At 64.9% G+C, this 53,967-nt stretch carries 57 protein-coding genes (1 of these 57 running past the window's edge); 20 read left to right on the top strand and 37 right to left on the bottom strand.

Going from position 1 to position 53,967, the window contains the following annotated elements; all coding sequences use genetic code 11:
- Nucleotides 1–79: 79 nt before the first annotated feature.
- Complete coding sequence (locus tag ACZ0BA_RS23995) at nt 80–1,081, bottom strand: alpha/beta fold hydrolase (RefSeq protein WP_463453658.1); 1,002 nt, start codon at nt 1,079–1,081, stop codon at nt 80–82.
- A 171-nt stretch (nt 1,082–1,252) separates the two neighbouring features.
- Here ACZ0BA_RS23995 and ACZ0BA_RS23990 point away from each other — a divergent pair, with 171 nt between their 5' ends.
- The 3 genes from ACZ0BA_RS23990 (at nt 1,253) to ACZ0BA_RS23980 (ending at nt 3,295) form a co-directional block, all read left to right on the top strand.
- Nucleotides 1,253–2,152: a LysR family transcriptional regulator gene (locus ACZ0BA_RS23990; RefSeq protein WP_463453657.1), complete on the top strand. Its 900-nt coding sequence runs from the start codon at nt 1,253–1,255 to the stop codon at nt 2,150–2,152.
- Nucleotides 2,153–2,282: 130 nt separating this feature from the next.
- Nucleotides 2,283–2,501: a hypothetical protein gene (locus tag ACZ0BA_RS23985; protein WP_463453656.1), complete on the top strand. Its 219-nt coding sequence runs from the start codon at nt 2,283–2,285 to the stop codon at nt 2,499–2,501.
- Between the two features lie 26 nt (nt 2,502–2,527).
- Complete coding sequence (locus ACZ0BA_RS23980; protein ID WP_463453655.1) at nt 2,528–3,295, top strand: GIN domain-containing protein; 768 nt, start codon at nt 2,528–2,530, stop codon at nt 3,293–3,295.
- A gap of 106 nt (nt 3,296–3,401) precedes the next feature.
- Here the strand turns inward: ACZ0BA_RS23980 and ACZ0BA_RS23975 are convergent, their stop codons facing one another.
- The 11 genes from ACZ0BA_RS23975 to ACZ0BA_RS23925 all read right to left on the bottom strand — a co-directional run bounded on the left by ACZ0BA_RS23975 (nt 3,402) and on the right by ACZ0BA_RS23925 (nt 13,591).
- Nucleotides 3,402–4,169, bottom strand: coding sequence for a LytR C-terminal domain-containing protein (locus ACZ0BA_RS23975; RefSeq protein ID WP_463453654.1), 768 nt, complete (start codon nt 4,167–4,169; stop codon nt 3,402–3,404).
- Nucleotides 4,170–4,182: 13 nt separating this feature from the next.
- On the bottom strand, nt 4,183–5,118 hold the full coding sequence (locus ACZ0BA_RS23970) for a type II secretion system F family protein (protein ID WP_463453653.1): 936 nt from the start codon (nt 5,116–5,118) through the stop codon (nt 4,183–4,185).
- Nucleotides 5,119–5,130: 12 nt separating this feature from the next.
- The gene (locus tag ACZ0BA_RS23965; protein WP_463453652.1) at nt 5,131–6,108 is read right to left on the bottom strand and encodes a type II secretion system F family protein; all 978 of its coding nucleotides are present in this window, start codon (nt 6,106–6,108) and stop codon (nt 5,131–5,133) included.
- A gap of 5 nt (nt 6,109–6,113) precedes the next feature.
- Nucleotides 6,114–7,460 carry a CpaF family protein gene (locus ACZ0BA_RS23960; protein ID WP_463453651.1) on the bottom strand — a complete coding sequence of 449 codons (1,347 nt, stop codon included), beginning with the start codon at nt 7,458–7,460 and terminating at the stop codon, nt 6,114–6,116.
- 16 nt (nt 7,461–7,476) lie between these two features.
- On the bottom strand, nt 7,477–8,649 hold the full coding sequence (locus ACZ0BA_RS23955; protein ID WP_463453650.1) for an AAA family ATPase: 1,173 nt from the start codon (nt 8,647–8,649) through the stop codon (nt 7,477–7,479).
- A 9-nt stretch (nt 8,650–8,658) separates the two neighbouring features.
- Nucleotides 8,659–8,937, bottom strand: coding sequence for a hypothetical protein (locus ACZ0BA_RS23950; RefSeq protein ID WP_463453649.1), 279 nt, complete (start codon nt 8,935–8,937; stop codon nt 8,659–8,661).
- A 19-nt stretch (nt 8,938–8,956) separates the two neighbouring features.
- Nucleotides 8,957–10,501 (bottom strand): type II and III secretion system protein family protein, encoded by a 1,545-nt coding sequence (locus ACZ0BA_RS23945; protein ID WP_463453648.1) that lies wholly within the window; start codon nt 10,499–10,501, stop codon nt 8,957–8,959.
- A 7-nt stretch (nt 10,502–10,508) separates the two neighbouring features.
- The gene (gene cpaB, locus ACZ0BA_RS23940) at nt 10,509–11,339 is read right to left on the bottom strand and encodes a Flp pilus assembly protein CpaB (protein ID WP_463453647.1); all 831 of its coding nucleotides are present in this window, start codon (nt 11,337–11,339) and stop codon (nt 10,509–10,511) included.
- Nucleotides 11,336–12,718 carry an ATP-binding protein gene (locus ACZ0BA_RS23935; protein WP_463453646.1) on the bottom strand — a complete coding sequence of 461 codons (1,383 nt, stop codon included), beginning with the start codon at nt 12,716–12,718 and terminating at the stop codon, nt 11,336–11,338. Before ACZ0BA_RS23935 ends, cpaB begins: the two co-directional genes overlap by 4 nt.
- Nucleotides 12,719–12,818: 100 nt before the next feature.
- A complete protein-coding gene (locus tag ACZ0BA_RS23930) occupies nt 12,819–13,349 on the bottom strand; it encodes an A24 family peptidase (RefSeq protein WP_463453645.1) in 531 nt (176 codons plus the stop codon).
- A 59-nt stretch (nt 13,350–13,408) separates the two neighbouring features.
- Nucleotides 13,409–13,591 carry a Flp family type IVb pilin gene (locus ACZ0BA_RS23925; RefSeq protein ID WP_463453644.1) on the bottom strand — a complete coding sequence of 61 codons (183 nt, stop codon included), beginning with the start codon at nt 13,589–13,591 and terminating at the stop codon, nt 13,409–13,411.
- Between the two features lie 470 nt (nt 13,592–14,061).
- Here ACZ0BA_RS23925 and ACZ0BA_RS23920 point away from each other — a divergent pair, with 470 nt between their 5' ends.
- On the top strand, nt 14,062–15,105 hold the full coding sequence (locus tag ACZ0BA_RS23920) for a GGDEF domain-containing protein (protein WP_463453643.1): 1,044 nt from the start codon (nt 14,062–14,064) through the stop codon (nt 15,103–15,105).
- Between the two features lie 17 nt (nt 15,106–15,122).
- Here ACZ0BA_RS23920 and ACZ0BA_RS23915 read toward each other — a convergent pair whose 3' ends face one another.
- The gene (locus ACZ0BA_RS23915; RefSeq protein ID WP_463453642.1) at nt 15,123–16,343 is read right to left on the bottom strand and encodes an HD-GYP domain-containing protein; all 1,221 of its coding nucleotides are present in this window, start codon (nt 16,341–16,343) and stop codon (nt 15,123–15,125) included.
- Nucleotides 16,344–16,477: 134 nt separating this feature from the next.
- Here ACZ0BA_RS23915 and ACZ0BA_RS23910 point away from each other — a divergent pair, with 134 nt between their 5' ends.
- The 4 genes from ACZ0BA_RS23910 (at nt 16,478) to ACZ0BA_RS23895 (ending at nt 24,979) form a co-directional block, all read left to right on the top strand.
- Complete coding sequence (locus tag ACZ0BA_RS23910; protein WP_463453641.1) at nt 16,478–17,410, top strand: LysR substrate-binding domain-containing protein; 933 nt, start codon at nt 16,478–16,480, stop codon at nt 17,408–17,410.
- Between the two features lie 189 nt (nt 17,411–17,599).
- Nucleotides 17,600–21,163, top strand: a complete 3,564-nt coding sequence (locus ACZ0BA_RS23905) for an indolepyruvate ferredoxin oxidoreductase family protein (RefSeq protein ID WP_463453640.1) — start codon at nt 17,600–17,602, stop codon at nt 21,161–21,163.
- A gap of 78 nt (nt 21,164–21,241) precedes the next feature.
- Complete coding sequence (gene icmF / locus ACZ0BA_RS23900; protein ID WP_463453639.1) at nt 21,242–24,541, top strand: fused isobutyryl-CoA mutase/GTPase IcmF; 3,300 nt, start codon at nt 21,242–21,244, stop codon at nt 24,539–24,541.
- Nucleotides 24,542–24,583: 42 nt separating this feature from the next.
- Nucleotides 24,584–24,979: a TraR/DksA family transcriptional regulator gene (locus ACZ0BA_RS23895; RefSeq protein ID WP_463453638.1), complete on the top strand. Its 396-nt coding sequence runs from the start codon at nt 24,584–24,586 to the stop codon at nt 24,977–24,979.
- 42 nt (nt 24,980–25,021) lie between these two features.
- On the opposite strand, the gene ACZ0BA_RS23890 is transcribed toward ACZ0BA_RS23895, so the two are convergent.
- On the bottom strand, nt 25,022–25,354 hold the full coding sequence (locus ACZ0BA_RS23890; protein WP_463453637.1) for a hypothetical protein: 333 nt from the start codon (nt 25,352–25,354) through the stop codon (nt 25,022–25,024).
- A 130-nt stretch (nt 25,355–25,484) separates the two neighbouring features.
- Between ACZ0BA_RS23890 and ACZ0BA_RS23885 the strand changes: the two genes are divergently transcribed.
- Nucleotides 25,485–25,955 (top strand): hypothetical protein, encoded by a 471-nt coding sequence (locus ACZ0BA_RS23885; RefSeq protein ID WP_463453636.1) that lies wholly within the window; start codon nt 25,485–25,487, stop codon nt 25,953–25,955.
- A gap of 16 nt (nt 25,956–25,971) precedes the next feature.
- Here ACZ0BA_RS23885 and soxR read toward each other — a convergent pair whose 3' ends face one another.
- Nucleotides 25,972–26,409 (bottom strand): redox-sensitive transcriptional activator SoxR, encoded by a 438-nt coding sequence (gene soxR, locus ACZ0BA_RS23880; RefSeq protein ID WP_463453635.1) that lies wholly within the window; start codon nt 26,407–26,409, stop codon nt 25,972–25,974.
- Between the two features lie 70 nt (nt 26,410–26,479).
- Here soxR and ACZ0BA_RS23875 point away from each other — a divergent pair, with 70 nt between their 5' ends.
- Nucleotides 26,480–26,881, top strand: coding sequence for a RidA family protein (locus ACZ0BA_RS23875; RefSeq protein ID WP_463453634.1), 402 nt, complete (start codon nt 26,480–26,482; stop codon nt 26,879–26,881).
- A 157-nt stretch (nt 26,882–27,038) separates the two neighbouring features.
- Here ACZ0BA_RS23875 and ACZ0BA_RS23870 read toward each other — a convergent pair whose 3' ends face one another.
- Nucleotides 27,039–28,052, bottom strand: a complete 1,014-nt coding sequence (locus tag ACZ0BA_RS23870) for a substrate-binding domain-containing protein (RefSeq protein WP_463453633.1) — start codon at nt 28,050–28,052, stop codon at nt 27,039–27,041.
- Nucleotides 28,053–28,222: 170 nt separating this feature from the next.
- The gene (locus ACZ0BA_RS23865; RefSeq protein ID WP_463453632.1) at nt 28,223–29,326 is read right to left on the bottom strand and encodes an MBL fold metallo-hydrolase; all 1,104 of its coding nucleotides are present in this window, start codon (nt 29,324–29,326) and stop codon (nt 28,223–28,225) included.
- A gap of 86 nt (nt 29,327–29,412) precedes the next feature.
- Here ACZ0BA_RS23865 and ACZ0BA_RS23860 point away from each other — a divergent pair, with 86 nt between their 5' ends.
- The gene (locus tag ACZ0BA_RS23860; RefSeq protein WP_463453631.1) at nt 29,413–30,057 is read left to right on the top strand and encodes a TetR/AcrR family transcriptional regulator; all 645 of its coding nucleotides are present in this window, start codon (nt 29,413–29,415) and stop codon (nt 30,055–30,057) included.
- Here the strand turns inward: ACZ0BA_RS23860 and ACZ0BA_RS23855 are convergent.
- Nucleotides 30,036–31,124 carry a WD40/YVTN/BNR-like repeat-containing protein gene (locus tag ACZ0BA_RS23855; protein WP_463453630.1) on the bottom strand — a complete coding sequence of 363 codons (1,089 nt, stop codon included), beginning with the start codon at nt 31,122–31,124 and terminating at the stop codon, nt 30,036–30,038. The two genes, ACZ0BA_RS23860 and ACZ0BA_RS23855, sit on opposite strands and share 22 nt — an antisense overlap.
- 1 nt (nt 31,125) lies before the next feature.
- Nucleotides 31,126–31,395, bottom strand: a complete 270-nt coding sequence (locus ACZ0BA_RS23850; RefSeq protein ID WP_463453629.1) for a MoaD/ThiS family protein — start codon at nt 31,393–31,395, stop codon at nt 31,126–31,128.
- A 99-nt stretch (nt 31,396–31,494) separates the two neighbouring features.
- Between ACZ0BA_RS23850 and ACZ0BA_RS23845 the strand changes: the two genes are divergently transcribed.
- Nucleotides 31,495–31,806: a hypothetical protein gene (locus ACZ0BA_RS23845; RefSeq protein WP_463453628.1), complete on the top strand. Its 312-nt coding sequence runs from the start codon at nt 31,495–31,497 to the stop codon at nt 31,804–31,806.
- A gap of 3 nt (nt 31,807–31,809) precedes the next feature.
- On the opposite strand, the gene ACZ0BA_RS23840 is transcribed toward ACZ0BA_RS23845, so the two are convergent.
- Genes ACZ0BA_RS23840 through ACZ0BA_RS23825 form a run of 4 tightly spaced genes read right to left on the bottom strand, consistent with a single transcriptional unit; the run spans nt 31,810 to nt 35,694 of the window.
- Nucleotides 31,810–32,097 (bottom strand): 2Fe-2S iron-sulfur cluster-binding protein, encoded by a 288-nt coding sequence (locus ACZ0BA_RS23840; protein ID WP_463453627.1) that lies wholly within the window; start codon nt 32,095–32,097, stop codon nt 31,810–31,812.
- A gap of 54 nt (nt 32,098–32,151) precedes the next feature.
- Complete coding sequence (locus ACZ0BA_RS23835) at nt 32,152–33,078, bottom strand: ABC transporter permease (RefSeq protein WP_463453626.1); 927 nt, start codon at nt 33,076–33,078, stop codon at nt 32,152–32,154.
- Nucleotides 33,075–34,163, bottom strand: a complete 1,089-nt coding sequence (locus tag ACZ0BA_RS23830; RefSeq protein WP_463453625.1) for an ABC transporter permease — start codon at nt 34,161–34,163, stop codon at nt 33,075–33,077. The genes ACZ0BA_RS23835 and ACZ0BA_RS23830 overlap by 4 nt, the downstream gene beginning before the upstream one ends.
- Nucleotides 34,150–35,694: an ABC transporter ATP-binding protein gene (locus tag ACZ0BA_RS23825; protein WP_463453624.1), complete on the bottom strand. Its 1,545-nt coding sequence runs from the start codon at nt 35,692–35,694 to the stop codon at nt 34,150–34,152. The genes ACZ0BA_RS23830 and ACZ0BA_RS23825 overlap by 14 nt, the downstream gene beginning before the upstream one ends.
- A gap of 223 nt (nt 35,695–35,917) precedes the next feature.
- Here ACZ0BA_RS23825 and ACZ0BA_RS23820 point away from each other — a divergent pair, with 223 nt between their 5' ends.
- The 4 genes from ACZ0BA_RS23820 (at nt 35,918) to ACZ0BA_RS23805 (ending at nt 39,835) form a co-directional block, all read left to right on the top strand.
- The gene (locus tag ACZ0BA_RS23820; RefSeq protein WP_463453623.1) at nt 35,918–36,691 is read left to right on the top strand and encodes a GntR family transcriptional regulator; all 774 of its coding nucleotides are present in this window, start codon (nt 35,918–35,920) and stop codon (nt 36,689–36,691) included.
- A 114-nt stretch (nt 36,692–36,805) separates the two neighbouring features.
- Nucleotides 36,806–37,660 (top strand): outer envelope protein, encoded by an 855-nt coding sequence (locus ACZ0BA_RS23815; RefSeq protein WP_463454821.1) that lies wholly within the window; start codon nt 36,806–36,808, stop codon nt 37,658–37,660.
- A 30-nt stretch (nt 37,661–37,690) separates the two neighbouring features.
- A complete protein-coding gene (locus ACZ0BA_RS23810) occupies nt 37,691–38,773 on the top strand; it encodes a BMP family ABC transporter substrate-binding protein (protein ID WP_463453622.1) in 1,083 nt (360 codons plus the stop codon).
- A gap of 45 nt (nt 38,774–38,818) precedes the next feature.
- Nucleotides 38,819–39,835, top strand: coding sequence for an aromatic ring-hydroxylating dioxygenase subunit alpha (locus ACZ0BA_RS23805; protein WP_463453621.1), 1,017 nt, complete (start codon nt 38,819–38,821; stop codon nt 39,833–39,835).
- A gap of 21 nt (nt 39,836–39,856) precedes the next feature.
- Here the strand turns inward: ACZ0BA_RS23805 and ACZ0BA_RS23800 are convergent, their stop codons facing one another.
- Genes ACZ0BA_RS23800 through ACZ0BA_RS23775 form a run of 6 tightly spaced genes read right to left on the bottom strand, consistent with a single transcriptional unit; the run spans nt 39,857 to nt 42,962 of the window.
- Nucleotides 39,857–40,240 (bottom strand): DUF6916 family protein, encoded by a 384-nt coding sequence (locus tag ACZ0BA_RS23800; RefSeq protein WP_463453620.1) that lies wholly within the window; start codon nt 40,238–40,240, stop codon nt 39,857–39,859.
- Between the two features lie 13 nt (nt 40,241–40,253).
- Complete coding sequence (locus ACZ0BA_RS23795) at nt 40,254–40,736, bottom strand: GNAT family N-acetyltransferase (protein ID WP_463453619.1); 483 nt, start codon at nt 40,734–40,736, stop codon at nt 40,254–40,256.
- Nucleotides 40,737–40,740: 4 nt separating this feature from the next.
- Nucleotides 40,741–41,262: a phage tail protein gene (locus ACZ0BA_RS23790; RefSeq protein ID WP_463453618.1), complete on the bottom strand. Its 522-nt coding sequence runs from the start codon at nt 41,260–41,262 to the stop codon at nt 40,741–40,743.
- A gap of 8 nt (nt 41,263–41,270) precedes the next feature.
- Entirely contained in the window at nt 41,271–41,807 is a 537-nt protein-coding gene (locus tag ACZ0BA_RS23785) for a phage tail protein (protein ID WP_463453617.1), read from the bottom strand.
- 18 nt (nt 41,808–41,825) lie between these two features.
- Nucleotides 41,826–42,338, bottom strand: a complete 513-nt coding sequence (locus ACZ0BA_RS23780) for a phage tail protein (protein ID WP_463453616.1) — start codon at nt 42,336–42,338, stop codon at nt 41,826–41,828.
- Nucleotides 42,339–42,359: 21 nt separating this feature from the next.
- Nucleotides 42,360–42,962, bottom strand: a complete 603-nt coding sequence (locus tag ACZ0BA_RS23775; RefSeq protein WP_463453615.1) for a PEP-CTERM sorting domain-containing protein — start codon at nt 42,960–42,962, stop codon at nt 42,360–42,362.
- Between the two features lie 129 nt (nt 42,963–43,091).
- Between ACZ0BA_RS23775 and ACZ0BA_RS23770 the strand changes: the two genes are divergently transcribed.
- From ACZ0BA_RS23770 to ACZ0BA_RS23760, 3 genes are all read left to right on the top strand, one after another.
- Nucleotides 43,092–43,571 (top strand): nucleoside deaminase, encoded by a 480-nt coding sequence (locus ACZ0BA_RS23770; RefSeq protein ID WP_463453614.1) that lies wholly within the window; start codon nt 43,092–43,094, stop codon nt 43,569–43,571.
- Nucleotides 43,572–43,712: 141 nt separating this feature from the next.
- Nucleotides 43,713–44,294: a hypothetical protein gene (locus ACZ0BA_RS23765; RefSeq protein ID WP_463453613.1), complete on the top strand. Its 582-nt coding sequence runs from the start codon at nt 43,713–43,715 to the stop codon at nt 44,292–44,294.
- Between the two features lie 251 nt (nt 44,295–44,545).
- The gene (locus ACZ0BA_RS23760; RefSeq protein WP_463453612.1) at nt 44,546–44,959 is read left to right on the top strand and encodes an EF-hand domain-containing protein; all 414 of its coding nucleotides are present in this window, start codon (nt 44,546–44,548) and stop codon (nt 44,957–44,959) included.
- Nucleotides 44,960–44,971: 12 nt separating this feature from the next.
- Here ACZ0BA_RS23760 and ACZ0BA_RS23755 read toward each other — a convergent pair whose 3' ends face one another.
- From ACZ0BA_RS23755 to ACZ0BA_RS23735, 5 genes are all read right to left on the bottom strand, one after another.
- Complete coding sequence (locus tag ACZ0BA_RS23755) at nt 44,972–46,171, bottom strand: hybrid sensor histidine kinase/response regulator (RefSeq protein ID WP_463453611.1); 1,200 nt, start codon at nt 46,169–46,171, stop codon at nt 44,972–44,974.
- Nucleotides 46,171–46,830 carry a chemotaxis protein CheB gene (locus ACZ0BA_RS23750; protein WP_463453610.1) on the bottom strand — a complete coding sequence of 220 codons (660 nt, stop codon included), beginning with the start codon at nt 46,828–46,830 and terminating at the stop codon, nt 46,171–46,173. The genes ACZ0BA_RS23755 and ACZ0BA_RS23750 overlap by 1 nt, the downstream gene beginning before the upstream one ends.
- Before the next feature lie 2 nt (nt 46,831–46,832).
- Nucleotides 46,833–47,651 carry a CheR family methyltransferase gene (locus ACZ0BA_RS23745; protein ID WP_463453609.1) on the bottom strand — a complete coding sequence of 273 codons (819 nt, stop codon included), beginning with the start codon at nt 47,649–47,651 and terminating at the stop codon, nt 46,833–46,835.
- 14 nt (nt 47,652–47,665) lie between these two features.
- Nucleotides 47,666–51,211, bottom strand: coding sequence for a response regulator (locus ACZ0BA_RS23740; protein ID WP_463453608.1), 3,546 nt, complete (start codon nt 51,209–51,211; stop codon nt 47,666–47,668).
- Nucleotides 51,212–51,322: 111 nt separating this feature from the next.
- Nucleotides 51,323–52,129, bottom strand: coding sequence for a TauD/TfdA dioxygenase family protein (locus ACZ0BA_RS23735; RefSeq protein WP_463453607.1), 807 nt, complete (start codon nt 52,127–52,129; stop codon nt 51,323–51,325).
- A 105-nt stretch (nt 52,130–52,234) separates the two neighbouring features.
- Here ACZ0BA_RS23735 and ACZ0BA_RS23730 point away from each other — a divergent pair, with 105 nt between their 5' ends.
- Nucleotides 52,235–53,161 (top strand): LysR family transcriptional regulator, encoded by a 927-nt coding sequence (locus ACZ0BA_RS23730; RefSeq protein WP_463453606.1) that lies wholly within the window; start codon nt 52,235–52,237, stop codon nt 53,159–53,161.
- On the opposite strand, the gene ACZ0BA_RS23725 is transcribed toward ACZ0BA_RS23730, so the two are convergent.
- The 3 genes in view from ACZ0BA_RS23725 to ACZ0BA_RS23715 are tightly spaced (each overlapping or abutting the next) and all read right to left on the bottom strand, a layout consistent with a single transcriptional unit that may run on beyond the window.
- Nucleotides 53,158–53,400, bottom strand: coding sequence for a hypothetical protein (locus ACZ0BA_RS23725; RefSeq protein ID WP_463453605.1), 243 nt, complete (start codon nt 53,398–53,400; stop codon nt 53,158–53,160). The genes ACZ0BA_RS23730 and ACZ0BA_RS23725 overlap by 4 nt on opposite strands.
- Complete coding sequence (locus tag ACZ0BA_RS23720) at nt 53,397–53,936, bottom strand: (2Fe-2S)-binding protein (protein ID WP_463453604.1); 540 nt, start codon at nt 53,934–53,936, stop codon at nt 53,397–53,399. Before ACZ0BA_RS23720 ends, ACZ0BA_RS23725 begins: the two co-directional genes overlap by 4 nt.
- A protein-coding gene (locus ACZ0BA_RS23715) for a xanthine dehydrogenase family protein molybdopterin-binding subunit (RefSeq protein ID WP_463453603.1) crosses the window boundary here: on the bottom strand, nt 53,933–53,967 show its 3' end. The gene runs 2,605 nt beyond the window's last position; the window shows 35 of its 2,640 coding nt (coding positions 2,606–2,640); its start codon lies beyond the right edge, outside the window; the stop codon is at nt 53,933–53,935. Before ACZ0BA_RS23715 ends, ACZ0BA_RS23720 begins: the two co-directional genes overlap by 4 nt.

Below are 53,967 nucleotides of genomic sequence, written 5' to 3'. Positions count from 1 at the left end.
ACCTGGTCGGCAAAACCCGTCCTGTCCAGTCGGAAGACCCCGGACAGGATGGCTCAATCGGCCCCTCCCCCTGCCTTGATCAAGACTTGGCGAACGCCAGGAAGTCGGCGTTGAACTTCTCTTTATGCGTGTCGGTCAGGCCGTGCGGCGCGCCAGGGTAGACGATCAGCTTGGCGCCCTTGACGATGGCGGCCGAGGCTTTGCCGGCGGCGTCGATCGGCACGATCTGGTCGTCGTCGCCGTGGATCACCAGGGTTGGCTTGTCGAACTTTTTCAGGTCCTCGCGGAAGTCGGTTTCCGAGAACGCCTTGATCGAGTCGTAGGTGTTCTTGTGGCCGGCCTGCATGCCCTGCGCGGTCCACGAGTTGATCAACCCTTGCGACACTTTGGCGCCCGGACGGTTGAAGCCGAAGAACGGACCCGAGGCGATATCGATATACAACTGGGCGCGGTTGGCGACCGAGCCGGCGCGGATGCCGTCGAACACTTCGATCGGCAGGCCGCCCGGGTTGCTGGCGGTCTTGAGCATCAAAGGCGGCACCGCCGAGATCAGGCCCAGTTTGGCGATGCGCTTGGTGCCGTGGCGGCCGACATAACGCGCCACCTCGCCGCCACCGGTCGAGAAGCCGGCCAGGATGATGTTGTTCAGGTCCAGCTTTTCGATCAGTTGCGCCAGATCGTCGGCGTAGTGGTCCATGTCGTTGCCGTCCCATGGCTGGCTCGAGCGGCCGTGACCGCGACGGTCGTGGGTGATGACGCGGAAGCCGTTGTTGGCCAGGTGGAAGGCTGCCGATTCCCAGCTGTCGGCGTTCAGCGGCCAGCCGTGGCTCAGTACGACCGGTTGGCCGGTGCGCGGACCCCAATCCTTGTAGTAGATCTCGACGCCGTCGCGGGTGGTGATGGTGCTGACCGAGTGGGCCACCGGGCCGCCTTTGACGACCGGGGCGGCTTGGGCGGCGCTGCTCATCGCCGCCAGCGGCACGGCCACGGCGGCTACGGCTGCTGCGGCGGCGCCGGCGCTGCCGAACAGGGCGGTGCGGCGCGACAAGTTGACATTGGTGGTTTGAGCGGCGTTGGTCATGATGGTCTTCCTTTTAGTCAATGTTTGGATAGTTGGGTATGTGCTACGATTCTTTGCAAGTTTGGCCTTGCGATGGGTTGAATCTTAGGCTCGCCATTGCGTTTGTGGAACAGACAGCCGTGCAAGCCCACTTTGCAGAAATGCACAGCCCCCACTTCATCCTCTACACAGATGCCAAGCAGTAACGACTTCGATTGGAACGACATCCCGCTGATCCTGGCCCTGGCCCGCAGCGGCAGCATGAGCGCCACCGGGCGCCAGCTGGGCGTGGACGCGTCGACCATCAGTCGCCGCATCGCCGCCGCCGAGAAGGCGCTCAAACTGCGCCTCTTCATCCGCGACAATACCGGCTACCAGCTGACCGACGCCGGCCGTGTCTTCGTCGCCCACGGCGAAACCGTCTACGGCAATGTGGAAAGCATGCTGCAAGCGTCGTCGCAAGAGGCCGACGCCACCGCCGGCCCGGTCAACATCACGTCGATCGATTTCCTGTTCGACTACTGGCTGCTGGACCACGTGCCCGAATTGCACGCGCAGCATCCGCACCTGCAACTGACCTTGCAGGCGGAAAACCAGAACCTGTCATTCACGCGGCGCGAGGCCGACTTCGCCCTGCGCATGGGCAAGCCGGGCGAGGACGCCGCGCTGGTGATGCGCAAGCTGGGCGATCTCGGCTTCGCTGTATATGGCCATGCCCGCTTCGCCGACACGCCGCGCGCCTGCTGGGGCACGCAGCCGTGGATCGCCTACGACGACGCGCTGGCCGGCACCGGCGAAATGCAATGGCTGGCGGCGATGGAGCCGCAGCCGCGCCGCGTGCTCAAGGTCAACAGCCTGAGCACGATGGTGCGCGCCTGCCGCGCCGGCGTCGGCATGGCGCTGCTGCCGTGCATCATGGGCGAGCCGGAAGGCCTGCGCCGCATCGGCGCCGGGGTCGAGGTGCAGCGCGATATCTGGCTGCTGAGCCATCGCGACGCCGGATCGATCGCCCGCTTCAAGGCCGTCTCGGCCTGGCTGACGCAGCTCTACGCCCTCCATCAGGACGTGCTGTGCGGCGGCGCCGCCAAATAACCACCAAACAAGCGCTAAAACGCAGTCTGACCCCTCCTTTTTGCAGTTCGTCACATCCCGGTGGCTGGCGGGATGGCCCTTGTCTATAGTTCACTCAACGCAACGAACTATTCAACCCAAGGAGCTCAAAATGAACATCGCAAAAAACATGGAAGCCATCTTCGTCGCCGTAGTTCTGGTCGCCGGCGTCACCACCTTCGCCACCGCCGCCGCACCGGCAACGCGCACCGTGGCCACCGCCACCGCGCCGGCGGCAGTCGCCGTCAAGGCCAAGGCCGACACCAGCGCCATGCAAGTGGTGACCGTCACCGCCAAGCGCCTGACCGCCGCCGAAAAAGCAGCCCTGTAATCCCACCGACGAAGATGGAGCGCATCATGAAAAAATATCTGAAGGCCGCGATGCTGGCCACGGTGTTGTGCAGCGGCGCCAGCGCCGCGCTGGCCGCGGACGTCATCAGCGAAAGCCGCAGTGTCGATGCGCGCGCCGTCAACGTCGATCTCGATGGCGTCATCAGCCTGAAGATCAAACAGGGCGCCGTGGCGTCGCTGACGCTGTACGGCGAGCCGGAAGCGCTGAAAAAAGTCACGGTGCAGCAGACCGGCGACACGCTGCGCATCGGCACCGTCAAGAACAACAGCATCAACATCGGCGGCAAAAAGGATTTGCGCGCCGAGCTGACCTTGCCGAATCTGCGCGCGCTGGTCTCGGGTGGCGTGGGCGCCACCGAAGTGACGGGATTCAGCGGCGAGAATCTGCGCCTGGCGCTGGAAGGCGCCGGCGCGGTGAAGGTCAACGCCCAATACCGCAATGTCGATGTGAAGCTGGGCGGGGTGGGCGGCATGACCGTCAACACCGGTAACAGCGACAACGTCGAATTGCATCTTAACGGTGCTGGCCGCATAGAGATGATCGGCCAGACCAAGCAATTGAACGCCAGCCTCGGTGGCGTCGGCAGTCTCGATGCGCAGCAGCTGCGCGCCGAAGCGGTCGACGTCAACCTGACAGGCCTGGGCAGCGCATCGGTCTACGCGAAAAATACCGCCAACCTCAAATTGAGCGGTCTTGGATCGGCCACCGTGTACGGCAACCCGACCAACCGCAAGTCCAGCGCGCACGGCCTGGGTAGCGTGAGCTGGCAGTAAGGAATGCGCCGGAACGCTGACACAGCGCCGGCAGCGACAGGAAACACATGGGTGTGTTTTTTTCCGTCCGGGAGGATGATCTCCACCCGGACGGTTTTTTTTATTTCTACCGGCCGCCCTGGGTGGCGTCGTGTCCAAGGACGATGCGCATGTCGGCGCGTGGCGACTTTCCGCTTTGCGCCTTGAGCGGCAAGCCCAGAAGGTCCGCCAGCGTTTCCGCCATCACTTGCTGCTCGCGCTGGTATTCGATGCGGCTGACCGGCACGTCGAAGTTCTTCACGTTCGTCAGCCGCACGGTTTTCAATCCTTCCACGTTCAGCGAACGCGCCAGGCGCGCGGCGGCGCCGTTGATGCCATTGCCGTTGCTGATTTCCAGACGCACCGGCGCCGCCATGACAGCAGCCGGATCGCCCGGCGGCGGCTCGGGGATACGCGTCGGTGTTGGCGCCGGGCGCTGCATCGCCTTCATCGCCACCGGCGCGATACGCAGCACCTCGACCAGCGCCGCGCCGAGCTGACGCACCTGGGTGCGCGGCATCGACACCAGCGGATCGGTCTCGGAGCCCGCCGGCTCGGCGGCCTTCTCCCGCAATAGCGCATAGTCGCGCCGCACATCGTGCGCGCGCAACGTGGCCGCCTGCTCGTACATCCTGAGCGCCCGTTCGCGCTGGCCGTCCGTCTGCAGCGCCGCCGCCAGCGCCTCCCATTTGGCCGCGTCCATCGGATCGGACAGGCAGTCCCGCTCCAACCCCGTGACGACCTGTCCGCCGGGCGCCACGGCGGCTGGCGGCGCGATCGACGGCGTCTGTGTGCGCATGCCGCCGCAGGCGATCAGCAACAAGCCGGCGGTTGTGGCCAATAGTGTCTTTTTCATCTCGCATCTCCTGTCAACGCGTCATACCTGGCAACACCGAGCGATAAATCTGTATCCCCGCAGGGCCGATCAGCACCAGCATCAGCGTCGGGAAGATGCAGAAGATCAGCGGAAACAACAACTTCAGCGCGATCTTCGCCGCCGCCTCCTCGGCCTGCACGCTGCGCTTGCCGCGCAGATTATCGGAATGGACGCGCAGCGAATCGCCCATGCTGGTGCCGAAGCGCTCCGACTGGATCAGCATCGCCACCAGGGTGTCGACGTCTTCGACGCCGCTGCGCAGGGCCAGGTTGCGCAATGCCCGCTCCTTGCTGAAGCCCGCGCGCATCTCCATCAGCACCAGCTGCAGCTCCTGCGCCAGCGCCACGCTCTTGATGTGGATCTCGCCGGCCACCTTGGCCAGTGCCCGTTCCAGACTCAGGCCGGCCTCCACGCAGACGGTCAGCAGGTCCAGCGCATCGGGGAACGTCTCGAAGATCTCGCGGCAACGGCCGGCGGCCCTGCGCGACAACACGAAGTTGGGCAGGTAATAGCCGATGCTGGCCGCCAGCAGCAGCATGAACAGCAAGCCTTTCTGCGGGATGGCGCTCAGCATCGTCATCGTCAGCAGCGCGGTCACGCCGGGAAACCCCAGCGCCAGCACCGTCTTGGCGGCGAAGTACAACGACGGCGCCGACGTGCTGCGCCAACCGGCGTTCATGAAGCGGGTGCGCAACGGCGAGCGTTCCCACCCTTCCTCGGGCAGCGACAGGCGCGAGAACGGCTGCGCCGCGTGCGCCATTCGCTCGACCCAGCCGCCGGTCACCTCGGGCATGGCCAGTTCCGGTTCCACCACCTCGCTCAGGCGCTCGCGCACCTGCACCGGCGCGAAGATTTTCAACGCCAGCATCGCGATGCCGACGACGACGATGAACACTATCGCCAGAAAGAGTATTTGTTGTCCGTCCATGCCGTGCTCCCTTTATATCCGGATGCGTATCAGTTTGCGCATCCATAAAATGCCACCCACCGCGACGGCGCCCGAGTACCACATCAGCCGCACGCCGACCGGATCGGTCCACAAGACCCGGATATAGGCCGGATTCATCACCGACATCAACAACAATACCGCCAGCGGCAGGATGCCCAGGATCCAGGCCGACATCCGGCCCTCGGCGGACATCACGCGCACTTGCCCCAGCAGTTTCAGGCGCGCGCGTATCAGCCGGCTGATATTGCCCAGCACCTCGGCCAGGTTGCCGCCGGACTCGCGCTGTATCAGCACCGCGATGACCAGGTAGCGCAGGTCGGTCAGCGGCACGCGCACCGCCAGGTTGTGCAGCGCCTCGTTCATCGGCACGCCGTAGTTGATTTCCTCGTAGGCGAATTTGAACTCGCCGGCGATCGGTTCCGGCATCTCCTCGCCCACCATCTGCATCACATTGGCGAAGGAGTGGCCGGCGCGCAGCGCGCGGCCGAGAAAATCCGCCGCCTCCGGCAATTGCTCCTCCAGCTTGGACAGGCGCGCGCGCCGGGTGCGCATCAACAGTATCCACGGCGTCGCCAGCGCCAGCGCCACCACGCCGCACGCCGCCAGCGCCGGCGTATCGAGCACGCGCGCGGCCACCAGGCCGACCACCAGCATCACCAGCGAGCAGCCGAGAAACTGCGCCACCGACCACTTGACACCGGCCTGCAGCAGCAGATTGTCGAGCGCCCGCAGGCGGGCGATGCGGCGCAGCTGCTTTTCCAGCGCCGGCGAGCGGCTGTAGACACGCCGCTTGAGGATATCGACGCGTTCGACGCCGCCCTCGCCCCGCTCGGCCATCAACCGCAACCGCTTGGCGATGCGCCGCGCGCCGCTGCCGTGGGCGCCGGACCACCATAGCCAGCCGCCCTCGATCGACAGGATCACGGCCGCGAACAGCAGCACCACAAAGGCGGAGAAGATGGCATCCATGGGCGCTACTCGTAGATCCGGTCTGGATCGAATACGGAGTCCGGCACCGGCACGCCGAACATGCGCAGGCGCTCGGCAAAGCGCGGCCGCACGCCGGTGGCGGAGAAGGCGCCCTGCACCTTGCCGTTGGCGTCCACTCCTTTTTGCTCGTAGCGGAAGATCTCGTGCATGGCGATCACCTCCCCTTCCATGCCGGTCACTTCCTGCAGGCTGACCAGCTTGCGGGTGCCGTCCGTCATGCGCGACACCTGCATCACCACCGTCACGGCGGCGCAGATCTGCTGGCGCGTGGCGCGCGAGGTCAGGTTCACGCCGGCCATGCTGACCATGTTCTCGAGCCGCGCCAGCGCGTCGCGCGGGGTGTTCGAGTGCACCGTGGCCAGCGATCCCTCATGGCCGGTGTTCATCGCCTGCAGCATGTCGAGCGCCTCGGCGCCGCGCACCTCGCCAAGGATGATGCGGTCGGGCCGCATCCGCAGCGCGTTGCGCACCAGCGAGCGCTGATTGACCTCGCCCTTGCCCTCGATGTTGGGCGGGCGCGTCTCCAGCCGGACCACGTGCGGCTGGCGCATCTGCAGTTCGGCCGCGTCCTCGATGGTGACGATGCGCTCGGACGCCGGTATGAATCCGGACAGCACATTGAGCATGGTGGTCTTGCCGCTGCCGGTGCCGCCGGAGATCAGGATGTTGATCTTGGCGTGGCCCAGCGCCTTGAGCACCTGCACCATCGGCGGCGTCAGGCTGCGGTTGTCGAGCAGGTTTTCGATCGTTAGCGGATTGACGGAAAAGCGCCGGATCGACAGGATCGGCCCGTCGATCGCCAGCGGCGGGATGATGGCGTTCACGCGCGATCCGTCCGGCAGCCGGGCGTCGACCATCGGACTCGATTCGTCCACCCGGCGGCCCACGCGCGAGACGATCTTCTCGATGATCTTCATCAGGTGGGCGTTGTCGTTGAAGGTGACGCCGGTCAGCTCCAGCCGGCCGGAGCGCTCCACATACACCTTGGCGTGGGTGTTGACCAGGATGTCCGACACGCCGGGATCGGCCAGCAGCGGCTCGAGCGGGCCGAAACCGAGCATCTCGTGCTGGATGTCGAGCACCAGGTTGTGGCGCTCGTGCTGATTCAGCACGATGCGCTCCTCCTCGATGATGCGCTGGACCAGCAGCGCCAGCTCGTGCTTGAACTGCTCCGGCGTGAGACGCTGCAGGCGTTCCAGATCGATCCGGTCCATGATCGTCTGGTGCATGCTCTTCTTCAGTTCCTGGTAGGCCGCCGCGGCCAGACCGGGCGGGCCGCTGTTGCCCTGCCGGCCGTCCTCGCCGCTGGCCAAACGCTCGCGTAAGCTCATTTTATGCTCCAGCAAATCAATCGTTGTCGGTGCGCCCGAACAGGCGGTCGAACAGGCCCTTGCTTTCGGAAACGCGGCGCGCCGTCACCAGCTCCACCAGGTCGGCCAGGCTGCGCGCCACCGCGCTGCTGCGCGACAGCTGCAGCACCGGTATGCCCTGGTTGACCGAGTCGGTCGCCGACACATAATCGTTGGGTACCGTGTGCATCACTTCCGCGCCGAGCGCCTGTTCCAGGTCCGTCAACCGCAGCTTGCCGCCCTTTTCATAGCGGTTGACGATCAGGCGGGTGCGATCGCTCGGGTAGCCCAGCGAACGGAAGATGTCGAGCAGGCGGCGGCCGTCGCGGATGTCCGGCAGCGCCAGTTGCAACACCGGGTAGATGGCGTCCGCCTGATCGAGCGCGCGCAGCGAGATGGCGTCGATCTGGCGCCCCACATCGAGCACGATGTAGTCGTAGTGCTGGCGCGCCACGCGCAGGATGGTGTCCATGTGCTCCGGCTTCATGTCGACCAGGTGATTGGGATCGTCGGCCGCCGCCAGCACGCCGAAGTTCGACGCCACGTGCACCAGGCATGAATCGAGGAAGGAGCCGTCCATCCGGCTGATCTGGCCGCAGATATCGGACAGCGTCATCGCCGGCTTCTGGTCCGACACGTACAGCGTGGCGTCGCCGAACTGGCCGTGCAGGTCGATCAGCAGCACCTTCTTGTCGGCCAGCGCAGCCAGCGCGTAGCCGAAATTGGTCGACAAGAACGTCGCGCCGCTGCCGCCCTTGCACGAGATGAACGCCAGCACCTTCCCGTCGCGCATCTGGCTCACGCCGGCCGCCACCTCGATGCGGTCCATCGACTCGTGGAAGGCCTTGTGCACCAGCGGCAGCTGCAGCACTTCGCGCATGCCGGCCCGCATCGCGCGGATCAGCAAATCCTGCTGCGGCTCGCGCGTGAGCAGCATGAACGACGCCGACGGATAGGTCTTGCCCAGGCGTTCGACCAGCTCGGCCTCGGCCGGTTCGACGTCGCTGGCGTCGAAGATCACCAGTTCCGGCGACTCCGGTAGCAGGCGTTCGACGGCGTCGCGCAGGCCATTGCGCGACGCCACCAGCTGCACCGCCGGCATGCGCGCCGATCCCTGGGCCGCGATTTCCGCGTGGAGCAGGCTGTCCCTGCTGATCATCAGTGCTTTCATGGCCGCCCCTTATTTGCCGTCGCCGCTGATCATGAAAGCCGGCGCCGTCGGCGCGGCGCCGCTGAAGGTGCGCTGATACCGTTCGTACGCGCCGTGCGCGGCCTTGCCGTCCATGCCGGCCACCGGGTCGGCGTTGCGGCGCGCCCCGGGATCGATGATCTGCTGCGCCATCGCGGTGCGGGTGCTGCTGCCGAACTGACTGTCCCATTGCGGCGTGGACCTGCCCAGCGGCGTGTTGACGCAGGCGGCCAGCGCGCATACCGCCAGCATGCTGAGTAAGATTCGCATAATGATTCCCAAGAGGTGATTAACGTTTTTCAGTCGTCGACGAAGGCGCCGGCGCCGGCGCGCCTTCCATTTTCCCGCCGAGGAAGAGCCGCGCGCGGCCTGGCGTGGTCGCGCCATCGGTCGGCAGCCTGTAGTCGGCCGGCAGTGGCTTCACCAGATGCGGCGTGACCACAAACAGCAATTCGGTGCGGTCCTGCTGGAAATCGGTACTGCGGAACAGCGCGCCGAGCACCGGTATCTCGCCCAGTATCGGCAGGCCGTGGATATTGGTGGTGCGGTTGTTCTTGATCAGGCCACCGATGGCGAAGCTCTGGCCGTCGAACAGTTCCACCGTGGTGGAGGCGCGCCGCGTCGTGATCAGCGGCAGGACGGCGCCGCCGGAGAAGCCGGCCGCCGAGACGCCAACGCCCTCGCGCGATATCTCCGACACTTCCGGCGCCACCCGCAGGTTGATGCGGCCGCCGGCAAGCACCGTCGGCGTAAAGCGCAGGCCGACGCCGAACTCCTTCTCCTCCAGCGTCACCTTGTTGTTGTCCTGCGCGACCGGGACAAATATCTTGCCGCCGGCCAGAAAACTGCCTTCCTGGCCGCTGATCGCCATCACCGTCGGTTCGGCCAGGATGCGTACCATGCCTTCGTTGCGGTCCGCTTCGATGCCCACGCGGTTGCCGTCCGGGCGGCCCATGCCCAGCATCCCTTTCAGCGTGGCGCTGAAGAAGTTCGCTGCCAGCGTGGTTTGCCAGCTGCCGCCGCCCACGCTCACCAGCAGCCCCGCCTCGAGCTTGTCGAGCAGCGTCTTGGACACCTCGGCGATCTTCACCTCCAGCATGACCTGCTGCGGCGCGCTGACGTTGAGAAAATTGACGATGCGCGTGCCGCCTGCGGCGTTACCGGCCGCGCCGCCTTTGCCCTCCGGCGACGACGCCGGCGCGCCCTTCTCGCCGGCGCCACCAGCCAGGGCATGCGCCGGCCGGCGCACGAAAGCGGCCGCCAGATCCAGCACGCGTGCGGCCGTTTGCGCATCGTCGACCATGCCGCTGATGACCAGCGTGTCGCCGGCGGCGCTGATGTGGATGTTTTTCTCTGCCGGCATCAGTGCGGCGATCGACGCCTGCAGCGCCGATGGATCGATGCCGACCACCACTTCGACCACGTTGCACATGCCGCTGCGGCCCTGCACGATCATATTGCTGGTGCCGATATCGACGCCGACCACATATAGCGTATCCGGCGCCACCAGCATCGTCTGCAGCACGGCGGGATTGCCGACGCTGCGCGCCTGCACCGTCTCGGGCATGCGCATCAGCGTCGATTTCCCCAACTGCAGCGTCATGCTGCCCGGCGCGGCGGCCTGGCCGCTGCAGCGCAATCCGCCGCCCTCCGCCGGCCCGGCTGCGGGTTTGGGGACGGGCGTGGCCGCCGGCTTCGGCGCGGAGATCGGCGGGGGCGCCGGCGCTGCGGCCAGCGGGCCCGCAGGGGCCAGGGCGGCCGGCGTGACCGCGTGCAGCGGGAGCGTTGCCGCCGCCAGGATCAGCAGGGCCGGAATGCGGAGTATATTTTTCATGGCGTCCTCACAGGCATTCCTGCGTGCGCTGCATGCCGACGATGACGCCGACGCAAGCGCGCGCGCGTGGAGCGGCCGCCACCCGGGGCGGCGGCTTGGCCTCGACCGGGGGTTCGGCCGCCGGCTCGGCAATCTGGACGACGGCGCCAAGCAGCGAGGACTTGGTGGCGCCGTCGGTGACGCCCGGGCGCGGATCGACCTGGTTGCGCAGCACCAGCGACAAGGTGCCGACGCTGCGCGCCAGGTCCAGGTTCTCCGCCTGCGACGGCGTCACTTCCAGCGTGACGGCATTGACCACGCGCGGCTTGGTCTCGTCGCGCCCAACTTCCTGGGCGACGGCCAGCACCAGTATCCGTTCCAGTACGATCTTGGAGATGGCGTTGTCGTTACCGTGGCCCGACGACTGCGTGTTGACGAGGATATCGACGAAATTGCCCGGCAGCGCGAAACCGGCAACGCCCACCACGTCGTTGACGCGCACCGTGATGGCCCGCTTGCCTTCGGTGATCAGCGCCGACAGGCCGCCCATCGTGCCGGCCGGCGCCAGCTTCATTTCGCTCAGAGGTTCGTCGCGCAGCACACTGGTTTTCAGCACCCGGCCCACCAGCTTGGACGCGTCGTGCAAGGCGCCGCGCGGCAGGTTGTCGACCGGCCAGTCGAGCGATTTCATCATCTCCGGCGTCAGGCGCTGACCGAGGCTGACGTCGGCGGCGGCCACCACGATGCGGTTGGCCGTCGTCGGCGTCTGCCGCAGCAGCCAGCGCGACGCCATCAGCACCGCCGCCAGTCCGAATATGACGGCCAGCGCCATCATCCACAGTGCGCGTCGGTTCTTCATAGGATGTGTTGGGCCAGTTGGTCGAGGGTGTCGCCGCCATCGAGGGGGACGATGGCGAACGGCGCTCCGCCGCCGGCGAACATGCTGCTCCACGCCTGGTCGATGGCGGCGATGGACAGGCGCGGCGTCTCGCCGTTAAAGCCGGCGAAATCGACGATGCGGCCGATGATCTCCTTCGGGCCGCTGGCCAGCAGCGGCAAGCCGCTGCCGGCGTGCAGTTCGTCGATCAGATAGCCCAGCGACGCCTCGTCGTAGGCCACGCCGGCGCCCAGGCAGCGCTGGCGAAACAGCGTGCGGTAGTTGGCCGCGCCCAGCGCGCCGACCGCGATCTTGTAACCGACGCGGCGCAACGCCGAGGCGTCGAGCAGCGCGCCCGGCGGCTGGCTGGTGGCGAACAGGAGCCGGATCCGGCACGGCGCGCTGAAATGGTAGCCGCCCGCGAGCGACAACCGGCTGCGCTGCAGTTCCTGCGCCTGCGACAGGCGGTTGAACAAATCGGTGGACGACATGCGCTGGCGGCCCAGGTCATCGACGATCAGCAGGCCGTTGTTGGACATCAGCTGGGGCGGCGCGCGGTAGCAGCCGTTGGGCGTGTCCGGCTGCGGGTCGAGCATGTCCTCGCTCAAGTCGCCGTCGAGCGCCACCACGGGCCGCTGGCACAGCACCCAGCGCGGATCGCTGCTGCGCCGCTCGGGCGCCTGGCGCACCTGGCGGGGCAACGGCGCGCGATGCTGCGCCGGATCGTAGACCTGGATGATGTCCTGCCCCACCATCAGCGCGTGCGGCACCGCGACCAGGCCTTGTTGCATGGCGCCGAGGCGCCGCGCCAGCGTCGATTTGCCGCCGCCGGACGGGCCGTACAGCAGCATGGTGCGGCCGGAGTACATGGCCGCGCCGAGCATCTGCTGCACCGCCGGCGCCAGGAAGTCGTCGGCGAATTCGACGGCCAGATCGGCCGCGCACAGCGCCGGCGCCTGACCGGCCTGGCGTTCGACCATGGTGCGGTAGGCCTCCAGCGTGACGGGCGCCGGGCCGACGTAGCGGCAGCGCTCCATCCATGCGCTGGCGCGCTGCTTGCCGCCGGCCGTCAGTTGATACTGGACGTCGATGTCGGACTCGCCGCGCCACGCCACCTCGGCCACATGCTCGGCGACCAGGAAATCGAGCGCTTCGCGCAGCACATTGATCGACAGGTGCAGCTTGGTGGTGAGCACCGGCAGATGGGTCCTGCCGCCGACGTAGATGGCCTTGGCGATCAGCTCGACAATCAGCTGTTGCGGCAGGCCGGTGTCGCGCAAGGTTTTGGGCTGCGGCGGCAGCGCGTGGCTCGGCTCGGTTTCCGCAGTGGATGCATAGGGTGAGGAATCGAGGCTGAGCATGGCGGTCTCCGCAGACTAAATTGTTTCATTGAGGAATTAAGTCTATCGGGCGGGGCCCGGCGGGCATTGATGCGCAGCAAACCCTGACCAAGCGTGTCGATCAGCGATGCGCCCACGCCACAAAGCCGCCGGTGCCCAGCGCGATGGCCACGCCGTAGGGAATGCCGCCGACGCTGGTCATGGCGCACAGCGGCACCGGCGCCAGCGGCAGGCCGAGCAGGCGCCACATCATCGGTTTGCAAATCAGCACGACATTGCGCCAGGTCTCACGCCAGCGGCCGATACAGAGCAGCATCAGCACCGCCATGACGCCGCCGATCAGGTAGGCCAGCACGCCGATGTGCAACGCCGCCTGCGGGCCGACAAAGGCGCCGACCATGGCCATCAGCTTGACGTCGCCGGCGGCCATGCCACGCAACAAATAAAGGGGGAGAAATAAAAAAAAACCGGCCAACATGCCAGCCAGCCATTGCGATAAGGGCGCCCAGTCCTGTCCGCCGAGCAGATGCAGTATCATCGCCAGGAAAAGGCCGCTTAAGATGAGGACGTTGGGAATCTTGCGCATGGCTAAATCGGTCACCGCAGCTTGGGCGACCAAACAGATCAGGATGACTTCGATGGCGTTCAGCATGGGAGGCTTTCGGACGAAAAAAAGGCTTTCCAGCCGGGGCGACCGGAAAGCCAGGCGGTTTACGTACTTGCGGCGATGTCGTCCGAGATGGACTGGAAAGCCGCGATCAGTACCGGCTTGAGGATGGTGAACGCGGCGACCACCGCGGCGACCATGGTCGCCGCGATCAGGCCGTATTCGATGGCCGTAATCCCCTGTTCGTCCGAAGCAAACGCCTTCGCTGCTGCGATAAGTGAGTTCATGATGTACTCCCTGGTTGAGTCGATAAAAAATCCTTCTGACACGGACGGCCGGCCTGTAGACCGCCGTTTCCGCGTCATTGAGATCACTATACGACTAGCAGCTTTGTAGGAATTGATGTGACGCAAGTTTTCCGCAGGGAACTATTTGGGTGATTTTGACCAACAAGGCGCGCGGCTTGTTGCGTAACTGGCGCATGTCAAACGATAGGCGGGCTCGTTCTTGTATACTGGAAACATCCAGAGACCGGGCTTTGCTGTAGGAAAATGGTCGCAATACGCTTCCAGGACGTTTTTTTTCGCACACAAGAATTGCCTTGATTGCAAAAAGCTATTATCCTGCTTAGCTGTTCTTTGGAAAGGCCCGTATTGCTACTCTACCGTGCGCCTGACTATCGGAGAAATCGTGTCTGATAGGCGTGAACAAAGCGTGGCTGACCGCAAGGTTGTGTGTTAATTTTCCAGAGAAGAAAATGGATTCCCTACTGAAACACATGGTGGACATGACCGGCCACCGGGATCACACGATGCTCGACATCTCCGTGATTTCGGCGGTGCAGGAGCTTGCCCGCGCCAGTCAGGCCCGCGTGCTGACCTTGGCCACCGTGCGTGGCAAGGTCTTCGTGCGCGCGCGCGCCATGATCGTCGCCGGCGAGCCGGCCCGTATGGTAGATAACAGCGACCTGCACCATCCCGGCGATCCGATCGAGAACTTCCCGGCGCTGGCGCATTGCATCGCCCACCACGAGTCGGGCGCCGACATCGCCAACGAGGCCGGCGAGCATACGCTGTGGCTGCCGATCTGGCTGGGCGACAAGGCCGACACCTGCCTGGAGATCGTCAATCCGACGCCATATACCAGCGATACCATCCACATCATCGGCGGCATCGTCAGCGTCTACCGCAACTTCCAGAATCTGCTCGACTACAGCGAGCGCGATTCGCTGACGGGCCTGCTCAACCGCAAGACCTTCGACGACCAGCTCTCCAAGATGCTGGCCGCCAGCATCGCGCAGGATTCGGTGACCCTGCCGGGCGAGCCGGAGCGCCGCCACCCCGGCGATGAGGAAAAGCAATGGCTTGCGGTGGTCGATGTCGACCATTTCAAGCACGTCAACGACCGTTTCGGCCATTTGTACGGCGATGAGGTGTTGATCCTGATCGCCAACCTGCTGACCTCGTCGTTCCGCGCCCAAGACCGCGTGTTCCGCTTCGGCGGCGAGGAATTCGTCGTGCTGCTGCGCTCGACCACGCTCGACAACGCTAAAAAGATCATCGAACGCTTCCGCCTGAACGTGGCGTCGCATGATTTCCCGCAGGTGGGCAAGGTGACGGTAAGCGTGGGCTTTGTCAGCATCAGCGCGCTTGAGGCGCCGGTGATCATTCTGGGACACGCCGACCAGGCGCTGTACTACGCCAAGAGCCATGGCCGCAACCTGGTGTGCCACTATGACGAGCTGCTAAGCGGCGGCCTGTTGCAGACCACCGCTTCGAACGATACGGCCGAATTCTTCTGATTTGTCGCTAAAAGGCGTCAGGCCAGCGTCAAAAACCGCATCGGATCGACATTCCACTTGGCCGCCGACTCGTGGCCGACGATCTTGTCGCCGCCGCCAAAGCCCAGTCCCCGCGACAAATCGACCGTTTCCGGCTTGATGTACAGATTCTGTTTGGTGTTGAAGAAGACGTTCACCTTCGGCGCCAGCAGATTGGTCTCGTGTGGCTCCACCACCACACCGAGCCTGCCGGACTCCAGCATCACCATCGTTCCCACCGGGTAAATGCCGACGCAACGCATGAATTCCTGCGCGTACTGGGGATTGAAATGGAATTTGCTCCACTCGTAGATCTTGCGCAGCGCCGCCGCCGGCGACATGCCTTTGTGATAACAGCGATCGGCGGTGATGGCGTCGTAGACGTCGACGATGGCGGCCATTTGCGCCAGTTCGCTGATTTCCTCGTTCGCCTGCTTGCTTGGGTAGCCGCTGCCGTCGCGCCGTTCGTGGTGGTGCAACGTGATGTCGAGAGGAATCGGCCCCACCTCGGGCGTCTTGCGCAAGATGTCGTAGCCGTCGCTGGGATGGCGCTTGATCACGGCGAACTCTTCGTCGGTCAGCGGCCCCGGTTTGTTGAGGATGGAATCGGGCACCAGCGCCTTGCCGGTGTCGTGCAACAAGCCGCCCAGGCCGGCCTGATGGGTTACCTCGGCGGCGATGTTGCGCGAGCGGCAGAACGCAACGAGCAGCGTACAGACGCTAACGGAGTGCAAAAACGTGTAATCATCCTTGGTTTTGATGCGCAGCAAGCCCACCAGCGCGCCTGGATTGCGCAGGATGGACTCGGTGATGTTTTGCACCACGGGCTCCACCTGGTCGAGTTCGATCGCTTTGCCAAGGCGGGCGTCCTGCATCACGGTGCGCACCAGGGTCGAGGCCTGATGGCGGATCTGCACCGCGCGCTGCATCTCTTCACCCAGCGAGACACGGGTGATGACAGGCGTTTTGGCCGCGATTTCGACGATTTCACGCTCGGTCGCCGCTTGCGATTCGGCCAGTGTCGGCGCATCCTGCACGTCGAGGCCCCGTCCGCTGTCGATGACGACGTCGTGGATGCCCGCGTTGAGGATCTTGCGGATCTCGTCTTCACTGGTCAGCAGAAACCGGTTGCGGACAAACGGGTGCGTCATCCAGTCGCAACTCAGGTCATGTATATACATGCCCACTTTTAGCTGGGAAGAGTCGACTTTCTTTAACATTCGGGCACCCGCGAAAGGTCTGGAGGGAGGACAATCTAGTTTCAGTATAACAAATAGTTTCCTGTCAGGATCATATTTGCTAGTGCTACCATATATTTATCCATGTCAACCACGCATCATCGCAGCGCCACACTATGGAACTACGTCAACTTCGCTACTTTGTCGCCATCGTCGACCACGGCTCGCTATCGCGGGCGGCGCTGGTCTTGCATGTCGCCCAACCGGCGCTGACGCAGCAGTTGCGCCAGCTCGAGGAGGAGCTGGGCGTGCAACTGTTGCACCGTTCGGCCCAGGGCGTGCTCAGCACGGACGCCGGCAAGATCTTCTACGAGCACGCACAAGCCATCCTCAAGCAGGTGGCCGACGCCCGCTCGGCCGTCACGCAATCGGCCGAGCGGCCCAGCGGCGCCGTCACGCTGGGACTGCCGCACAGCATCTCGGGCGCGCTGGCGCTGCCGTTGCTGACGGCCGCGCGCGCCACCTATCCGGAGATCACACTGCAGCTGACGGAGGAGCTCACCGGCAACCTGAGCGAGCAGCTCAAATCGGGCAGGGTCAACCTGGCTGTGCTGTTTGACGACGGTCAACTGGCGCAATTCGCCACCACGCCGCTGGTGGAGGAGGAACTGCAGTTCATCTGCCGCGCCGACGCCGCCTTCGCGCTCGGCCAGGACGCGCTCACGCTGGAGCAGACCCTGGGCACCACCCTGATCCTGCCGGGCCTGCAGCACGGCGTGCGTCCGCGCATCGAAAGCATGGTGCGCGCGGCCGGGCTCAAGCTATCGAACGTGATCGAAATCAACTCCATCGCCATCCTCAAGTCGGCGCTGCTGGCCGACATGGGCGCCACGCTGCTGCCGGCGGCGCCGGTGCTTGACGAGTTGCAACGCGGCACCCTGCGCGCCCATCCCGTCCGGCAGCCGACGGTGTCGCGCACGGTAGTGCTATGCGCCTCGAAAAACATCCCGCTGACGAACGCCGCCGCCGCCATCAGCCGGCTGGTGCAGCAAGTCAGCATGCAGCTCTGCCAGTCAGGCACCTGGCCCGGCGCCAACCCCATCCGCTAATGTATTGCCCCCGCTCCTGGGTATCACTTTTTCTTATGGGGCGATTGGCAAACACTATTTCCGTATACGTCAACTCGCGCCCATACTAGGCTCAATTCCGCTCACCATGCGGCCCTGGCCCGATCCTGGCGCGCCTACCCGGCGTGACCAGGTTCAGGTGCGATCTGATACCCAAAACGGAGACTTCCCATGCCTGATACCACGGCAACCGGCCCTGCAACGTCCCCAAGAGACGGCAGCGCCCGACTTACAACCGTCAGCCTCGACGACAAATACACCGCGACCCAAGGCGACATCTTCCTGTCCGGCATCCAGGCGCTGGTGCGCCTGCCGATGATGCAGCGCGTGCGCGACCAGGCCGCCGGCTTGAACACGGCCGGCTTCATTTCCGGCTATCGCGGCTCGCCGCTGGGCGGCCTCGACGAGAACCTGTGGAAGGCCAAGCCGCATCTGGAGGCGCACCACGTGCAGTTCGTGCCGGGCGTGAACGAGGATCTGGCGGCGACCGCCGTATGGGGCTCGCAGCAGGTCGATTTGATCGGCGAGTCCAAATACGACGGCGTGTTCGCCATGTGGTACGGCAAAGGCCCGGGCGTGGACCGCTGCGGCGACGTCTTCAAGCATATGAACCACGCCGGCACGTCCAAACACGGCGGCGTGCTGCTGGTGGCCGGCGACGATCACGGTGCCTATTCGTCGACCCTGCCGCACCAGTCGGACCATTTGTTCTCGGCGTCGATGATCCCGGTGCTGTACCCGTGTAACGTGCAGGAGTACCTGGACCTGGGCATCCACGGCTGGGCGATGTCACGCTTTTCCGGCTGCACGGTGGCGTTCAAGGCGCTGGCCGACACGGTCGAATCGTCGGCCTCCGTCGATGCCGATCCGTTCCGCGTCGAGGTCAAGATTCCGCTCGATTTCGTCATGCCGGAGGGCGGCCTGAATGCCCGCCTGTCGAGCATTCCGCTGGGCCAGCAGGCGCGCAATCAGGAAGCGCTGATGCAGGACTATAAAATCTACGCGGCGCTGGCCTACGCGCGCGAGAACAAACTCAATCACACCACCATCACCAGCCCGAACGCGAAGCTAGGCATCATCGCGTCCGGCAAATCGTATCTGGACGTGCTCGAGGCGCTGGAGGAACTGGGCATCGACGAGAAGATGGCGGCCGACGTCGGACTGCGCCTGTTCAAGGTGGCGATGCCATGGCCGCTGGAGCCGGACAGCGTGCGCGAATTCGCCCAGGGCCTCGACGAGATCCTGGTGGTCGAGGAAAAGCGCCAGATCGTCGAGTATCAACTGAAGGAACAGTTGTACAACTGGCGCGACGACGTGCGCCCGCGCGTGATCGGCAAGTTCGATGAAAAAGGCGAGTGGGTGGCGCCGCGCGGCGAATGGCTGCTGACTTCCAAGGCCGACTTCTCGGTCTCGCAAGTGGCGCGCGTGATCGCCTCGCGCGTCAAGCGGCTGATTTCCGACCCCATCACCTGCGACCATATCAAGGCGCGCCTGACCTTCCTCGACGCCAAGGATGCGGTGCTGAAGAAGGCCATCAGCACGCCGTTCCGCCCCGCGTTTTACTGCTCCGGGTGCCCGCACAACACATCGACCAAGGTGCCCGAGGGTAGCCTGGCGCTGGCCGGCATCGGCTGCCACGTGATGGCGACGTCGATCTACCCCGAGTTTAACAAGCTGACCACGCACATGGGCGGCGAAGGCGCGCCGTGGATCGGCCAGGCCGCGTTCTCGAAGATTCCGCACGTGTTCCAGAACCTGGGCGACGGCACCTATTTCCATTCCGGCTATCTGGCGATCCGCGCGGCGGTGGCGGCCAAGGTCAATATGACCTACAAGATCCTCTACAACGACGCGGTGGCGATGACGGGCGGCCAGCCGGTCGACGGCATCACATCGGTACCGATGATCGCGCAGCAGATGGCGGCCGAAGGCGTCAAACGCATTGCGCTAGTCACCGAGGACTTAGGGCGCTACACCGACCGGGCCGCCCTGCCGTCGCTGGTCAGCCTGCACGACCGCAAGGACATGGACGCGGTCCAGCGCGAGCTGCGCGAGGTCGAAGGCGTATCGGTGCTGATCTACGACCAGACCTGCGCGGCCGAGAAGCGTCGCCGCCGGAAGAAAGGGGAGTTTCCCGACCCGGCCAAGCGCATGGTCATCAACGAAGCCGTGTGCGAAGGCTGCGGCGACTGCGGCGTGCAGTCGAACTGCACCTCCATCCTGCCGAAGGAAACGGAGTTCGGCCGCAAGCGCACCATCGATCAATCGTCGTGCAACAAGGACTACTCGTGCGTGAAGGGCTTCTGCCCGAGCTTTGTCACCGTCGAAGGCGGAACGCTGAAGAAAACCAAGACCGGCGTAAGCAAGGCCGATACCGACGACGGTTTCGGCGCGCTGCCGGAACCTGTGCTGCCATCGTGCGAGCAGCCCTACAACATCCTGATCAACGGCATCGGCGGCACCGGCGTGATCACCGTCGGCGCGCTGATGGGCATGGCCGCGCACCTGGAAGGCAAAGGCGCATCGGTGCTGGACATGACCGGCATGTCGCAGAAAAACGGGTCCGTCACGTCGCACGTCAAAGTGGCCAAGACCCCGGCGCACCTGCGCGCGCAGCGCATCGCCACCGGCGAGGCGGACGTCATCCTCGGCTGCGACATGCTGACCGCCGGCGCGGCGGACGCGGTGTCGAAGATGCGTCCCGGCCGCACGCTGGCCGTCATCAACCTGCACGAGCAACCGCCCGGCACCTTCGCGCAGAACGCCGACTGGCAGTATCCGGTGGCCGAAGTGCGCGCGCTGATCGAGGAATCGGTCGGCGGCCCGGACGCCGCCGATTTCATCGACGCCACCAAGCTGGCCACAGCGCTGATGGGCGACTCCATCGCCGCCAACCTGTTCATGCTCGGTTACGCCTGGCAGCGCGGACGGATTCCGCTGACCGAGGCCTCGCTGCTGCGCGCGATTGAACTCAATGGCGTCGGCATCGCGTCCAACAAAAAGAGCTTCCTGTGGGGCCGCCGCGCGGCGGTGGACCTGAAGCGCGTCGAGCGCGTGGCCACGCCAACGCAGGCGATCGTCGTGCAGATGCCGCAAAGCCTGGAGAATGTCGTCGCCAAGCGCGTGCAGTTCCTGACCGACTACCAGAACGCCGCCTATGCGACGGTGTACGAGCAGCTGGTGTCGCAGGTCAAGGCCAAAGAGACCGCGCTGGGTCTGGGCAACAAGCTGTCGACCGCCGTCGCCAAGTACTACTTCAAGCTGATGGCGTACAAGGATGAATACGAAGTGGCGCGGCTGTACACCGACGGACGCTTTGTCGAGCAGCTCAAACAGCAGTTCGAAGGCGACTTCTCGCTCAAGTTCAATCTGGCGCCGCCGCTGTTCGCCAAGAAGGACGCCAAGGGCCATCTGGTGAAAGCGGAATTCGGCTCGTGGATGTGGAGCGCCTTCAAGCTGCTGGCCAAATTCAAAGGCCTGCGCGGCGGCGCCTTCGATATCTTCGGCCGCAGCGACGAGCGCAAGATGGAGTGCGCGCTGATCGTCGAATATCGTGAGATGGTGACCGCTTTGATCGGGCAGCTGACCGCAGAAAACCACGCGCTGGCCGTGGAACTGGCGACGCTGCCGGAAAAAGTGCGCGGTTACGGCCATGTCAAGGAAAAGGCGGTGGCTGTCTTCCACGCCGAGAAGGCCCGCTTGATGGCGCAATTCGGCCAGCAGCGCGCCGCATGAACTTACAGGCTTACGTTAACGTAAACGTCATATAATAAAAAGACGACACAGATCGCCGCACAGAATAGAAGGGACACCATGAACGACCTCTCCGCTCCGACCATCGCAGCAGTGCCGGACCAGCCGCGCCTGAACAATAAAATCCGTTTCGTCACCGCCGCCTCGCTGTTCGACGGCCACGACGCCTCGATCAACATCATGCGCCGCATACTGCAATCGAACGGCGTGGAGGTGGTCCACCTGGGCCACAACCGCTCGGTCGACGAGGTGGTCACCGCCGCGCTGGCGGAGGACGTGCAGGGCATCGCCATCTCCAGCTACCAGGGCGGCCATGTCGAATACTTCAAGTACATGATCGACCTGCTGCGCCAGCGCGGCGGCGCCCACATCAAGGTGTTCGGCGGCGGCGGCGGTGTTATCGTCCCGGACGAAATCGCCGACCTGCACGCGTATGGCGTCACCCGCATTTTCAGCCCGGAGGACGGCCAGCGCATGGGCCTTGTCGGCATGATCCAGTGGATGGTGCAGCAGTGCGACATCGACCTGTCGCAGTACTCCCCGACGTCGCTGGCGCCGCTGCGCGAAGGTGACGTGGCCTCGCGCCACCGCCCGCTGGCGCAGCTAATCACCGCGCTGGAAAACGACAAGGCCGCGCCGGCGTTGCGCACGGAGATATTGGCCGCCGCCGAGGGCCTGCCCGTGCCGACCCTGGGCATCACCGGCACCGGCGGCGCCGGCAAATCGTCGCTGACCGATGAACTGATACGCCGCATCCGCCTCGACCAGGCCGACGCGCTCAATATCGCCATCATCTCGATCGACCCGTCGCGCCGCAAATCCGGCGGCGCGCTGCTGGGCGACCGTATCCGCATGAACGCGATCAATCCATGGGCCGCCAATGGCCAACCTCAGACGCGCGTGTTCATGCGATCGCTGGCCACGCGCGAGGCGGGCTCCGAAATCTCGGAGGCGCTGCCAGACGTCATCGCCGCCTGCAAGGTGGCCGGCTTCGACCTGGTCATCGTCGAAACTTCCGGCATCGGCCAGGGCGACGCCGCCATCGTGCCGCACGTGGACGTGTCGATGTACGTGATGACGCCGGAATTCGGCGCCGCCTCGCAGCTGGAAAAAATCGACATGCTCGATTTCGCCGACTTCATCGCCATCAACAAGTTCGATCGCAAAGGATCGCAGGACGCGCTGCGCGACGTCGCCAAGCAGTACCAGCGCAACCGCGAGCTGTGGAGCCAGCGCCCCGAGGAGATGCCGGTCTACGGCACGCAGGCGTCGCGCTTCAACGACGACGGCGTCACTGCGCTGTATCAGGGCCTGTTGCCGAAGCTGGCGCAATTCGGCTTGCCGACCAAGCCGGGCAAGCTGCCGGTGGTCGCGCTGCGCCACTCGAGCGGTAAAAACGTGATCGTGCCGCCGGCGCGCGCCCGCTATCTGGCGGAGATCGCCGACACCGTGCGCGGCTACCATCGCTTCACGCGCAAACAGGTGACCCTGGCGCGCGAACGCCAGCAACTGACCGAATCCAAACGGATGCTGGCGCTGGCGCATAAAACCGCCGATTTCGACGAGGTCATTGCGGAACGCGACGCGGCGATGGATGCCGTCGCCAAAAAGCTGCTGGCCGCCTGGCCGGAGATGCAGTCCGCGTACGCCGGCGACGACTATGTCGTCAAAATCCGCGACAAGGAAATCCGTACCCGCCTGGTGCAGCACACGCTGTCCGGCACCAAGATCCGCAAGGTCGCCCTGCCGCGTTATGAAGACCATGGAGAGATCCTGCGCTTCCTGATGCTGGAAAACGTGCCTGGCTCGTTCCCGTTCACGGCCGGCGTGTTCCCGTTCAAGCGCGAAGGCGAAGACCCGACGCGCATGTTCGCCGGCGAAGGCGACGCCTTCCGCACCAACCGCCGTTTCAAGCTGGTCTCCACCGGCATGGACGCCAAACGCCTGTCGACCGCATTCGATTCGGTGACCTTGTACGGCGCCGATCCGGCGCCACGCCCGGACATCTACGGCAAGGTCGGCAACTCCGGCGTCTCGATCGCGACGTTGGACGACATGAAGGTGCTGTACGACGGCTTCAACCTGTGCAGCCCGAGCACCTCGGTGTCGATGACCATCAACGGTCCCGCGCCGACCATCCTGGCGATGTTCATGAACACCGCCGTCGACCAGCAGATCGACCGCTTCGTCGAGGAAAACAAGCGCCAGCCGGACGCCGACGAAGCGGCCAGGCTGCGCGAATGGGTGCTGCAAAACGTACGCGGCACCGTGCAGGCGGATATCCTGAAGGAAGACCAGGGCCAGAACACCTGCATCTTCTCGACCGAATTCTCGCTGAAGGTCATGGGCGACATCCAGCAGTACTTCGTCGAGCACCAGGTGCGCAATTTCTACTCGGTGTCGATCTCCGGCTACCACATCGCCGAAGCGGGCGCGAATCCGATTTCGCAACTGGCGTTCACCTTGTCGAACGGCTTCACGTTTGTTGAGGCCTATCTCGCGCGCGGCATGAACATCGACGACTTCGCGCCCAACCTGTCGTTCTTCTTCTCCAACGGCATGGACCCGGAATACACGGTGCTCGGCCGCGTCGCCCGCCGTCTGTGGGCGGTGGCGATGCGCGATAAATACGGCGCCAACGACCGCTCGCAAAAGCTGAAGTACCACGTGCAAACGTCGGGCCGCTCGCTGCACGCGCAGGAGATCGACTTCAACGACATCCGCACAACTCTGCAGGCGTTGATCGCCATTTACGACAACTGCAACTCGCTGCACACCAACGCCTACGACGAGGCGATCACCACGCCAACCGACGAATCCGTGCGCCGCGCGCTGGCGATCCAGCTTATTATTAATCGCGAATGGGGCTTGGCGAAGAACGAGAATCCGAACCAGGGTTCGTTCATTATGGACGAGCTGACCGACCTCGTTGAGGAAGCTGTGCTGCAGGAGTTCGAGCGCATTGCTGAGCGTGGCGGCGTGCTGGGCGCGATGGAAACCGGCTACCAGCGTGGCAAGATCCAGGAAGAGTCGATGCTGTACGAGCACCAGAAGCACGACGGCACGCTGCCCATCATCGGCGTCAACACCTTCCGCAATCCGAAGGCGACGGGCGAGCCGCAGAAGATCGAACTGGCCCGCTCCACCGATGACGAGAAGCAATCGCAGCTCAAGCGGCTGGAGGAATTCCACAGCCGTCACGCGGCGCAGGCCCCGGCCGCGCTGGCCGCATTGCAGCAGGCGGCGATCGACAACGAGAACGTGTTCGAGAAGTTGATGGAGGCGGTGCGGGTGTGTTCGCTGGGACAGATCACCACCGCGCTGTTCGAGGTCGGCGGCCAGTACCGGCGCAATATGTAAGCCAACCAACCCTAGACTAACCAACCCGCAGGAGGAAGAACCATGCCAACACTTTCTGCCGAAACATCGGCCGAGCTGCACAAGCGGCTCGACAGCGCGCGTGACGACGTGCTCGCGCAAATCAGCACCCGCTCCGATAGCGACGGCGAACCGGTGCCGGTGTCCTTGCTGGCCCATCAGGGACAGCCGGACGACGTCTCGCAGGCCGCGTATCTGCGCGACGACCAGATGGCGCTGCTGGGACAGGAACGCGAATTGCTGCACGCAATCGATATCGCCAGGGGCCGCCTTGACGAAGGCGTCGCGAACGTTTGCGCGGTCTGCGGCGAAGAGATTCCCGAAGCGCGCCTGCTGGCGCTGCCAACCGCGCAAACCTGCATTCGCTGCCAAGAGCGCGCCGAAGCCGGCGGCCAGATACCGTCCTCGACAACCATGTAGCCAAGGCCGCCGGCCACCGCGGCCGGCGTCATGCCGCGCGCGTCACGCTTGGCCGGTACGGTCCTGCTGATCGACCGCGCGCACGTCGCGATCGCGCTCGGTCGCTGGTTTCTCTTCCCCACCGTTATCACTGTCCCCGCCCGGCGGCCGGCCCAAACCGGCACCGCCAACTTCGTCAATCGGAGCGCCGGCGCCGATGCCAGTGCTCACCAGCGCGGGGTCGTGCAAATCCTGCTCGGGCGTGTTGGACGCCACCACCTTATCGACATCGTCGTTCTGCAATGGATCGGGCGGATGGGTGGGAATCGGCGGTTGCAAATGCATGCGTTCCGGATCTTGCGGGTCAAGCTTTTCGTCGCTGTTGTGCTCGTTCATGCTGTTCTCCTCGTTTGCTGTGTCCTCGTAACAATGGGGTCGATACCTGAATCGTGCGCGCCGGAAAAGGACGCCAATTCACGACAAATTTTGGCAGAATTTATCAACGCATGAAACACCGGAGACCATCATGAGCAACGAGCAACGCGGTCAACAAAGCACTGCTGAGCAGCAGCCCGCGCCAGGAAACACACAAAAAGCGGAGCCGACGCGCAGCGATGTGCCGTCGGCCGGAACCCAGCCGGTAACGGCCACCGCCGGGCCGGACTTCGTTGGTGCGCCGACCACGGCGGCCCAGGTCGCCGCCACCGGTAGCGACGCGGCCGCCGGCGCGCGCCAGGCGGGCGGCGCAGGCGGTCCCGGCGGCGAAGGGCCGCGCCATCAGGGCGATGGGGTCGACGGCGTCGGCGCGCCCGGCACGCCCGGCGGCTCGCTTGCTGGCGGCGGCGACAACCCGGCGGTAGGCGCCTCGATAGCGGGCGGCACCGGCATCGGCCAGGCGGCCACGGCGGACGACACGCGCACCGGAACCGGCACGCCGTCCGGCCACGGCACGCCGCTCGCGGGCGGCGTCCCCGGCACGGATTCGTCCGCTCCATAGCGGACGGGCGAAACGCTCAATCGAAATGCGGCCCGGCTCCTTGCTGCGCCAACGCATCCTGGGCGTTGCGCAGCGGGCAGGCTTTCAAGGAAAGGCAGCCACAGCCGATGCAACCGTCGAGTTGATCGCGTAACTGTGTCAGCGTGCGGATGCGTTCGTCGAGTTGCTGTCGCCACGCCGCCGACAGCCGGCGCCAGTCGGCCACGGTCGGCGTGCGTCCGGAGGGCAGCGCATTCAGGGCCTCGGCGATGGCCGCCAGCGGCATGCCGACGCGCTGCGCCACCTTGATCACCGCCAGCCGGCGCAGCACCGCGCGCGGATAGCGCCGCTGATTACCGCTGGACCGCACGGAATGGATCAGGCCCTTGGCCTCGTAGAAGTGCAGCGCCGATACGGCCACGCCGGCGCGCTCGGCCAGTTCGCCGACGCCAAGCTCTTTCGGTGGAGATGCCATATAAAATCCTTGACCTCAAGTTAAGTTGAGATTTTATAGTGTTGGCACACTTCCCACACGAAAGGCCGTCATGACTCAGCTTTCCTTCATCAACCCGCCCGGTTTATACGACCCGCGTCCCAACGGATACAGCCATGTCGTCGTCGCCGAAGCGCCGGCGCGTCTGATCTACATCGCCGGGCAAGGCGGCGAAAACGTCGATGGCGTGCTCTCGGAAGATTTTGAAACCCAGGTAAAGCAAGCGCTGAACAATCTGCACACCGCATTGAACGCGGCCGGCGCCGGACTGGACAGCGTCGCCAAGCTCACGGTACTGATCGTCGATCATAGCGAAGAACGCCTGCGCATCTTCGGCGGCGCGCTCGGCGGCCTATGGGCAGACCACCCCGCCCCGGCCTGCACATTGATCCCGGTCCCGCGCCTGGCGCTGGACGGCATGCTGTTCGAAATCGAAGCGACGGCAATACGCTAACCCCACCGGGGTCAAGTCTGTCATTCGGACACGAGGTCAACGGTATCAGCTGGATACAGTCGGGGTTGTGTCCGAATGACAGACTTGACCCCCGTACCTGTATCTGCTGGATACAGTCGGGTTTGTGTCCGAATGACAGACTTGACCCCCGTACCTGTCAGGTCGCTAGATATGGCCCGACCGTCGTCCCGGCAAGAAACACCGGTTGCCACAGCTCGTGCAGTTCGCTTGCCGGTTTGCCGTCGATCAGCGCCAGCAGCATCTGGATCATGCGCGCGCCGGCCTTGGTCGGCTCCGGTTGATCGATGGTGGTGACATTGGCGCCGGCCAGGGTGTCGGCCATGCTGCCCCAGACGATGATCGACATTTCCTTGCCCATTTCCACCCCGGCGTCGCGCAAGGCGCGCACCGCGCCGATGCCGGCGATGTTGTTGTCGACGATGACGGCGCTCGGACGCGGCGAGCACGCCAGCAATTGCTGCATCGCTTGGTAACCGCTGCGCCGGTCGAGCGCGCTGTCGACCAGATAGCGCGGATCGACCGTCAGCCCCGCCGACGCCATCGAGGCGACGAAACTGTCGCGCCGCTGGCGCGCGAAGTTCATCTCCAGCGGCGCGCTGATCAGCGCCACGCGCTTGTGCCCCCAGGCCAGCAGGCGCTCCATCGCCATGCTGGTGCCGGAGGCGTTGTCATAGTCGAACCACGCGTAAGGCGCGTCGAGCTCGGTGCGACCGTAGGCGACGAACGGGAATTTGGACTTGCTGAGAAAGGCGATGCGCTCGTCGCGCACCAAGGTGCGGGCCACCACCAGGCCGTCGACCCGCCGGCCCAGCACGGTTTGCTGGTAGGCGCGCTGCTCGGCGTTCGGCGACACCGGCGCGATGATCAAATTCTTGCCAAGATCTTCCAGCGCGGCCGACATGCCGGACACAACGTCCAGGAACATGGGATCGCCCAGGTCGGACGGCAGCAGCGGATAAATGATGCCAAACACATTGGTGCGCCCCAGCGCGAGGCTGCGCGCGAGCGGATTCGGCTGGTAGCCGGCTTCCCTGGCGGCTTTCAGCACGCGCTCGCGCGTCCGGACATTGACCTCAGGGTAACCGTTTAACGCCCGGCTCACGGTGGTCTTCGACATGCCGAGGAACTTTGCCAGGAGCTGAAGATTCATAGAAAAACGCTCAATGTTGATCATTGATTATAGCGGCGCTGATGAGCTAGCCGCCATAGTGATCGTTAGTACCATTGAGAAATACAACACTCGCCGCCGGGCGGCCTCAGCCGAACGCGCAGGGCCTTTCCCCTGGCAAGCCGATCAGCGTGATGGCTTGGGCGCCTGGCCTAGGCGCTTGCCGCGGCAGCTTCGGCCGCTGCCGTTTCCCGCTCCACCAGCGGCACCCACCATCGACTATCCAACGTCGGCTGCGTGATATCCAGCGCGAGGCCGATCTCCGGCGTGGCCAGCGGCAGCCGGCGCTCGCCCGCCAGTTCCGCGATGCGGTTGAACGGGTCATGCCACGCGTGCATCGACAGATCGAAGGTGCCGTTATGGATCGGCATCATGACTTTGCCCTGCAAGTCGATATGCGCCTGCAACGATTCCTCCGGCTGCATATGGACGTCCGGCCATTGCGGGTCGTAGGCGCCGGTCTCGACCATGGTCAGGTCGAACGGGCCGTATTGACGGCCGATCTCCTTGAATCCATCGAAATAACCGCTATCGCCGCTGAAAAATATCTTTACGCCGCGATCTTCGATGACAAACGACGCCCATAGCGTCTTGTTGCGGTCGTTCAGGCCGCGCCCCGAGAAATGCTGGGCCGGCGTGGCCACCAGCTTCAGGCCGGCCACCTGGGTGCTCTGCCACCAGCTCAACTGCCGCACCTTGGCGCGCGGGATGCCCCAGGCGATCAGGCGGTCGCCCACACCCAGCGGCGTGATGAAGTGTTCGGTCTTGGCCGCCAGCTTGAGCACCGCCGCCTTGTCCAGATGGTCGTAATGGTCGTGCGACAGGATGATGCCCTTGATCGGCGGCAGCTCGTCTATGCTGATCGGCGGCTTGTGGAAGCGCTTCGGGCCGGCCCACTGCACCGGCGAGGCGCGCTCGGAAAACACCGGATCGGTCAGCCAGAAGTTGCCGTTGAGCTTGAGCAGCACGGTCGAGTGGCCCAGGCGGAACAAAGTGCGATCCGGAGCATCCAATAACTGGCGCTGCGTAATCGCGTGAACGGGTATGGCCTGGCGCGGCACGGTGTCGGCCGGCTTGTCGAACAGCACCCGCAACATCAGGCTCAAGCCTTGCATCAGGCCCATGGCGTGCATCTTGACCGGATTGCGGAATTTGCCGGTGCGCGTGCGCGGCGCGGTCGGCACGGACAGACCGTCGAGGCCTTCCAGGCCATCCAAACCGGTGGGGGACTTGGCGATAGCTGTTTGATAAGTCATCGTAACGCTCCAGGGCAGATAATGTACACTACACAGTGTAGTTCCATTTTTTGAGAAAGTAAACCGAACGGTGTAAAATAAACGCCATGAACCTGCCCCTCAAGCTCACCGACCGTAAGCGCCAGGCCGTCGTCGACGCCGCCATTGCCGAGTTCCGCACCAGCGGTTTCGAGGCGACCAGCATGGACAAGATCGCCGCCACGGCCGGCGTATCGAAGCGCACCGTCTACAACCACTTCCCCAGTAAAGACGAACTGTTCGCGCAAATATTGCATCAATTGTGGACCAGTACGTCGGCGCTGATGGAAACACCGTACGTGCCGGAATTGCCGTTGCGGCAACAGCTGATGGAAATCCTCGGCAAGAAGATGGCGATGTTGCAGGACGCGTACTTTTTAGATCTGGCGCGGGTGGCGATCGCCGAGACCATCCACTCGCCGGCGCGCGCCCACGAGATGGTGGCGCGCCTCACCGCCAAGGAGGAAGCCGTCACGCAATGGCTGCGCGCGGCACAGGCCGACGGCAAGCTGCGCGACGCCGATCCGGTGCTGGCCTCGCAGATGCTGCAGGGGCAACTGAAGACCTTTGCCTTTTGGCCGCAGGTCACGCTCAACCAGCCGCCTCTGGACCAGGCCACGCAGCAAAAGGTGCTGGACGCCACGGTCGATATGTTTTTGGCCTACTACGGCCCCGAGGCGAACTTAGCCAATCAGGCGAAACTGACCGCGTAAATCGGCGGCAAGGTCGTGGACACGGTCTGCCACTGGCCGCCGCCGTCCTCCGACAGCCAGGCGCCGCCGGTCGTCGAGCCCATCAACAACAATTGACCGTCGTCGCTGACCGCCAGCCCGTGCCGGTAGACCAGGTCGTAGCAATGTTGCTGGGGCAGGCCGCCGCGCCACGCGGTGAAGCTTTGGCCGCCGTCGATGGTGCGGGTGACGGCCAGCGCCGCGCGCGGCGGCACCCGCTTGCTGTCGGCTTCGGCCGGTACGAACCACGCGGTCTCGCCGTTCTGTGGATGCACCGCCGTCGCGAAACCAAAGTTCGATAGCGGCGCCGCATGCACCTCGGTCCAGTTGGCGCCGTTGTCGACGCTGCGCCAGATGCCGTTGTGATGCTGGCACCACAGCTTGTCCGGCTCGCCCGCGCAGCGCACGATGCGGTGCGGGTCTTGCACCGCCTCCACCTCGGCCAGCTCGGGTGGCATATAGCTTGCGACCATGCCCCTGGCGCGCGGCGCCCAGCTCTCGCCGCCGTCGTTGGTCAGCCAGGCTCCGCCGCACGACACGCCCACCAGCACCGACCGGCTGTCGCGCGGATCGACGCAAATGCTATGGATACCCGGCACGTCGTAGCCGCCGCCCATCCATTGCGCGCGCTCGGGAATGTTCCACAGCGGCTCCACCAGCTGCCAGCTGTCGCCCCGGTCGTTCGACCGGAACAGGCCGCCCGGCAGGGTTCCCGCCCACAGCACGCCCGGCTGGTCCGGCCCGCCTGCCGCGAGCGACCAGATCTGCTTGACGGCCCACTCGACCTTGTCGTCACTATCCACAGGCTTGGGCGGAAACGCCGGCGCCGCGATCTCCACCCACTCGGCGGCGCCCGGATCGAGCCGGTGCAGCTTGCTGCCGAAATGGCCCAGGCTCAGCGCCGCGTACAAGGTGCCGTCGCGCCGGTCCGGCAATACCATCGACACCGGATCGCCAAGAAAATGCTGCCGGTCCACATGCCACGCCTCGTGCGTACGGTAGATTTCGAACAGCCCTTTGCGGGTCGCGAGATAGGCGCGGTCGGACATATCAGCCTCCTGATAGAGCTTGCAAGATATAGACTTTGGAAAACGGTGCGAGCGCGTCGTTCAAGCGTTCGCGTTCGCGGGTGCGCTGGCCGTCGATGAAAATGACGACGTTCTCGCGCAGCCGGCCCTGTTCGTCGAGCACGTAGCCGCGCAGCCTGGGGTGGGCGTCGAACGCATGGTCGAGGGCGCCGCGTAGATCGGCCGCGTCGGTCTCCACCTGCGGCACGGTCATGAATCGACCCAATTGCTGGGTAAAAATCAGTTGCGCCATATTTATTTTCTCGTTGGTCGACTGGATTCAGCACAGATTCTAACGCGGATTGGCGCCGGTTTCGCTAAAATGAAAACGCGTCAACTACGGGAGCACCGCATGTCGATTACGCCGCAAGAGCTGGAATTGCTGATGCAAGAGGTGGAGAAGGAGGATCCGATCGATTTCGCCGACCTGCCGTTCGACGAACATGATCTGCGCGGGCTGATTTCCAACCACCTGTGCGAGATGGCCGACGCCATGGAGAACTTCAGCGACGAGGACAAGCATCTGACGCTGCTGGCCGTCGCAGCCAAGCTCGTGCTGGAGAACATGGTGCTCAACATCCAGCTATTGCGCCGCCACGGCGTACCGCTCAGCGAATCGGCCGACGCGCTGCTGAGCCGGTTGCGCAAAGGGCCGGGGGCATAGCAATCACGCCGTGCGTTTGGCGGCCGGCGCGACGATCACCAGATCGGTCTCCGCCACCGCCACGCACGGCAGGATGTACCCTTCGCGCTTCTCGTCCAGGCTCAGGCCCGGCCACTCGCTCTTGTAACGCACCGTGCCGCTCGTGCTCAGGCAGATGCAGGTGCGGCAGGTGCCGTTGCGGCACGAACTGGGCAGGCGCACGCCGGCCCGCTCGGCCGCCTCCATCACCGTCGCGGGCGCCGCCGCGTCGAAGCTCCAACCCTGCCCCGCCAATGTCACCGTGCCGCCCATGCCGTCGATTCCCTATCGCCAAAGCGCCATCATACAATCCGCGCGCGACGGCACTCAATCCGGCTTGAAGTTCTGTCCGAGCGACATGGGCTTGTTGAGCAGGATCGTCTGCGGATTGCGGCAGATAATCACCAGCACCACAATGGTGGCCAGATAAGGCAGCATCGACAGGAACTCCGACGGAATCGCCAGTCCCAAGCCCTGCCCATGGAACTGCAGCACCGTCACGCCGCCGAACAGATAGGCGCCCACCAGCACGCCGCGCGGCTTCCACGTCGCAAACACCACCTGCGCCAGCGCGATCCAGCCGCGTCCCGCCGTCATGCCCTCGACCCACATCGGCGTCAGCGCCAGCGACAGGTAGGCGCCACCCAGGCCGGCCATGGCGCCGCCGAACAACACCGTGCCATAGCGTAGCGCGATGACCGGAAAGCCGATCGCATGGGCGCTGTGCGGCGACTCGCCGACGGCGCGTATCACGAGGCCAAGGCGGGTGCGCGCCAGCATCCAGCCAATCAGCATCACCAGCGCCACCGACGCGTACACCATGCCGTCGAAGCGGAACAGCAGCGGACCGACAAACGGCATCTCCGACAGCAGCGGAAAGGTCAGCTGCGGCATGCGCTCCACCGTCTGCCCGACGAAGCCGCGTCCCATGAACGCGGAGACGCCGATGCCAAACAACGTCAACGCCAGTCCGGTGGCCACTTGGTTGGTCTGCAACGTCAGCACCAGGAAGCCGAAGATCAGCGACATCGCCATCCCAGCCGCCATTGCCGCGAGAAGCCCGAGCCACATCTGGCCGGTGGCCAGGGTGACGCCGAAGCCGGTCACGGCGCCGACCAGCATCATGCCCTCCATGCCCAGATTGAGCACGCCGGAACGCTCGGTCACCAGTTCGCCCATCGAGGCCACCACCAGCGGCGTGGCGGCGCCCGCGGTACTGGCGAGGAAGGCGATTAACAGCGCGGTATCGATCATGCGGTTTCTCCCACAACGGCAGACATGGAGCGCTTGCGCGGTTTGAATCGGTAGTGGATGAACAGGTCGGCCGCCAGTAGGTAAAACAGCAGCAGTCCCTGGAACATGCCGGTGATCGCGGACGGCACCTGCAGTTCGATCTGCGCCGTCTCGCCGCCGATGTACAGCAGCGACATCAGCATCGCCGACAGCACCACGCCCAGCGGATGCAGGCGTCCCACATAGGCGACGATGATCGCCGCGAAGCCGTAGCCGGCCGACACCGACGGCTGCATCTGGCCCAACGGACCGGCCACTTCGCCGACACCGGCCACGCCGGCTAGCGCGCCGCTGACCATGAAGGCCAGCCACACGTTGCGCGGTTCGCTGAACCCCGCGTACAGGGCGGCGGCGGGCGCCATGCCGCTGACCTGCATGCGGTAGCCGGCGAAGGTATGCTTGCAGAAGAACCAGGCCGCCGCCGCCGCGAGCAGCGACAGGATGAAGGCGGCGTTGACGCGCAAGCCCTCCACGAGCAAAGGCAAGGTGGCCGATACGCTGAACATCTTCGACTGCGGAAAATTGAAGCCGTCCGGATCGCGCATGGGCCCATGCACCAGATAACTTAACAGATGGTAGGCGACGTACACCAGCATCAGGCTGACCAGGATTTCGCTGGTGTTGAAACGGGTGCGCAGCAGCGACGGTATCGCCGCCCACAGCATGCCGCCCAGCGCGCCGGCGGCCAGCATCAACGGCAGCACCCACCAAGCCTCGACCTGGTCGAAATACAGCGCCACGGCGCCGGCGGCGATCGCGCCGATGGTCAGTTGGCCGTCGGCGCCGATGTTGGCGACGTTGGCACGAAAGCCGATCGCCAGCCCCACGCCGCACAGGATCAGCGGCGTCGCCTTCAGCAGCAGCTCGCCCACGCCATACAATGTGGTCCACGGCTTGATGAAATACACGTTGAACGCGTGCAGCGGCTCCTGGCCCAGGAAGAAGAACAGCACGGAGCCGGTCAGCAACATGGCAGCCGCCGCGATCAGCGGCGACGCCAGCATCATGCGGCGCGAAGGTTCCGGACGGCGTTCAAGCCTCGACATGGTCGGCTCCCTGGTAGTCGAAATCGCCGCTCATCCACACGCCGATCTGGTTGATGCCGGTGCCGGCGGCCGGCACGGCGCGCGACAGGCGGCCATCGGCCAGCACCGCGATGCGATCGCTCAGCATGAATAATTCGTCGAGCTCCTCGGACAGAACCAGTACCGCCACGCCCTGGTCGCGCATATCGAGGATGGCCTGACGTATCAGCATCGCGGCGCCGACGTCCACGCCCCATGTCGGCTGCGCAAACACCATCACCCTCGGCGCCAACTCGATCTCGCGGCCGACGATGAACTTTTGCAGGTTGCCGCCCGAGAGGCTGGAGGCGGCCGACTGCTCGCCGCCGCACTTGACGTTGAAGCGTTCTATGACCTTGCGCGCGAAGTCCCGCACCGCCCCGCGCTGTATCAGGCCGTCTTTCACCATGCCGGTGTTGGCTGCCGGCAGATAGCCGGTCAGCAGTGCGTTGTCGGCCAGCGACAGCTCTGGCGCGGCGCCGCGTCCCAGGCGCTCCTCCGGCACGAAGCCCAATCCCAGCTGACGGCGTCGCGCGGCGTCGAGCGTGCCCACGTCCAGGGTGCCTAACCGGATAGCGCCTGCGGCTCCACGCAGCGGACGCTCGCCGGAGATGGCCTTCAACAGCTCCTGCTGGCCGTTGCCGGAAATGCCGGCGATGCCGACGATCTCGCCGCCGCGCAGTTGCAGGTTGATGTCCTTGAGCCGCGTGCCGAAAGGATCTTCGCTGTCCACGCTCAATGCTTCGATGGCGAGCATCACCTCGCCCGGCGCGCGTGGCGTGTTGACGCACACCGGCAGCTCGCGGCCGATCATCAATTCGGCCAGCGAGCGTGCGCTTTCCTGTTTCGGGTTAGCGGTGCCGGACACGCGTCCGCCGCGCAGCACCGTCGCCTTGTCGCACAGCGACTGGATTTCGTCGAGCTTGTGGCTGATATACAGGATGCTCACTCCTTCGGAGGCCAGGCGTCGCAGCGATTCGAACAATTTGAGCACCGCGTCGGGCGTCAACACCGAGGTCGGCTCGTCCATGATCAGCAATCGCGGCGACTGCAGCAGGCAGCGCACGATCTCCACCCGCTGCCGCTCGCCCACCGACATGCTGTGCACCAGCCGCTGCGGATCGAGCGGCAAGCCGTATTGTTCCGAGACGGCGCGGATGCGCGGCGCCAGTTCGGTCGGCGTCACCTTATCGTCCAGCGCCAGCGCGATGTTTTCGGCCACCGTCAGCGTCTCGAACACCGCAAAGTGCTGGAACACCATGCCGATGCCCAGCTTGCGCGCGTCATGCGGAGAGTTGATATGGACCTGGCGTCCCTCCCAGATCACCTGGCCCTCATCGGGCTTCGTCACGCCGTAGATGATCTTCATCAGCGTACTTTTACCGGCGCCGTTCTCGCCCAGCACCGCGTGAATCTCGCCGGGCATCACGGTCAGGTCGACGCCGGCGTTGGCCACCACGGACGGATAAATCTTGGAGATGCCGAGCATCTGCAGACGGGGTGCTTGCTTCATCCGCTGTCCTCATCGTATACAAAGTAGTTACGGCATCAGACGCAAATAACATGCCACGCGAGGACAGGGCTGGCGCGCTCTTTTCTAACGCAGCCCGCACTAAAGAAGACATAAACATCACCAAAAACGTGCGCGGCATGCCCGGGGTTGTACACAAACCATACGCAGAAGTGAGCACACTTCCTGCTTATATATACGTGTGTATTCAATGGAGATTCAACAGATGTCATCCACCAGTTCCGCGCGCCCACAAGGCAAACGTATTAGCGCAGGCAAGGCCGATCCGGCCGCCCCGGCCACTGACAAAACCGCAGCGCCCAGGCGCGGCACCACCGGCGTCGATATGCGCATCTACCGCGCCGTCGTCCACGCCGTCATGAGCCACCGCCTGCCGCCCGGCACCCATCTGGGCGAAGCCGATTTCTGCGAGCTCTATCAAGTCAGCCGCACCACCGTGCGCAAGGCGCTGCAACGGCTTGCGCACGACCACATCATCGAGCTGCGCCCCAATCGCGGCGCCGTCGTCGCCTCGCCCACGCCGGAAGAGGCGCGCGACATCTTCGCCGCACGCCGCGCCATCGAACGCGAGATCATGCCGCTGGTGATTCGCAACGCCACACCGGCATCGCTGCGGCAGATACGCGCCGCGCTGGAAGCGGAGGACCAGGCGCGCCGCACCGGCGACCGCGCCGGCTGGATACGATTGGGCGGCGAGTTCCACATCCTGCTGGCGGAGCTGGCCGGCAACCGCGTGCTTCAGCGCTTCATGGCGGAGCTGGTGTCGCGCTGTTCGCTGATTATCGCGCTGTACGAAAAGCCCGGCGCGCCGATGTGCGGCAACCACGAACACCAGGATCTGGCGACCTTGATCGAGCAGGGAAATGTCGCCGAGGCGACGCATCTGATCGAACACCACCTGCTGGAAATCGAAGCGCGCCTGCACCTCGACACCAGCCAGAAAAAGGTCAACCTGGCCGAAGTTTTGTCCGGGCTGTGAGGCATCTGGCCTGCAAATTGCTAGGGTTACAGAACGAGATTGAATCCAATCCATCGCCCGGATTGGATACTAAAATAGTTCGTTCATACCACCCAACCCACTGGAGTTAGCATGATGTCTCAACTCGCAACCCGCACCGCAGCACTCCTCCTTCTCGCCAGCTGCGCCTGCTCGGCCCAGGCCGCCGAATGGAGCGACACGTCGCTCGGCTACCGCTACGGCACCCGCTTCGCCGAGCCGTTCAACGACAACGACATCACCAAGAACATCGTCAACTTCAGCCATGTATCGGGCTACAAATACGGCAAGAATTTTCTCAACGTCGACTTCCTGATGTCGTCGCACGACGATCCCTCGTCGGCCGGTGCGGCCAGCGGCGCGCACGAAGCGTACGCCGTGTACCGCCACACGCTCGACCTGGGCAAGGTCACCGGCAGCAATTGGGCTTTCGGTCCGGTGCGCGGCGTCGGCGCCACGCTGGGCTTCGACTACAACAGCAAGACCGACGCCGGCTACAACTCCAAGAAGCGCATGGTGGTCGCCGGCCCGACCTTGATGATGGACGTGCCGGGCTTCCTCGACATCAGCCTGCTCGCGCTTTGGGAGAGCAATGCGCCGTTCAACACCTACACCAACGTCGCCACGCCGCGCTACCGCTACGACACGCACGCCATGCTCACCGCCGCGTGGGGCATCCCGTTCAACATCGGCATTCCGCTGTCGTTCGAAGGATACGCCAACTTCATCGGCAAGAAGGGCAAGGACGAATTCGGCGGCGACACCGCGCGCGAAACCAACATCGACATGCAAGTCATGTACGACGCCAGCGCCGTCGTCGGCGCGCCGAAGAACACCTTCAAGGTCGGCCTCGAATACCAGTACTGGAAAAACAAGTTCGGCAACTCGGACAAGAACAACCCCGGCGCCACCGCCAGAACGCCGATGGTCCGCGCGGAATATCACTTCTAATCCACTTTCTACATCGCCAAAGGAAACCGCATGATGAATCGTCGCACACTGATCGCGCTCGCCGCGCTGGCCGCCACCCTCGGCGCCGCCGCCCTTCCCGCGCTGGCGGCCGAACCGCTGAAAATCGGCTTCGTCTACGTCGGCCCGGTCGGCGACGCCGGCTGGACCTACGCCCACGACCAGGGCCGCCTGGCGATGGAAAAAGCGCTGGCCGGCAAAGTCAAATCCACCTACGTGGAAAACGTGCCGGAAGGCGCCGATGCGGAACGCGTGATCCGCAAGCTGGTCGCGGAGGGGAACAAGCTGATTTTCACCACCTCGTTCGGCTATATGAATCCGACCGAGAAAGTGGCCAAGTCCACACCCGGCGTCGTGTTCGTCCACGCCACCGGTTTCAAGACCGGCAAGAACCTGGCAACCTACGAATCGCGCCTGTACGAGGGCGCGTACCTGAACGGCATCCTGGCCGGCAAAATGACCAAGTCCAAAACGCTGGGCTTCATCGCCTCCTTCCCGGTGCCTGAAGTGATCCGCAACATCAACGCCTTCACGCTGGGCGCGCAAAGCGTCAACCCGGGCATCAAGACCAAAGTGATCTGGGTGAACTCGTGGTACGACCCGGCCAAGGAACGCCAGGCGGCGGAAACGCTGGTGGCGCAAGGCGCCGACGTGATGGCGCAAAACACCGACTCCCCGGCCACGCTGCAGGTGGCGCAGGAAAAAGGCGTGTACGCCTTCGGCTGGGACTCGGACATGTCGCGCTTCGCGCCGAAAGCCCACCTGACCGCCGCCACCAACGACTGGTCGGGCTACTACACCGACACCGCCAAGGCGGTCATGGCCGGCACGTGGAAAACCGGCGACTATCGCGGCGGCCTGAAAGAAGGCATGGTCAAGATGTCCAAGCTGAACGCCGTGGTTCCGACCGACGCGGCCAAGATCTTCGAGGAGAAAAAGGCGGCGATGACGGCAGGCACCTTCAACCCGTTCTCCGGTCCGATCAAGGACCAATCGGGCGCGGTCAAGTACGCGGCCGGCGTCGCCGTGCCGCTGAAGGACCTGCTGTCGATGAACTTCTACGTGCAGGGCGTGGACGGCGTCATTCCCAAGTAAGCGTGCAAAGGCGGGGCGCCCACGGCCCCGCCGACCGGAACCCACATGACGACCGATCCCGTACTATTGAACGACTGGCATCCGGTGGCGCTGTCCTCGCGGATAGCGGCCGGCGCCATCACCGCGACCGACCTGCTGGACACGCGCATCGCCTTGTGGCGCGACAGCGCCGGCGCCATCCACGCCTGGGAAGACCGCTGCCCGCATCGCGGCACGCGCCTGTCGATGGGCGCGATCGAGGCGGGCACGCAAGGCGAGACGCTGCGTTGCGCCTACCACGGCTGGCGCTTCGACGGCGAGGGCCGCTGCCGGCACGTCCCCGCGCTGCCGGATCTGCAACCCGACCAGCTGAAAGCGCGGGTCGGCATCTTCCACGCGCAGGAAAAATACGGGATGGTATGGGTGTGCACCGGTACGCCTGCCGAATCCGGGCCGCCGCGCTTTCCCGAGTTCGCGGACGAGCGCCTGCGCAAGGTCTGGTGCGGGCCGTACGAGGTGCACAGCAGCGGCCCGCGCATCGTCGAAAATTTCCTCGACATGGCGCATTTCGCCTTTGTGCACGAGGGCATACTGGGCGTGCCGGAACAGGCGGCGATTCCCGACTACACGGTCGAGACGTTCGACGATGCCGACTACGGCAGCGGGGTCCGGGCCAAACGCTGCCGCGCGTGGCAGCCGCAGGCCAGCAAGGCCGCCATCAGCGGCAGCGACATCGAATACACCTACCGGGTGGTGCGGCCGCTGACGGCGATACTGACCAAACACCGGCCGGGCGCCGTCGCCGAGGCGATCGCATTGCTGCCGCAACCGCTGACCGAAACCACCACGCGCGTGTGGATCATCATGGCGCTGGACGATTTCACCTCCGACGACGACGCGCTGCGCGCCTTCCAGGACACCATCTTCCTGCAGGACCTGCCGATATTGGAAAGCCAGGGCCCCGCGCGGCTGCCGCTGATCCCGGGCGCAGAAGTATCGGTGGCGTGCGACCGCATGTCGCTGGCCTATCGCAGTTACCTGAAGCGGCAAAACCTGCGCTACGGCGTGCTGCGCGACGATTGACGCCCCGGCATCGGCCCGCCCTCAGCGGGCAGCGGACGCCAGCAATGTAAAATCGGCACGGTAGTAGTTCCCCTCAGGCCCTTTGCCGGCCGGTTCCAGGTAGAGCGCCAGCTTGCCGGTCACCGGGTGTTCGATCTCGTAGACCGCCGCCGGCAGCGCCGCGCCGGCACCGGCGAACAACAGCGAAAACTGGTCGAACTCCCTGGCCTGGTCGCGGCGCTTGACCTTCAACAGCGTGACGCTGGTGCCGCTGGTGCTGGCATACAGGTTGAAAGTCTGCCCCGTGAGCGTCTGGTAGGTGGCGCCGCCCGGCTGCCGCGGCGTGGCCGCGAACGCGCTTGCCGCGTGCAGGCCGGCGCCGCCCAGCAAGGCGCCACCGGCGAAAATGAAGTTCCTGCGTTCCATGAAGATTCCCCAGTCAGGTTGCCGCTGGCGCGCCGGCGGCGCGCCATTCCATCGATTGATACAGGCCGCCATCGCTGGCGGCCTCGAAGCCCAGCCGCGCATACAGCGACCGCGCGCGGTTGGTGGGCAATACGCTCAGGCGCAACGGCAGCGCGTGGGCGCCGGCGCGCGTCATCAAGGCGCGCAGCAGGCCGGCGCCGATGCCGCGGTTGCGCACCTCCGGCAGCAGGCTGATATCGACCAGCCGCACGCCGGTTTCGTCGCAATCGACATACAGCCGCCCCACCGGCCGGTCGCCGTCGACCACCACGCTCACCTCCGCATGCGGAAAGCGCGCCAGGTATTGCTGCTGCTGGGCCGCGAACTGCATCGCGACGATGCGCTCGCGCAGCACCTCGTCGGCCAGCGCGGCCAGGTCCTGGCGCGTGCCGCGGTAAAGCCGCAGCATGAATTCCGCATCCTGCGCCGTGGCCGGGCGTAGCGTGATGGCGCTCATCGGCTCACCAGCGCGCCGGAAAAATGCCCTGCGTGGCGATGATGAAATTGACCTCGAGGTAAGGCTGCAGGTTGTTGTGCGGCTGGCCGCCGCCCGCCACCGAGATCGGATTGGCGGCCATCGGCGCCAGGTTGCTGGGCGCGCGGTAGGGGGGCGTCGGCGACGACACGCCGGCCGGCAGGTTGCCCGCCGGCGAGGTGCTGGTGGCCGCCTGCGAAGTGGCGCGTAGCTGGTGGCCGTGGGACGGCAGCTGCGGCGTCTGCAGGCTGACGCTGGCGCTGCCGCTGCGCTCGCCCAGGTCGCGCGGCGTCAGTCCGGGACCGTCGCCGGTGCCAAGCGGCAGGCGCTGGCGCAGGTCGGGCAGGGCGAAGTTGTTCTTGCCGTCGCCGCCATAAGAAGTGCCCAGCAGCGCGAACAGCGCCGTGTTTTGCGAGATCGGCAAGAACTGGCCGTTGCACAAGGCCCACCCGGACGGGGCGAAGTTACCGCTGAACATGCGGATTTCGGCGATGAATGGATCTGACATGGTCGGTCCTAGTAAGGTGACGGGAACTCGCCAAACAGCGCAATGATGAAATTGATCGCCAGGAAAGGCGCCATGTTGTCGTGCGGCTGGCCGCCGCCCTCCGGCCGCACGGCACCCGCGTACATCGGCGTGAGCGCGGTGGGCGCGCCGTACAGCTTGGGCTTGGGCAGCGGCGTGCCGGGCACGTAGGAGCCGGTGGTGATGTCGAGCGCGGCGCCGGCCTTGGCCGGGGCCGCCGTGCTGGCGCCCACCGCGTGGGTGTGGTCCGGCATCTGGGTGGCCGTCAGCGTCACCGTTTCCGCGCCGCCGTGGTCGCCCGCCAGGTAGTCGTACCCGGCGTTCGCGCCGACATGAATCGGCACCCGGCCGCGCAGGTCGGGCAGCGCGAAGGTTTGCTGGCCATCGCCGCCGTAGGTGGTACCGATCAGCGCGAACAGCGCGTCGTTCTCGTTGATCGGTAGCACCGCGCCGTCGCAGAACCGCCACCCGTACGGAGGGAAATTGCCGGCGAAGATGCGGATTTCGCCAATATAAGGTTGGGACATGGAGGACTCCGGCCGCGGTCAGAAGTGGGAAGGGTAAATGCCCGACAGGCAGATGCCGAACGTGCTGGTGGCATACGGCTGCATATTGTTGTGCGGCGCGCCGCCGCCGGCCGGCGCCACGGCCAGCGCGCCGAGCGCGGCGCTACCATCGGCCGGACTGAACATGTTGATGGCGCCGGCTGGCACCGACGACAGCACCGCGCCGCCCGGCGCCGGCGTATGGCCCGGATTGCCCGGCGCCTCGGCCAGCAGCGCGTGCCGGTGGGCCGGCATCTCCGCCAGCGTCAGCGTGTGGCTGACCGCGCCGCCGCGCTGGCCGGGGGTGCCGTCAGCCGTGTGCATCGGCGCGCGCCCGCGCAGGTCGGGCAAGGCGAAGCTGTTTTGTCCGTTGCCGCCATAGTAGGTGCCAAGCAGCGAAAACAGCGCCTGGTTGCTATTGATCGGCAACAGCTGGCCGTTGCAGGCGGCCCAGCCTTTCGGCACGAAATTAAACGAAAACATGCGGATTTCTCCGAGGAAGGCTTCGGACATGGCGACTCCGGCGTGGTGGACTTAGAAAGACCGCTGTTGGCGTTGCTTGAGGGCGAGGCCGATCAGGCCCAGGCCCAGCACCAGCATCGACACCGACGCCGGTTCCGGCACGGTGCCGACCCCGACCCCGGTCTGCACCAGTGAAATATTGTCCAGCTGGTTATAGGCGAAGTAGTTGCGGTTGCCAAAGCTGAGCAAGCCGAAAGTGCCGTTGCCCAGCAGGCCGGTGATGGTGAAATGCTGCCAGTCGTGGCTGACGTCGGTCTCGCCGAACACCTGCGCGCCGTTGAACAGGACCAGGGCCTCGGTGTCGGTCGCCTCGACCGGATCGGCTTGCACTTGCAAATCGAATTCCAGCGTATAAATGCCGTTCACCGCCGTGGCGACCTGCTGGCTGATGTAGCCGAGGTTGTCGTAGGCCGATTCGCTGAAGACCTGGTTCAGCGGCGGCACGGCGGCGCTGTAGTCGGGGCCGACGAATTGACCGCTGGGGTCGCCGCTCGAGGTCCAGCCCAGCAGGGTGGCGGTTTCAAAATCGCCGTTCTGCACCAGATTGACGGCGGCGTGGACCGGCGCCGCGCACAGCGACGCCACGCAGATTAACGCGGTGAGAATTTTGGACATTGTGCGCCTTTTTGTTTAACATCAGGGATGAACGCTGAGGCACATCATACCGGCGAAGAATTATCAAAATGACATAATATTATTTGATGACATTATGCTATCTAATAGCATTTTTATATGACTTAGCCGATGACCACAGCCACGCCGCAAGACCACGAATTCCTCAGCCGGGTGCTGGCGCTGGCGCAGCGCTCGCGCGACGAAGGCCACCACCCGTTCGCGGCGATGGTGGTGGCCGCCGACGGCAGCGTCATCGCCGAGGCGATGAACGCCTCCAGCAGCGACCGCACCGCGCACGCGGAGATGAACGCGCTGCGCATGGCGTCGCAGCGTTACAGCCCCGCGCAACTGGCCGGCGCCACCTTGTACGCCAACGCCGAACCGTGCGCGATGTGCGCCGGCGGCACCTACTGGAGCGGCGTCGGCCGGGTCGTCTACGCGATGTCGGAAGCGAGCCTGCTGCAACTGACCGGTAGCGATCCCGAAAATCCGACCTTGTCGCTGCCGTGCCGCGACGTCTTCGCGCGCGGCCAGCGCCCGACAGAAGTTATCGGTCCGCTGCGCGAAGACGAGGCGCGCCTCGCCCACGCCGGCTTCTGGCAAAAATAAAAACCCGAGGGCAACGATACCGCTCGGGCTGCCTATTTTCAACGTAGTGACTAGCTTGATACGCCTTAAAGCTGAGCTCCCGCGACGGTCTAGTCTTGAAGTCATGCAGGCCGGTCCGGCCTGCCATTTCAAGGAGTCGCCATGTTCTCACTTCAACTTTCCCACCTCTTCTCGTCGCGCCTCATGCGCCCCATGGCCCTGCTGGCCGTGGCCGCGCTGTCGGCACCGGGTACCGCGCTGGCCAGCAGCCCCTGGACCGGCGGCGGCTCGATGGGCGCCATCGATGAATCGTGCTACCTCGCCGTTCAGATGGACAACTCCGAAGCAAGGCTCGCCCCGGGCCTGCTGTTGCCGTGCAAGATACGCTATCAGGTCACCGACTCGTTCGGCAGCATGTCCACCGCCACGCTGGCCATGTTTGCGCACATCCGTGACAACAGCGTCACGGCCGGCAAAGTGGTGGTGCGGCTGTATGAGTATCCCAACAGCGGCACCACGCCGGCCGGCAACCTGATGGCGACGATCGACAGCGATACGCTGGCCGGCACGCCGATCGCGGCCACCGGTTTCACGCGCTACCGCTTCCCTGCGGCCTGCGCCGGCGCCATGAATCTGAACTTCACGGCCAACACCTATTGGATCGAGGTCGACATGACCCCAGCCTTGCTGCCGGCCCTGCCTGGCCTGGCGATCGGCTCGCTACAACTGCGCAATTGCAGCTGATGCATCAGCACCAGGGCGGCGCCCATCGTTGCGCGGCCGCCCTTTTCAACCCTTCAATCAATGCCATTTGGCATACATTGCACACTTACCGTTTCGACAAAATTACCAGCAAAAACAAGCACTTAAACCATCAAAACGATGTTTCCTGGCGACAAAATCGCACCGCACAATAGAAGGTGTTTGATTAATTCGGACATTGGGATCAAAGTGTCAACCTGAGCCGTGCATCGATTGATGGCGGGGAGATAACCATGAACCTTTTACATCTGACCACACTGACAGCCCTGCTGGCGACCGCCCAGGCGGGCGCGCAAACTCCGCCAGGGGAACCACCGGCGCCGGCCGTCAGGACGGCATCGGCCGCCGGCGCGGCCACGCCGTATTCCGATTCCTACGTGCCGCGATCGATGCGCCAGCCGCAGCGCGACATCGCGCCCGGCCCGGTGCTGCTGCGCTTCACCACGCTGCAAAAGCTGAAGAAACGCTTCGAGGACGCCGACGCCGACCGCAGCGGCACGCTAAACCGAGAGGAAGCCCGCCAGGCCGGCCTGACCATCGTCGACAAGAACTTCGACAGCATCGACACGGCGCAGCGCGGCAACGTCAGCTTTGACGATTTGAACGCCTATCTGGTCCAGCGCCGCGAGGAATCCGGCTCGCGCTGACGCAGCGCGCCGTTACGCCGGCGGCGCGTCCCTGCGCGGCAAGGCCAAGGTGAACACCGCGCCCTCGCCGGGAATGCTGGCCACGGTCAACGTGCCCTCGTGCACCTCGGCCAGCTCGCGCGAGATATACAGGCCCAGTCCCAGGCCCGACGGCACCTCGTTGCCGACGCCGCGCTCGTAGGGCTCAAAGATTTTCTGCTGCTGCTCGGGCGCGATGCCCGGACCATGGTCGCGCACCTCGACCCGCACCACATCCTCGCCAACCACCAGCGACACCGCCACCGGCTGCTGCGCGCCGTAGCGCAGCGCGTTGGTCAGCAGGTTGACGACGATCTGCTCGATGCGGAACTCGTCCCACCAGCCGCTGACCGGCGTATCGGCGTCGAGGCTGATGCTGCAGCCGGCCGTGTTGGCCTGCGGCGTCAGATCGTGCACCACCCGCCGCAGCAGGCCCGACATCTCCACCCAGCCCGGCCGCAGCGACAGCTTGCCGCTGCGGATGCGCGACACGTCGAGCATGTCGTCGATCAGGCGGATGATGCTCTGGATCTGGCGGTCGTCGCGCGCTACCATGCGCTGCAACTGCTCGGCGCCGAACGCGGCCATGTTGCCGCGCTCGAGCTGCATCTTGCGCAATTGCGTTTCCAGGTACAAGGTGTTGAGCGGCGTGCGCATCTCGTGCGACACCATCGACATGAACTCGTCGCGCATCGACAGCGCCCGCTGCAGCTGCGCCTGCGCCGCGTTCAGTTCGGCCAGCGTGGCCTCCTGCTTTTGCCGCGCCAGCTCCAGCGCCTGCACCTGGCGCCGCGTGGCCTCGCGCTGCTCGTACAACGCGACAAAGACCTCGACCTTGCTGCGCACGGCGCGCGAATCGAGCGGCTTGTAGAGCACGTCGACGGCGCCGGCCTCGTAACCCTTGAACGAATAGTTAAGCTCCTTGCCGGCGGCGGTGACGAACACGATCGGGATTTGCCGGGTGCGTTCGGTGCCGCGCATCAGCTCGGCAAGTTCGAAGCCGTCCATGCCGGGCATCTGCACGTCGAGGAAGGCCATCGCGAAGTCGTGCTGCAGCAGCAAGGCGAGCGCCTCTTCGCCGGAGCCGGCCTGGAAGATCTCGCGCCCGGCGCCGCGGATGACGGCATTGAGCGCTTGCAGGTTTTCCGGCAGATCGTCGACGATCAGCACTTTGGTCGGTTGCTCGGCTTGCATTAATTATTCTCCAGCATCAACAGCATTGTATGTATCGCGTCCAGGTGCAGGACCAGGTCCGGCGTCCGCAGACGGATTGCTTCTTTCGGCATCGTGGCCACCTCGGCCTCGTCCGGGTCCTGCACCACCGTCAGGCCGCCGGCGCGGCCGATCGCGGCCAGGCCGGCGGCGCCATCGTGATTGGCGCCGGTCAATAAAATGCCCAGCAAAGCCGGGCCGTAGGCGTCCGCCGCCGACTCCATCAGGAAATCGATCGCGGGACGGGCGAAGTGCAGCGGCGCCTCGCAACTGAGCGAAAAACTGCGGTCCGACTCCACCGACAAATGGTAGCCGGAACCGCCGAAGTACAGCGTACCGGATGACAGCGGTTCCTTGTCGCCGGCCTCGCATACCCGCAGCGCCACGCGCTGGCGGAACACCTCGGCCAGCTGGCTTTGGCGCTTCTCCGGCAGGTGCAGCAGCGCCACCAGCGGCCGGCCGTAACCGGCGGGCAGGCCGGGCAGCAACTTGAGCAGCGCGCCGACGCCGCCGGCCGAGGCGCCGATCACCACCGCCTCGATGGTGCGCCCGGCGATCGCGGCGGCGATCGCCCGCGTGGCCGCCTCGCCCTTTTGCGCACCCGGTGGCACAGCCGTCGTCGAACCCGTATTCGGCGCCATCTCTAACGCTTCCTGAACAGCCGCTCACGCTTTTGCACCGGCTCGAAGCTGGGTGCGTAGGCGGAAAAATCGATGCTTTCCTTGCTGCCGAGGCCGAGAAAACCGCGATGGCACAGCGATTCGTGGAACAACCCGAAAGCGCGCTCCTGCAGCCTTTTCTTAAAATAGATCATCACGTTGCGGCAACTGATCAAATGGGTCTCGGCAAACACGGCGTCGGTCGCCAGGCTGTGGTCGGCGTACGTGACGTTTTCGCACAGCGAACTGTCGAACAGCGCGGCATTGTAGGCCGCCGTGTAATAGTCGGAAAAGCTGCGCGTGCCGCCGGCGGCCTGGTAGTTTGCAGTATATTCGCGCATGGCGTCGAGCGGGAAGACGCCCTTGCGGGCCTTCTCCAGCGACTGCGGATTGATGTCGGTCGCGTAGATCATGCTGCGCTCGAGCAAACCCTCCTCGCGCAGCAGGATCGCCATCGACACCACTTCCTCGCCGGTGCTGCAGCCGGCGATCCAGATCTTCAGCGACGGATAAGTGCGCAACACCGGCACCACGTGCTCGCGCAGCGCCTTGAAATAGCTGGGGTCGCGGAACATCGACGTCACCGGGATCGTCAGGTATTGCAGCAACTGGCTGAACGCGGACGGCTCGTGCATGATGCGCGCCTGCAGCGCCGAGATGTTGGCGCAATCCATTTCCTTGAGCGCATGCAGCACGCGGCGCTTTTGCGAGGCGCCGGTGTAGTCGCGGAAATCGTAGCTGTACTTCATGTAGATGGCTTCCATCAACACTTTCAGCTCGATATCGGTGTCGCTATGTTGCATACGCTGTCATCCCTTCACGCGCCGCGCTCGCCGTTGGGCATCCACACCCGCAGCAAGGAATACAGGCGCGACAGGTCGATCGGCTTGGCCAGGTAATCGCTGGCGCCGGCGGCCAGGCATTGTTCCTGGTCGTCCTTCATCGCCTTGGCGGTGATGGCGATGATCGGCAGGCGCGTGAAGCGGGCGTCGGTGCGGATGTGGCGGGTCGCCTCCAGGCCGTCCATGCCGGGCATCATCACGTCCATCAGCACCAGGTCGATATCCGGGTGCTGGTCGAGTTTTTCAATCGCCTCGAAACCGTTGCGGCCCACCTCGACCAGCACGCCCTTCTGCTCCAGCGCGCTAGTCAGCGCGAAGATGTTGCGCACGTCGTCGTCGACCAGCAGGATGCGGCGGCCTTCGAACACGCGGTCGCGCGAGCGCACCGTGCGCAGCATGGTCTGGCGCTCGGACGACAGATCGGCCTCGACCTTGTGCAGGAACAAGGTCACCTCGTCGAGCAGGCGCTCCGGCGAGCGGGCGCCCTTGATGATGATCGAGCGCGAATACTTGTGCAGGTCGGCCTCCTCGGCGCGCGACAGGTTGCGGCCGGTGTAGACGATCACCGGCGGGAACGCCGCCAGCTGCTCGCCGGACATGCGCTGCAACAATTCGTTGCCCTGCATGTCAGGCAGCTTGAGGTCGATGATCATGCAATCGAACACGGTGGTGCGCAGCAGCGCCAGCGCCTCCTCGCCGCTGCCGACGTCGATGATGTCGACGTCGTCGTCGGCGATCAGCCGCACCACGCTGTCGCGCTGGCGGTCGTCGTCCTCGACCAGCAGCACGCGTTTGATCTTTTGCGTCAGCTTGCTCTCGATGCGGTGGAACACTTCCATCAATTGCTCGCGGGTCGTCGGCTTGAGCGCAAAACCGATCGCGCCCAGGTGCAGCGCGGCCTCGCCAGCATCCGAGCCGGACACCACGTGCACCGGAATGTGGCGGGTCTGGGCGTCGTCCTTGAGCATTTGCAGCACCGACAGGCCGGAGCGGTCCGGCAGGCGGATGTCGAGCAACACTGCGTTCGGACGGTGCAGGCGCGCCAGTTCCAACCCCTCGTCGGCGTCGAAGGCGACCAGGCAGCGGTATTGTTTTTCGTGCGCCAGGTCGTACAGGATGCGGGCGAAGGTGGGATCGTCCTCGATCACCAGCACCGAGCGGGCGTTGTCGACGCCGGCCAGCAGCTGATCGCGGTCATCGTCGAAAGCGCGTACGCGCGGGGCCGCTTGCTCGCTGTCGGCGCCGTGCGCTTCGCTTGGCGCCGGCGAGGTCGCCGCGATGGCCAGGCCCAGCGACGTGGCCGCGTAGGCGCCGACGCCGCCATTGTCATCCATGCTGGCCGGCGCGCTGGCGCTGCCGACGCGCGGCCCCGGCTCCGGCGCGGTCCAGCGCAGCGGCATCGTCAAGGTGAAGCAGCTGCCCTTGCCCGGTTCGCTGACCAGGCTGATCGCGCCGCCCAGCAAATGCGCCAGGTCGCGCGAGATCGACAGGCCGAGCCCGGTGCCGCCGTACTTGCGGCTGGTGGTGCCGTCGGCCTGCTGGAAGGCGTTGAAAATGCCTTGCTGGTCTTCCTGGCGGATGCCGATGCCGGTATCCTGCACCGAGAAACCGACCGCGCCCTCGCCGGCGCCGTGCACGGCCAAGGTGATCTGGCCGCTGCTGGTGAACTTGAGCGCGTTCGACAGCAGGTTCTTGAGGATCTGTTCCAGGCGCTGGCGGTCGGTGACCATGTGCGTGGCCACGTCGTCGGCCACCTGCACGTGGAAGCCCAGTTTCTTTTGCTGCGCCAGCGGTTCGAACACCATAGCCATGCCTTCGACCACGTGGCGCAGCGACAGCTGCTCCGGCACCAGTTCCAGCTTGCCGGCCTCGACTTTGGAGATGTCGAGGATATCGTTGATCAGGTTCAGCAGATCGTTGCCGGCCGAGTAGATCGTGTTGGCGAAGCGCACCTGCTCGTCGTTCAGGTTGCCGGCGGAGTTCTCCGACAGCAGCTTGGCCAGGATCAGCGAGCTGTTCAGCGGCGTGCGCAACTCGTGCGACATGTTCGCCAGGAACTGCGATTTGTACTGGCTGGCGCGCTCCAGTTCGCGGGCGCGCGCCTCCAGGTCCGACTGCGCCTTGAGCAGCGCGGCATTTTTGTGGTCCAGCGCGGTGCCCTGCTCGGCCAGTTGCTCGTTGGTCTGTTCCAGCTCGGCCTTCTGGTTCTCCAGGCTGGCCTGTGATTCCTCCAGCACGCGCGACTGTTCCTCCAGCTCCTCGTTGGCTGTGCGCAATTCCTCCTGCTGCACCTGCAATTCCTCGTTGAGCTGCTGGGTTTCCTCCAGCACTTCCTGCAAACGCTGGCGCGACTGGCTGGCCTCGATGGCGTTGCCGATGTTGCCCTTGACCAGGGTCAGGAAATCCATGTCCCGCACCGCGATCGGCCTAAGCAGACCGATTTCGATCACGCCGTTGACCTCACCGTCGTTGTCCAGCGGCGCCATGAGCACGCTGGCCGGCGTCCCCGATCCTAGGCCGGAACTGACCTGAATGTAATCGACCGGCACTTTGTCGAGGCGGATCAGGCGCCGTTCCAGCGCCGCTTGCGCCACCAGGCTCTCGCCCGACTTCAGTTGCTGGTCGCGCTGCTCCCACTCGGCGCTAAAGCCGTAGGACGCCACCCGGCGCAGGCTGCCGTCACGGTTGCGCAGGTACAGCGCGCCGACCACCGCGTTCATGTATCGCGCCAGGAACTGCAGCAGCACCGCCGACAGTTGCGGCAGCGCCAGCTGGCCGATGCCCTGCTGCGCGAGCTCGCTCTGGCCGGTGCGCAGCCAGGCTTGCTGCTGCAACAGATCGGCGTGCTCGGTGTGCTGGCGCAGCACGTCGTCATAGGTTTTCGACAGGCCGAGCAGCTCGCGCCGGCCGAACCACGCCAGCGCGCCGCCCACGCCCAGGGTCAGCACCAGGTACACCACCGCCACCAGGATGGTCACGCTGCGGGCCGAGGCGTTGCGGTCCTGCCGCATGCGCATCTCGATTTCGATGAAAGCGTCGAGCTGGCGGCGGATCTCGTCGAACTGGTTCTTGCCGCGCCCGGTCTTGACCGGTCCCGTCACATCGCCGTTGGCCGCGCGCAGCCGTATCATTTCCTGCGCATACTGGTCCCATTGGCGGTGTTGGGCCTCGATCACTCGCAGGCGGTCGACCTGGGCGTGGTTGTCTTTGACCAGGTCCACCAGGCTCGCCAGGCTGGACACGACTTTCGGCTTCGCCAACACATAGGGTTGCAGGAAAGTCTCGTCGCCGGCCAGCATGTAGCCACGCAGGCCGGTCTCCATATCGACCATTTCCTTGCTGATCTCGCTGGCGTTGCCGATCACGCGCTCGCTGTGCTCAACCCAGTTCATGGTCGTGACCAGGTATACCAGCAGCACGACGAACACGCCGGCGCTGACGACGCCGGCCGCCAGCGGCAAGGTGATATTACGGGCAAGAATACGACGGAAAGCAACGTCGTCGAGCGTTTTATTGGGCATGGCGGGGACCAAGATAACTGGAGAAGCAAGATTTTATCTCAAATACAAGCTTGACCAACCGCCATTCCAACCGTGCGCAGCGGAAATATGTTGGTCCCCATGCAAACGTTGCTATGCCGGCTGGACAGCCACCGCCAGCGGTCCCGGCGCAGGTGCCGCTTCGTGCCAGATTACGCCGTCGGCGCGCACCGTGGTGCGGTTCAGGATGCGGCGCGCGCCCGGACCGATCGGCGTCGCCTTGTGCGCCACGTGCAGGTTGTCGGCCACCACCACGTCGCCCGGCAGCCAATGGTGGCGGTAGGTGGCGCCGTCGCGCGAGTAATGGCGGTCGACCGCCTGCATCAGCTCGCGCGACCGGTCCGGACCATATCCCAGCACGCCACCGGTCAGGCCCACGTTCAGGTACAAGGCGGGAATGCCGGTTTTCGGATGCTTGAGCACCAACGGGTGGACCACGCCATTACGGTGCACCGTGTCGAGGCCGTCGAACTCCTGCTTGATCTCGTCCTGCAGCTCGGCATAGGCGCGGTGCAGGTCGGTGAACAAGGTATCGCCGCCCTCGCTGGCCTGCGCCACCGAATACCAGAAACTGATCGGGGTCGGGTCGGCGCGGAACGAGCCGTCCGAGTGCCAGTAGCGGCCCACCTCGACATGGCCGTCCTCGGGCCGGCTGGCGACACGGAAAATTTCCTCGAAGCCGTTCAGTTGGCCGCGCATCGTGGGAAAAGTCTCCAGCGCGCCGAACAAGCCGGTGGCGGCAATTTGTTCCTGCGGCGTCAGCGTCTGATCGCGGATCACCAGCAAGCCGTGCTCGAGCAAGGCCGAACGCAGCAGGCGGGCGGTGCCGGGACCGGCGTCGCGCAGGTCCAAACCTTCAATGGTGGCGCCAAAGCCGACGGGGAGCGGGGTGATATTCATATGGCCTCCTAAGCCTGAGATGTATGAAATCAATATATAGGCGTCACCCGCTGATGATAATATGAGCGAATTCGCACACACCTTTGCGCCAGACGCAACGCCGCCATGGACCGATTCGCCGAACTCAAAGCCTTTTGCCTCGTCGCTAACAATGGCGGCTTTTCGGCGGCCGCGCGCCAGCTGGGTGTCGCCACCTCGTCGGTGACGCGGCTGGTCGACTCGCTGGAGCAGCGCCTGGGCGCCCCGCTGCTCAACCGTTCGACGCGCAGCATTACGCTCACGGACTGCGGCCGCGCCTATGTCGAGCACGCCACACAAATCCTGGCCGCGCTGGACGAGGCCGACGATGCCGCCGCCGGCCGCAACGCCGAGCCCAGCGGCGTGCTACGCATTGCCGCGCCGGTCACGCTGGCGGTGCGCTACATCGCCCCGCTGCTGCCCGAGTTCGCGCGCCGCCATCCGCAGGTCAACCTGGACTTGCGCCTGAGCGACAACTACGTCAACCTGGTCGAGGAGGCGGTCGACGTCGCCATCCGCATCGGCAGCCCGCAGCAGCAGCCCAACCTCATTGCACGCGAACTGGGCACCCACCGGCGGCATATTTGCGCCAGTCCCGCTTATCTGGCCAGGCACGGCGCGCCGGACACGCCGGACGAGCTGACCCAACATAATTGCCTGCTGTTTTCCTACGGCGCCGTCCGCCACAGCTGGCGGCTGCGGCGCGACGGCCGGCAAGTGGATATCGACGTCGGTGGCAGCCTGAACGTGAACAACGCGGAAATGCTGCGCCAGGCCGCGCTGGGCGGCATGGGTTTAGCCCTGCTGGCGGACTGGCTGATCCGCGACGACCTGGCGGCCGGCACCCTGGTGGCGGTGCTGCCGGAGTACGACGGCAATCCCGGCGACATGGATGTGGTGATCCATGCGGTCTATCCGGCGAGCCGGCGCGGCTCGGCCAAAATCCGTCTCTTCACCGACATGCTGGCCGCTTCGCTGGGGGCAAATGGGGCGGACCAACGCGTTGTTGACTAGCGTTTGCCCACCTTGGCAGGCGTGACGATGGGCTTGATGGTGCAGATCGGGTTTTTCGGATCGGCGCAGCACGTGAGCAGCTGATTGAGCGATTCCAGATTCGCCTGCTCCCAGAACTCCTTGCTTTGCTCGTTGTTGACCGGCATCTTCGAATGCCACTGCGCGAACTCTTTGCCGATGTTGCTGTAGCGGCCCAGCGGATCGGCCGGAATCAAGGACGGCAGTGTCGGCAAATTCATAACGCCACCCCGCCACCTTGCGTGTAGGGCAAGGCCACCTTGCGGATCGCCTCCAAGTAGCGCACGTAGCCGGTGCAGCGGCACAGGTTGCCGCCGACCCAGGTCTCGATCATATGGTCGAGCTGCGAGGCCGGCACCGGCGCCCGCTTCAGGTGCGACAGCATGGCCGTGGCCGCCATGAGGAAACCGGGCGCGCAATAGCCGCACTGGAACGAGAAATTCTCCAGGAAGGCTTGCTGCAGCGGCGCCAGCGCCTGCTCCGAACCCAGGCTCTCGACCGTGTAGATCGACATGTTCTCGACCGCGCTGACCGGGGTGGAGCAGGACAGCGTTTTCTCCAGCACCGCATTGTCGCCGCCGCCGTCGCCGCCACGGGTGGCGACGGTGCAGGCGCGGCACACGCCGATGCCGCAGCAGAATTTGGTGCCGGTCAGGTCCTGGCGCTCGTGCAAAAAATCGATCAGCGCCATGTCGGCGTCGCCGGCGTCGGCTTGCACCGGCTTGTCGTTGATGTGAAAAAGGATCGGCTGTGTCATGTCAGGGACTCCAGGACGGCGCGCGCGGTGA

Source organism: Duganella sp. AC917, assembly GCF_979258245.1.
This window is presented reverse-complemented; position numbering and strand designations above follow the sequence as displayed.

Excerpts from the sequence above, each read along its gene's own strand:
- ACZ0BA_RS23995 (WP_463453658.1), bottom strand. The coding sequence starts at position 1,081 with ATGACCAACGCCGCTCAAACCACCAATGTCAACTTGTCGCGCCGCACC.
- ACZ0BA_RS23990 (WP_463453657.1), top strand. The coding sequence starts at position 1,253 with ATGCCAAGCAGTAACGACTTCGATTGGAACGACATCCCGCTGATCCTG.
- ACZ0BA_RS23985 (WP_463453656.1), top strand. The coding sequence starts at position 2,283 with ATGAACATCGCAAAAAACATGGAAGCCATCTTCGTCGCCGTAGTTCTG.
- ACZ0BA_RS23980 (WP_463453655.1), top strand. The coding sequence starts at position 2,528 with ATGAAAAAATATCTGAAGGCCGCGATGCTGGCCACGGTGTTGTGCAGC.
- ACZ0BA_RS23975 (WP_463453654.1), bottom strand. The coding sequence starts at position 4,169 with ATGAAAAAGACACTATTGGCCACAACCGCCGGCTTGTTGCTGATCGCC.
- ACZ0BA_RS23970 (WP_463453653.1), bottom strand. The coding sequence starts at position 5,118 with ATGGACGGACAACAAATACTCTTTCTGGCGATAGTGTTCATCGTCGTC.
- ACZ0BA_RS23965 (WP_463453652.1), bottom strand. The coding sequence starts at position 6,108 with ATGGATGCCATCTTCTCCGCCTTTGTGGTGCTGCTGTTCGCGGCCGTG.
- ACZ0BA_RS23960 (WP_463453651.1), bottom strand. The coding sequence starts at position 7,460 with ATGAGCTTACGCGAGCGTTTGGCCAGCGGCGAGGACGGCCGGCAGGGC.
- ACZ0BA_RS23955 (WP_463453650.1), bottom strand. The coding sequence starts at position 8,649 with ATGAAAGCACTGATGATCAGCAGGGACAGCCTGCTCCACGCGGAAATC.
- ACZ0BA_RS23950 (WP_463453649.1), bottom strand. The coding sequence starts at position 8,937 with ATGCGAATCTTACTCAGCATGCTGGCGGTATGCGCGCTGGCCGCCTGC.
- ACZ0BA_RS23945 (WP_463453648.1), bottom strand. The coding sequence starts at position 10,501 with ATGAAAAATATACTCCGCATTCCGGCCCTGCTGATCCTGGCGGCGGCA.
- cpaB (WP_463453647.1), bottom strand. The coding sequence starts at position 11,339 with ATGAAGAACCGACGCGCACTGTGGATGATGGCGCTGGCCGTCATATTC.
- ACZ0BA_RS23935 (WP_463453646.1), bottom strand. The coding sequence starts at position 12,718 with ATGCTCAGCCTCGATTCCTCACCCTATGCATCCACTGCGGAAACCGAG.
- ACZ0BA_RS23930 (WP_463453645.1), bottom strand. The coding sequence starts at position 13,349 with ATGCTGAACGCCATCGAAGTCATCCTGATCTGTTTGGTCGCCCAAGCT.
- ACZ0BA_RS23925 (WP_463453644.1), bottom strand. The coding sequence starts at position 13,591 with ATGAACTCACTTATCGCAGCAGCGAAGGCGTTTGCTTCGGACGAACAG.
- ACZ0BA_RS23920 (WP_463453643.1), top strand. The coding sequence starts at position 14,062 with ATGGATTCCCTACTGAAACACATGGTGGACATGACCGGCCACCGGGAT.
- ACZ0BA_RS23915 (WP_463453642.1), bottom strand. The coding sequence starts at position 16,343 with ATGTTAAAGAAAGTCGACTCTTCCCAGCTAAAAGTGGGCATGTATATA.
- ACZ0BA_RS23910 (WP_463453641.1), top strand. The coding sequence starts at position 16,478 with ATGGAACTACGTCAACTTCGCTACTTTGTCGCCATCGTCGACCACGGC.
- ACZ0BA_RS23905 (WP_463453640.1), top strand. The coding sequence starts at position 17,600 with ATGCCTGATACCACGGCAACCGGCCCTGCAACGTCCCCAAGAGACGGC.
- icmF (WP_463453639.1), top strand. The coding sequence starts at position 21,242 with ATGAACGACCTCTCCGCTCCGACCATCGCAGCAGTGCCGGACCAGCCG.
- ACZ0BA_RS23895 (WP_463453638.1), top strand. The coding sequence starts at position 24,584 with ATGCCAACACTTTCTGCCGAAACATCGGCCGAGCTGCACAAGCGGCTC.
- ACZ0BA_RS23890 (WP_463453637.1), bottom strand. The coding sequence starts at position 25,354 with ATGAACGAGCACAACAGCGACGAAAAGCTTGACCCGCAAGATCCGGAA.
- ACZ0BA_RS23885 (WP_463453636.1), top strand. The coding sequence starts at position 25,485 with ATGAGCAACGAGCAACGCGGTCAACAAAGCACTGCTGAGCAGCAGCCC.
- soxR (WP_463453635.1), bottom strand. The coding sequence starts at position 26,409 with ATGGCATCTCCACCGAAAGAGCTTGGCGTCGGCGAACTGGCCGAGCGC.
- ACZ0BA_RS23875 (WP_463453634.1), top strand. The coding sequence starts at position 26,480 with ATGACTCAGCTTTCCTTCATCAACCCGCCCGGTTTATACGACCCGCGT.
- ACZ0BA_RS23870 (WP_463453633.1), bottom strand. The coding sequence starts at position 28,052 with ATGAATCTTCAGCTCCTGGCAAAGTTCCTCGGCATGTCGAAGACCACC.
- ACZ0BA_RS23865 (WP_463453632.1), bottom strand. The coding sequence starts at position 29,326 with ATGACTTATCAAACAGCTATCGCCAAGTCCCCCACCGGTTTGGATGGC.
- ACZ0BA_RS23860 (WP_463453631.1), top strand. The coding sequence starts at position 29,413 with ATGAACCTGCCCCTCAAGCTCACCGACCGTAAGCGCCAGGCCGTCGTC.
- ACZ0BA_RS23855 (WP_463453630.1), bottom strand. The coding sequence starts at position 31,124 with ATGTCCGACCGCGCCTATCTCGCGACCCGCAAAGGGCTGTTCGAAATC.
- ACZ0BA_RS23850 (WP_463453629.1), bottom strand. The coding sequence starts at position 31,395 with ATGGCGCAACTGATTTTTACCCAGCAATTGGGTCGATTCATGACCGTG.
- ACZ0BA_RS23845 (WP_463453628.1), top strand. The coding sequence starts at position 31,495 with ATGTCGATTACGCCGCAAGAGCTGGAATTGCTGATGCAAGAGGTGGAG.
- ACZ0BA_RS23840 (WP_463453627.1), bottom strand. The coding sequence starts at position 32,097 with ATGGGCGGCACGGTGACATTGGCGGGGCAGGGTTGGAGCTTCGACGCG.
- ACZ0BA_RS23835 (WP_463453626.1), bottom strand. The coding sequence starts at position 33,078 with ATGATCGATACCGCGCTGTTAATCGCCTTCCTCGCCAGTACCGCGGGC.
- ACZ0BA_RS23830 (WP_463453625.1), bottom strand. The coding sequence starts at position 34,163 with ATGTCGAGGCTTGAACGCCGTCCGGAACCTTCGCGCCGCATGATGCTG.
- ACZ0BA_RS23825 (WP_463453624.1), bottom strand. The coding sequence starts at position 35,694 with ATGAAGCAAGCACCCCGTCTGCAGATGCTCGGCATCTCCAAGATTTAT.
- ACZ0BA_RS23820 (WP_463453623.1), top strand. The coding sequence starts at position 35,918 with ATGTCATCCACCAGTTCCGCGCGCCCACAAGGCAAACGTATTAGCGCA.
- ACZ0BA_RS23815 (WP_463454821.1), top strand. The coding sequence starts at position 36,806 with ATGTCTCAACTCGCAACCCGCACCGCAGCACTCCTCCTTCTCGCCAGC.
- ACZ0BA_RS23810 (WP_463453622.1), top strand. The coding sequence starts at position 37,691 with ATGATGAATCGTCGCACACTGATCGCGCTCGCCGCGCTGGCCGCCACC.
- ACZ0BA_RS23805 (WP_463453621.1), top strand. The coding sequence starts at position 38,819 with ATGACGACCGATCCCGTACTATTGAACGACTGGCATCCGGTGGCGCTG.
- ACZ0BA_RS23800 (WP_463453620.1), bottom strand. The coding sequence starts at position 40,240 with ATGGAACGCAGGAACTTCATTTTCGCCGGTGGCGCCTTGCTGGGCGGC.
- ACZ0BA_RS23795 (WP_463453619.1), bottom strand. The coding sequence starts at position 40,736 with ATGAGCGCCATCACGCTACGCCCGGCCACGGCGCAGGATGCGGAATTC.
- ACZ0BA_RS23790 (WP_463453618.1), bottom strand. The coding sequence starts at position 41,262 with ATGTCAGATCCATTCATCGCCGAAATCCGCATGTTCAGCGGTAACTTC.
- ACZ0BA_RS23785 (WP_463453617.1), bottom strand. The coding sequence starts at position 41,807 with ATGTCCCAACCTTATATTGGCGAAATCCGCATCTTCGCCGGCAATTTC.
- ACZ0BA_RS23780 (WP_463453616.1), bottom strand. The coding sequence starts at position 42,338 with ATGTCCGAAGCCTTCCTCGGAGAAATCCGCATGTTTTCGTTTAATTTC.
- ACZ0BA_RS23775 (WP_463453615.1), bottom strand. The coding sequence starts at position 42,962 with ATGTCCAAAATTCTCACCGCGTTAATCTGCGTGGCGTCGCTGTGCGCG.
- ACZ0BA_RS23770 (WP_463453614.1), top strand. The coding sequence starts at position 43,092 with ATGACCACAGCCACGCCGCAAGACCACGAATTCCTCAGCCGGGTGCTG.
- ACZ0BA_RS23765 (WP_463453613.1), top strand. The coding sequence starts at position 43,713 with ATGTTCTCACTTCAACTTTCCCACCTCTTCTCGTCGCGCCTCATGCGC.
- ACZ0BA_RS23760 (WP_463453612.1), top strand. The coding sequence starts at position 44,546 with ATGAACCTTTTACATCTGACCACACTGACAGCCCTGCTGGCGACCGCC.
- ACZ0BA_RS23755 (WP_463453611.1), bottom strand. The coding sequence starts at position 46,171 with ATGCAAGCCGAGCAACCGACCAAAGTGCTGATCGTCGACGATCTGCCG.
- ACZ0BA_RS23750 (WP_463453610.1), bottom strand. The coding sequence starts at position 46,830 with ATGGCGCCGAATACGGGTTCGACGACGGCTGTGCCACCGGGTGCGCAA.
- ACZ0BA_RS23745 (WP_463453609.1), bottom strand. The coding sequence starts at position 47,651 with ATGCAACATAGCGACACCGATATCGAGCTGAAAGTGTTGATGGAAGCC.
- ACZ0BA_RS23740 (WP_463453608.1), bottom strand. The coding sequence starts at position 51,211 with ATGCCCAATAAAACGCTCGACGACGTTGCTTTCCGTCGTATTCTTGCC.
- ACZ0BA_RS23735 (WP_463453607.1), bottom strand. The coding sequence starts at position 52,129 with ATGAATATCACCCCGCTCCCCGTCGGCTTTGGCGCCACCATTGAAGGT.
- ACZ0BA_RS23730 (WP_463453606.1), top strand. The coding sequence starts at position 52,235 with ATGGACCGATTCGCCGAACTCAAAGCCTTTTGCCTCGTCGCTAACAAT.
- ACZ0BA_RS23725 (WP_463453605.1), bottom strand. The coding sequence starts at position 53,400 with ATGAATTTGCCGACACTGCCGTCCTTGATTCCGGCCGATCCGCTGGGC.
- ACZ0BA_RS23720 (WP_463453604.1), bottom strand. The coding sequence starts at position 53,936 with ATGACACAGCCGATCCTTTTTCACATCAACGACAAGCCGGTGCAAGCC.